General features: G+C 71.5%; 46 protein-coding genes and 2 pseudogenes (1 of these 48 running past the window's edge). 24 read left to right on the forward strand and 24 right to left on the reverse strand.

Annotation, left to right across the window (positions count from 1 at the left end):
- Positions 1–382 precede the first annotated feature (382 nt).
- From BL254_RS14500 to BL254_RS14510, 3 genes are all read right to left on the reverse strand, one after another.
- On the reverse strand, positions 383–2,113 hold the full coding sequence (locus tag BL254_RS14500; RefSeq protein ID WP_076843559.1) for an urease subunit alpha: 1,731 nt from the start codon (positions 2,111–2,113) through the stop codon (positions 383–385).
- Positions 2,110–2,463 carry an urease subunit beta gene (locus tag BL254_RS14505; RefSeq protein WP_139342315.1) on the reverse strand — a complete coding sequence of 118 codons (354 nt, stop codon included), beginning with the start codon at positions 2,461–2,463 and terminating at the stop codon, positions 2,110–2,112. The genes BL254_RS14500 and BL254_RS14505 overlap by 4 nt, the downstream gene beginning before the upstream one ends.
- Positions 2,464–2,614: 151 nt before the next feature.
- Positions 2,615–2,917: an urease subunit gamma gene (locus BL254_RS14510; RefSeq protein ID WP_013872664.1), complete on the reverse strand. Its 303-nt coding sequence runs from the start codon at positions 2,915–2,917 to the stop codon at positions 2,615–2,617.
- A gap of 329 nt (positions 2,918–3,246) precedes the next feature.
- Between BL254_RS14510 and BL254_RS29090 the strand changes: the two genes are divergently transcribed.
- Positions 3,247–4,998, forward strand: coding sequence for an adenine deaminase C-terminal domain-containing protein (locus BL254_RS29090; RefSeq protein WP_083731096.1), 1,752 nt, complete (start codon positions 3,247–3,249; stop codon positions 4,996–4,998).
- Positions 4,999–5,351: 353 nt separating this feature from the next.
- On the forward strand, positions 5,352–5,795 hold the full coding sequence (locus BL254_RS14520) for a hypothetical protein (RefSeq protein ID WP_139342316.1): 444 nt from the start codon (positions 5,352–5,354) through the stop codon (positions 5,793–5,795).
- Between the two features lie 522 nt (positions 5,796–6,317).
- Here the strand turns inward: BL254_RS14520 and BL254_RS14525 are convergent.
- The gene (locus BL254_RS14525) at positions 6,318–7,583 is read right to left on the reverse strand and encodes a Rieske 2Fe-2S domain-containing protein (protein WP_076843561.1); all 1,266 of its coding nucleotides are present in this window, start codon (positions 7,581–7,583) and stop codon (positions 6,318–6,320) included.
- Positions 7,584–8,231: 648 nt separating this feature from the next.
- Here BL254_RS14525 and BL254_RS14530 point away from each other — a divergent pair.
- The 7 genes from BL254_RS14530 (at position 8,232) to uraH (ending at position 16,168) form a co-directional block, all read left to right on the forward strand.
- Complete coding sequence (locus tag BL254_RS14530; RefSeq protein ID WP_083731097.1) at positions 8,232–9,185, forward strand: xanthine dehydrogenase family protein subunit M; 954 nt, start codon at positions 8,232–8,234, stop codon at positions 9,183–9,185.
- A gap of 8 nt (positions 9,186–9,193) precedes the next feature.
- A complete protein-coding gene (locus tag BL254_RS14535; RefSeq protein ID WP_047223425.1) occupies positions 9,194–9,808 on the forward strand; it encodes a (2Fe-2S)-binding protein in 615 nt (204 codons plus the stop codon).
- Positions 9,809–10,156: 348 nt separating this feature from the next.
- Positions 10,157–12,559, forward strand: coding sequence for a xanthine dehydrogenase subunit D (pucD, locus tag BL254_RS14545; protein ID WP_076843637.1), 2,403 nt, complete (start codon positions 10,157–10,159; stop codon positions 12,557–12,559).
- Positions 12,556–13,920, forward strand: coding sequence for an allantoinase AllB (gene allB, locus BL254_RS14550; protein ID WP_076843562.1), 1,365 nt, complete (start codon positions 12,556–12,558; stop codon positions 13,918–13,920). The genes pucD and allB overlap by 4 nt, the downstream gene beginning before the upstream one ends.
- Before the next feature lie 178 nt (positions 13,921–14,098).
- Positions 14,099–15,658, forward strand: coding sequence for an allantoicase (locus BL254_RS14555; protein ID WP_076843563.1), 1,560 nt, complete (start codon positions 14,099–14,101; stop codon positions 15,656–15,658).
- Positions 15,659–15,668: 10 nt separating this feature from the next.
- Positions 15,669–15,845 (forward strand): hypothetical protein, encoded by a 177-nt coding sequence (locus BL254_RS27145; RefSeq protein WP_157180495.1) that lies wholly within the window; start codon positions 15,669–15,671, stop codon positions 15,843–15,845.
- Positions 15,842–16,168, forward strand: coding sequence for a hydroxyisourate hydrolase (gene uraH, locus BL254_RS14560; RefSeq protein WP_047223421.1), 327 nt, complete (start codon positions 15,842–15,844; stop codon positions 16,166–16,168). Before BL254_RS27145 ends, uraH begins: the two co-directional genes overlap by 4 nt.
- Before the next feature lie 138 nt (positions 16,169–16,306).
- Here uraH and BL254_RS14565 read toward each other — a convergent pair whose 3' ends face one another.
- Complete coding sequence (locus tag BL254_RS14565; protein ID WP_076843565.1) at positions 16,307–17,587, reverse strand: DUF6986 family protein; 1,281 nt, start codon at positions 17,585–17,587, stop codon at positions 16,307–16,309.
- Positions 17,588–17,723: 136 nt separating this feature from the next.
- On the opposite strand from BL254_RS14565, the gene BL254_RS14570 reads away from it, so the two are divergent.
- The 3 genes and pseudogenes from BL254_RS14570 to BL254_RS14580 form a co-directional block, all read left to right on the forward strand.
- Positions 17,724–18,134, forward strand: coding sequence for a YidH family protein (locus tag BL254_RS14570; RefSeq protein WP_047223419.1), 411 nt, complete (start codon positions 17,724–17,726; stop codon positions 18,132–18,134).
- A complete protein-coding gene (locus BL254_RS14575; RefSeq protein ID WP_047223418.1) occupies positions 18,131–18,511 on the forward strand; it encodes a DUF202 domain-containing protein in 381 nt (126 codons plus the stop codon). Before BL254_RS14570 ends, BL254_RS14575 begins: the two co-directional genes overlap by 4 nt.
- Positions 18,512–18,640: 129 nt before the next feature.
- Positions 18,641–19,234: pseudogene (locus tag BL254_RS14580) on the forward strand (nitrilase-related carbon-nitrogen hydrolase); the annotation flags it as partial.
- A gap of 478 nt (positions 19,235–19,712) precedes the next feature.
- Here the strand turns inward: BL254_RS14580 and BL254_RS26115 are convergent.
- Both BL254_RS26115 and BL254_RS29480 read right to left on the reverse strand, forming a co-directional pair.
- Positions 19,713–20,174 carry a hypothetical protein gene (locus BL254_RS26115; RefSeq protein ID WP_235433557.1) on the reverse strand — a complete coding sequence of 154 codons (462 nt, stop codon included), beginning with the start codon at positions 20,172–20,174 and terminating at the stop codon, positions 19,713–19,715.
- Positions 20,175–20,511: 337 nt separating this feature from the next.
- A pseudogene (locus tag BL254_RS29480) lies at positions 20,512–21,315 on the reverse strand (serine/threonine-protein kinase); the annotation flags it as partial.
- A gap of 412 nt (positions 21,316–21,727) precedes the next feature.
- Between BL254_RS29480 and BL254_RS14595 the strand changes: the two are divergent.
- The 3 genes from BL254_RS14595 (at position 21,728) to BL254_RS14605 (ending at position 27,125) form a co-directional block, all read left to right on the forward strand.
- Positions 21,728–22,981, forward strand: a complete 1,254-nt coding sequence (locus BL254_RS14595; RefSeq protein ID WP_076843570.1) for an ATP-binding protein — start codon at positions 21,728–21,730, stop codon at positions 22,979–22,981.
- Positions 22,982–23,531: 550 nt separating this feature from the next.
- Positions 23,532–25,595 carry a hypothetical protein gene (locus BL254_RS14600; protein ID WP_139342318.1) on the forward strand — a complete coding sequence of 688 codons (2,064 nt, stop codon included), beginning with the start codon at positions 23,532–23,534 and terminating at the stop codon, positions 25,593–25,595.
- 138 nt (positions 25,596–25,733) lie between these two features.
- A complete protein-coding gene (locus tag BL254_RS14605) occupies positions 25,734–27,125 on the forward strand; it encodes an ABC transporter substrate-binding protein (RefSeq protein ID WP_076843574.1) in 1,392 nt (463 codons plus the stop codon).
- A gap of 102 nt (positions 27,126–27,227) precedes the next feature.
- Here BL254_RS14605 and BL254_RS14610 read toward each other — a convergent pair whose 3' ends face one another.
- Complete coding sequence (locus tag BL254_RS14610) at positions 27,228–28,463, reverse strand: cobalt-precorrin-5B (C(1))-methyltransferase (RefSeq protein WP_047223415.1); 1,236 nt, start codon at positions 28,461–28,463, stop codon at positions 27,228–27,230.
- 68 nt (positions 28,464–28,531) lie between these two features.
- Here BL254_RS14610 and BL254_RS14615 point away from each other — a divergent pair, with 68 nt between their 5' ends.
- Positions 28,532–29,305 (forward strand): cobalt-precorrin-6A reductase, encoded by a 774-nt coding sequence (locus tag BL254_RS14615; protein ID WP_047223414.1) that lies wholly within the window; start codon positions 28,532–28,534, stop codon positions 29,303–29,305.
- A gap of 172 nt (positions 29,306–29,477) precedes the next feature.
- On the opposite strand, the gene BL254_RS14620 is transcribed toward BL254_RS14615, so the two are convergent.
- The 3 genes from BL254_RS14620 to BL254_RS14635 all read right to left on the reverse strand — a co-directional run bounded on the left by BL254_RS14620 (position 29,478) and on the right by BL254_RS14635 (position 33,558).
- Positions 29,478–30,104: a precorrin-8X methylmutase gene (locus BL254_RS14620; RefSeq protein ID WP_162233213.1), complete on the reverse strand. Its 627-nt coding sequence runs from the start codon at positions 30,102–30,104 to the stop codon at positions 29,478–29,480.
- A 378-nt stretch (positions 30,105–30,482) separates the two neighbouring features.
- Positions 30,483–31,931 carry a precorrin-6y C5,15-methyltransferase (decarboxylating) subunit CbiE gene (cbiE, locus tag BL254_RS25075; protein ID WP_254858155.1) on the reverse strand — a complete coding sequence of 483 codons (1,449 nt, stop codon included), beginning with the start codon at positions 31,929–31,931 and terminating at the stop codon, positions 30,483–30,485.
- 229 nt (positions 31,932–32,160) lie between these two features.
- Complete coding sequence (locus BL254_RS14635) at positions 32,161–33,558, reverse strand: 8-oxoguanine deaminase (RefSeq protein WP_076843576.1); 1,398 nt, start codon at positions 33,556–33,558, stop codon at positions 32,161–32,163.
- A gap of 333 nt (positions 33,559–33,891) precedes the next feature.
- On the opposite strand from BL254_RS14635, the gene BL254_RS14645 reads away from it, so the two are divergent.
- The gene (locus BL254_RS14645; RefSeq protein ID WP_047223413.1) at positions 33,892–34,725 is read left to right on the forward strand and encodes an RNA methyltransferase; all 834 of its coding nucleotides are present in this window, start codon (positions 33,892–33,894) and stop codon (positions 34,723–34,725) included.
- Between the two features lie 129 nt (positions 34,726–34,854).
- Here the strand turns inward: BL254_RS14645 and speB are convergent, their stop codons facing one another.
- Positions 34,855–35,931: an agmatinase gene (speB, locus tag BL254_RS14650; protein ID WP_047223444.1), complete on the reverse strand. Its 1,077-nt coding sequence runs from the start codon at positions 35,929–35,931 to the stop codon at positions 34,855–34,857.
- 390 nt (positions 35,932–36,321) lie between these two features.
- Positions 36,322–36,948, reverse strand: a complete 627-nt coding sequence (locus tag BL254_RS27150; RefSeq protein ID WP_076843579.1) for a hypothetical protein — start codon at positions 36,946–36,948, stop codon at positions 36,322–36,324.
- Between the two features lie 431 nt (positions 36,949–37,379).
- On the opposite strand from BL254_RS27150, the gene BL254_RS26120 reads away from it, so the two are divergent.
- Positions 37,380–38,450 carry a hypothetical protein gene (locus BL254_RS26120; RefSeq protein ID WP_139342319.1) on the forward strand — a complete coding sequence of 357 codons (1,071 nt, stop codon included), beginning with the start codon at positions 37,380–37,382 and terminating at the stop codon, positions 38,448–38,450.
- 217 nt (positions 38,451–38,667) lie between these two features.
- Positions 38,668–40,023 (forward strand): ABC transporter substrate-binding protein, encoded by a 1,356-nt coding sequence (locus BL254_RS14665; protein ID WP_076843581.1) that lies wholly within the window; start codon positions 38,668–38,670, stop codon positions 40,021–40,023.
- Positions 40,024–40,096: 73 nt separating this feature from the next.
- On the opposite strand, the gene BL254_RS14670 is transcribed toward BL254_RS14665, so the two are convergent.
- The 11 genes from BL254_RS14670 to BL254_RS14720 all read right to left on the reverse strand — a co-directional run bounded on the left by BL254_RS14670 (position 40,097) and on the right by BL254_RS14720 (position 53,558).
- Positions 40,097–40,783, reverse strand: a complete 687-nt coding sequence (locus BL254_RS14670) for an ABC transporter ATP-binding protein (protein WP_047223410.1) — start codon at positions 40,781–40,783, stop codon at positions 40,097–40,099.
- Positions 40,780–41,544, reverse strand: coding sequence for an ABC transporter ATP-binding protein (locus BL254_RS14675; RefSeq protein ID WP_047223409.1), 765 nt, complete (start codon positions 41,542–41,544; stop codon positions 40,780–40,782). The genes BL254_RS14670 and BL254_RS14675 overlap by 4 nt, the downstream gene beginning before the upstream one ends.
- A gap of 13 nt (positions 41,545–41,557) precedes the next feature.
- A complete protein-coding gene (locus BL254_RS14680) occupies positions 41,558–43,648 on the reverse strand; it encodes an ABC transporter permease (protein ID WP_076843583.1) in 2,091 nt (696 codons plus the stop codon).
- Positions 43,649–43,751: 103 nt separating this feature from the next.
- A complete protein-coding gene (locus BL254_RS14685) occupies positions 43,752–44,282 on the reverse strand; it encodes a hypothetical protein (RefSeq protein WP_052914650.1) in 531 nt (176 codons plus the stop codon).
- A gap of 415 nt (positions 44,283–44,697) precedes the next feature.
- Positions 44,698–45,003: a hypothetical protein gene (locus tag BL254_RS28415; RefSeq protein WP_235433555.1), complete on the reverse strand. Its 306-nt coding sequence runs from the start codon at positions 45,001–45,003 to the stop codon at positions 44,698–44,700.
- Between the two features lie 532 nt (positions 45,004–45,535).
- Complete coding sequence (locus tag BL254_RS14695; RefSeq protein WP_047223407.1) at positions 45,536–46,507, reverse strand: NAD-dependent epimerase/dehydratase family protein; 972 nt, start codon at positions 46,505–46,507, stop codon at positions 45,536–45,538.
- 15 nt (positions 46,508–46,522) lie between these two features.
- Positions 46,523–47,989 (reverse strand): helix-turn-helix domain-containing protein, encoded by a 1,467-nt coding sequence (locus tag BL254_RS14700; protein ID WP_076843585.1) that lies wholly within the window; start codon positions 47,987–47,989, stop codon positions 46,523–46,525.
- A gap of 245 nt (positions 47,990–48,234) precedes the next feature.
- Positions 48,235–48,435, reverse strand: a complete 201-nt coding sequence (locus BL254_RS14705) for a hypothetical protein (protein ID WP_047223405.1) — start codon at positions 48,433–48,435, stop codon at positions 48,235–48,237.
- A gap of 56 nt (positions 48,436–48,491) precedes the next feature.
- Positions 48,492–49,322, reverse strand: a complete 831-nt coding sequence (locus tag BL254_RS14710; protein ID WP_254858157.1) for an NUDIX domain-containing protein — start codon at positions 49,320–49,322, stop codon at positions 48,492–48,494.
- A gap of 153 nt (positions 49,323–49,475) precedes the next feature.
- Positions 49,476–50,969 (reverse strand): nicotinate phosphoribosyltransferase, encoded by a 1,494-nt coding sequence (locus tag BL254_RS14715; RefSeq protein WP_076843644.1) that lies wholly within the window; start codon positions 50,967–50,969, stop codon positions 49,476–49,478.
- A 69-nt stretch (positions 50,970–51,038) separates the two neighbouring features.
- Positions 51,039–53,558: a bifunctional diguanylate cyclase/phosphodiesterase gene (locus tag BL254_RS14720; protein ID WP_076843586.1), complete on the reverse strand. Its 2,520-nt coding sequence runs from the start codon at positions 53,556–53,558 to the stop codon at positions 51,039–51,041.
- 1,292 nt (positions 53,559–54,850) lie between these two features.
- On the opposite strand from BL254_RS14720, the gene clpS reads away from it, so the two are divergent.
- The 5 genes from clpS to BL254_RS14750 all read left to right on the forward strand — a co-directional run.
- Positions 54,851–55,150, forward strand: a complete 300-nt coding sequence (gene clpS / locus BL254_RS14725; protein WP_047223403.1) for an ATP-dependent Clp protease adapter ClpS — start codon at positions 54,851–54,853, stop codon at positions 55,148–55,150.
- Between the two features lie 301 nt (positions 55,151–55,451).
- The gene (locus tag BL254_RS14735; RefSeq protein WP_076843588.1) at positions 55,452–55,988 is read left to right on the forward strand and encodes a DUF2017 domain-containing protein; all 537 of its coding nucleotides are present in this window, start codon (positions 55,452–55,454) and stop codon (positions 55,986–55,988) included.
- Positions 55,989–56,220: 232 nt separating this feature from the next.
- Entirely contained in the window at positions 56,221–56,625 is a 405-nt protein-coding gene (locus tag BL254_RS14740; RefSeq protein WP_047223401.1) for a Mov34/MPN/PAD-1 family protein, read from the forward strand.
- 348 nt (positions 56,626–56,973) lie between these two features.
- Positions 56,974–57,279 (forward strand): MoaD/ThiS family protein, encoded by a 306-nt coding sequence (locus BL254_RS14745; protein WP_047223400.1) that lies wholly within the window; start codon positions 56,974–56,976, stop codon positions 57,277–57,279.
- 22 nt (positions 57,280–57,301) lie between these two features.
- Positions 57,302–57,671 carry the beginning of a PLP-dependent cysteine synthase family protein gene (locus BL254_RS14750; protein ID WP_076843590.1) on the forward strand. Its footprint extends 578 nt past the window's final position, so the window shows 370 of its 948 coding nt (coding positions 1–370); its start codon is at positions 57,302–57,304; its stop codon lies beyond the right edge, outside the window.

The raw sequence follows: 57,671 nt of genomic DNA on the forward strand, positions 1-57,671 counted from the left end.
ATATCACCCGATGTCATCACTCACAGTGCCCATCCCGCCGGACCCCGAGGGCCCGGCGTGTCGGGCCGGAAACACCGATCTTGAAACAGTCCCCATCCGGAACGGACTGGTACGAGATTGCCGGCACCGGGCGCTCGGCGACATGCTCGACCGGCTCGCCGCCGAGCGGGGTGCGCTCGACACCGTCGAGGACCAGGAAGAAATCGCGAGGTTCGTGCGTCTGCTGGGTGGCATGAGCGATAGCACGGGCGGCGGCGACGGCCCGACTTCGACTGTAGCTCCAGGCAGCGCGGACGGTGCGGCGCGGCGGGGGCGTCGGCGGGATGGGCGTGGTCGGAGCTGATGCTCGAAGCCGGAACAGGGCTCAGAACCGGGAGAGGAATCAGAAGAGGAAGTAGCGCTGGGCCATGGGGAGTTCGGCTACTGGGGCGGGTTCGACCGGGGTGCCGTCGATGGTGACGGTGAATGTTTCCGGGTCGACGTGGATGTCGGGGGTGGCGGTGTTCTCCGGCAGGTCCGCCTTGCCGCGGCGGCGGACGTCGGCGACCGCGACCATCGGTTTGGCCAGGCCGAGCCGCGCCGGCAGGCCGGCGTCGAGGGCTGCGGGGGCGACGAACGACAGCGACGACGACGCCGCCGGGCCCGCCGCCGCCCCCCACATCGGGCGCGGCAGCACCGGCTGCGGGGTGGGGATGGAGGCGTTCGCGTCGCCCATCGCCGCCCAGGCCACGAACCCGCCCTTGATGACGACGGCCGGCCGGACGCCGAAGAACGCCGGGTCGTAGAGCACCAGGTCGGCGAGCTTGCCCGGCTCCACCGAGCCGATCTCGGCGTCCAGGCCGTGCGCGACGGCCGGGCAGATCGTGTACTTGGCGACGTACCGGCGGGCGCGGGCGTTGTCGGCGCGGCCGTCCCCGGGCAGTGGGCCGCGCCTGGCCCTCATCACGTGCGCGGTCTGCCAGGTGCGCAGCACGACCTCGCCGATGCGTCCCATGGCCTGCGAGTCCGAACCGATCATCGAGATGGCGCCGAGGTCGTGCAGGACGTCCTCGGCGGCGATCGTGGACGGCCGGATGCGGCTTTCGGCGAAGGCCAGGTCCTCGGGCACGCTCGGGTTCAGATGGTGGCAGACCATGAGCATGTCGAGGTGTTCGTCGAGGGTGTTGACGGTGTGCGGGCGGGTCGGGTTCGTCGAGCTCGGCAGGACGTTCGCCGCCGCGGCCACGGTGATGATGTCCGGGGCGTGCCCGCCGCCGGCACCCTCGGTGTGGTAGGCGTGGATGGCCCGGCCGGCGATCGCGGCCAGGGTGTCCTCGACGAAACCGGCCTCGTTGAGGGTGTCGGAGTGCAGCGCGACCTGCACCCCGGAGGCGTCCGCGACCCGCAGGCAGGCGTCGATCGCCGCCGGTGTGGAGCCCCAGTCCTCGTGCAGTTTGAAGCCGGCGGCGCCGGCGCGCAGCTGCTCCCACAGGGCGTCCTCGCCGACGGTGTTGCCCTTGCCGAGCAGGACGACGTTGACCGGCAGCGCGTCCATCGCGGACAGCATCCGGGCGAGGTTCCACGGCCCGGGGGTGACGGTGGTGGCCTTGGTGCCCTCGGCGGGGCCTGTCCCGCCGCCGATCAGGGTGGTGATGCCGGCGCCGAGGGCTTCGGGGACCTGCTGCGGGCAGATGAGGTGGACGTGGCAGTCCACCGCCCCCGCGGTGAGGATCTTCCCGTTGCCGGCGAGGATCTCCGTGCCCGGCCCGATGACCAGATCGGGGTGGACACCGTCCATGATGTCGGGGTTGCCGGCCTTGCCGAGCGCGACGATCCGCCCGTCGCGGATGCCGACGTCGGCCTTGACGACACCCCAGTGGTCGAGGACGACCGCGCCGGTGATGACCAGGTCCGGGACACCTTCGGCGCGCGACGCCCGGGCCTGCCCCATGGACTCCCGGATCACCTTGCCGCCGCCGAACACCGCCTCGTCGCCGGTGCCGGCACCGGCCGGCCCGCGGCTGCGGTCCTCGGTGACCTCGATGAACAGGTCGGTGTCGGCGAGGCGGATGCGGTCACCGACGGTCGGCCCGTACAGGTCGGCGTAGCGGGCCCGGTCGAGGTGGCGGCTCACGGGCGTGCCCCCTGGCGGGCGGGGTCGTCCAGCGGGCCGGCCGATTCGGGGCGCAGGCCGGGCACCAGCCGCCGGCCACCCAGCGGGACGAGGTCCACCTCGCGTTCGACGCCCGGCTCGAACCGGACGGCGGTGCCGGCCGGAACGGCCAGCCGGTGCCCCCAGGCGGTGTCGCGGTCGAACTGGAGAGCGGGGTTGGCGGCGGCGAAATGGTAGTGCGACCCGACCTGCACAGGACGGTCGCCGACGTTGCGCACACGCAGCGTCAGCACCGGCCGTCCCGGGTTGATCTCCACCGGGTCGTCGTCGTGCCGGATCTCGCCCGGCCGGATGCCGGTGCCCGCACTCATCGGACCGGCCCGCTCACCGAAGGTCCCGGAGGATGCCCCGGCCTTCGGACCGGGGAGGAATCCGGCCTCCCGCGGAGCGAACCGCGAACCTCGACAACGCGAACCCGCTTTCGTGTAGCTGGAATCCCCCGCGTTCACGCGGGGGAGGACGTCAGGGGATCGGCTCGTGGACGGTGACCAGCTTGGTGCCGTCCGGGAAGGTCGCCTCGACCTGGATCTCGCGAAGCATCTCGGGGACGCCGTCCATGACGTCCTCGCGGGTGAGCACGGTCCGTCCGGCGGACATCAGGTCGGCGACGCCGCGGCCGTCCCGGGCGCCTTCGAGCAGGAACGACGTGATGACGGCGGTCGCCTCCGGATGGTTCAGCCGCAGGCCGCGGGCCCGCCGTTCACGGGCGAGCCCGGCTGCCACGTGGATGAGCAGCCGTTCCTGTTCGTGCGGGCTGAGCAGCACGGTGGCGAAGTCTAGCGGTCACGGGTACGTCACGGCCACGCCGTGCCGCTCGGACGCGTCTCCGGGGTGCGTCGTCGTGATGTCCGGGATCTCTTGAAAAGCCCACTTTTGTGACTATCAGCGCCGAATCTGTGACGGCCACGTTAAAAGACGCTGGTTTGCGGGCGCCGCCGCGGATGTGGCGGCACAGTATGCGGCTATGCCGCGTCCGCGTACCCGGTGCGGGGCTGCGGGGCCGCGCCAGGGCGTAACGTACGTCACATTGCCGAGCGACTTCTTAGCGCAGGGTCATGCTCCATCCTCGTCCAAACGGTGTCTGCGGAGGGTTCATGACCACCGAGCGTGACCGCCAACAGGGGTGGTCCGCGCGCGGACCCGAACCGGTGACCTGTCTGCCGGAAAGGCCCTYGGCCGAGCACGGCCACCGGCCGCGGCGCGCGGCTGTCCCCGGCGCTGCCGGTCTCGCCCCGAGCGCGGCGGAACTCCAGCGCCTGCGCAGGGTCGCGGACGGTCAGGAGGAGGCGGACCTGATCGTCCATGGCGGCACGCTGGTTGTCGTCCACACCGGTGAGCTCCAGCGCCGTGACCTGCTGATCGTCGGACGGTTCATCGCCGCGGTGACGCAGCCCGGGGCGTTGGGGGCCCGCCGGGCGCTGGACGCGTCCGGCCGCTATCTCCTGCCCGCCTACGTCGACGAGCGCATCCGGGTCGAACAGACCCTGCTGACCCCCGGTGAACTCGCCCGCGTCGTCGTACCCCGGGGAACGGTCACCCTGCTGGCGGACACCAGCGGGTTGACCGGGTTGTACGGGCCGCGCGGCGGACAGCTCRCCACTGCCACCCGCACCCCGGCACGCCTGCTGGAAACACTGCCCGTGACATCGGCCGTACCGCCCATGCCTACGGGGAGGACGACGATGGTGCCGCGGCAGCCGGGTTCCTTACCCGCATCCGCCGGGGGAACATCACTGGACGTCACCGGCATGGCCGGGACGCTCCCCGTGGGGCCCGAGCCCGCCGAGCCCGGCGGGCTCGTCGAGGCCGGGCCCGTATCAGGGCCAGTATCCGCGCCGGGGCCCATGTCCGGCTCCGGGCCGGCATCGGCGTCGGCGGGCCCGCCGGTCGGGCGAACCGCTGACGACGGCACCTGGGAGGCTCTGCTGGACGCCGCCGGCGGGCGCACGGTCATCGATCTTGCCGTGCACGGCCATCTCGACCGGGACGTCCGCCGGGCGGTCGCGGCGGGCATGGCCCCGATGACCGCCGTCCGCATGGCCACCCTTGCCCCGGCCCGCCGCCACGGCCTGGACCATCTGCTCGGGTCGCTCACACCGGCGCGTCTGGCCGACATCCAGATCGTCAGCGAGATCGCCGGATGCCAGCCGCCGGAGGTCGTGCTCTCCGGCGGGCGGCTGGCCGCGGAGCGGGGCCGCCCGCTGTTCGACAACCTTGACGTCGTCCCCGCCTGGGCTCGGGAGCGGCTGTCGCTGCCCGCCGGCCTGCACAGCGGGTCGTTCACCGTGCCGGCGGCGTCCGTCGGCCCCGCCGGTCGGGGCGTGAACGCGGTCGAGGTACTCCTCGCGCAGAGTGATTTTCCGGGTGTTGAAAGTGTCACGGTGCGGCCGGTCGCCGTCGATGGCGCCACCGGTAGCGTTGAAGCGGATCCAAAGCATGATCTTTTGAAGGTGGCCCTTGTCACCTGCCGCGTGCATCGGGACCGGCCCGCCGGGATACGGGTCGGGCTCATCCGCGGGATCGGCCTGCGCCAGGGCGCGATCGGGATGACCACGAGCGTGGCACCCGGTGACCTGGCCATCATCGGGGTCGGCGACCACGACATGATGACGGCCGCCCGGGCGCTGGAGGGGATGGGCGGCGGTTTCGTGGTGGTCGACCGTGGCTGGGTACTGGCGGCCTGCCCGCTGCCGGTGGCCGGCGTGATGAGCGACGCCCCCTGGGACGCCGTGCACGACCAGTTGGACGGCGTCAACGCGGCCGCCGCGGCACTCGGTTGCACGCTCGCCGCACCGTTCCTCACCCTCGCGTCGTTGGGCCAGCGGCTCTGCCACCCGCTCTCCTGACGGAACGTTCACCCGCTCTCCCGGCGAAACGTCCGCCTGCCCTTCCGGCGGAACGGTCTGCCCGCATCCCCCGCGACGTCCGGCACGTCAGGCAGGTCATAGCTTTGGCGGGTCCAGCCGTGATGAGGGCCATGGGCCCCGCGGGCCGACACATGTGTGGGACGCACGGGCAGCGCATCCGTGCGTGGAGGATCTGAGAGTGGGAGATCTGACGCGTTTGACGACTGCGACAGGCGAGGACGTCGCGGTTCCGTACCGCCCGTACCGCGACGGCCGGAGCCGGTGTCGGCCTGACACTTCTGCTCGGTGCGTGTGGTGGATCCACGTCGTCGTCCTCCGTGGAGGCCGAGCCGGTGACAGCGGTCGAGGCCGCGCCAAGCATTGCGCCCGTCGATCTGCCAACCGATCTGGCAACCGATCTGGCACTGCCGTCGCGGACGGCTCCTCCGGCGGTGGAGACGGCGGCTCCCCAGGTCGCCACGACCGCGACGGCGGGAGTGGAGGCCCTGAAGGGCACGGTCGTCCCCGCGGGCTTTCCGTTCCCGAGGGGAGCTGTCCCCACGGTCTCGGTGTCCAAGCCCCAACGCGCGACGATTTCGCTGCGTGACGTGACACCCACTGCGGCGGTCCAGTTCTACCGACAGGCGCTGCCCGCCGCCGGCTACAAGTTCCTGCAGCAGGGCGGCTCGGACGRCAGGACGAAGCTCACCTTCGAGGGAAAGGGCCAGGGCATCCAGCTCCTCGCGGGCGGTGACGGCAGTCCGGATCTTGTCCTGCTCCTCTTCGACAACCTGTAACAGCGGAATGCGTAGGTGGAAAATGCTGCTGTAACAACGGTTTCCACCTACGGACGCGGAAGCTGTAGGTGGAAACCGTTGTGGTGGTGATGGTTTCCACCTACGGCTTCCGCTGTAGGAGTGCCACGAGCTGACCGTTGCGGTGGCGGCATGATCCCGCAGAGCGCGGTCCCGGCGAGAAGGACGTTGCCGGGGAGAAGATCCAACCTCGGTCGCAGTGTTCTTTTCAGGGGTCCCGGGCAGTTGTCGTAACCACCGTGGTTGTTGTGGCGACCACTGGTCGCGGAGCCGTGGGCGCCTGGTTTGAGCTGGCATTTCGTGCCGCTGACCGCCGATTTGGAAAGGCGGCGGCCAGCAGCGGTGCGCACGGGTCAAAAGGTGGGATGGGTGTAGGCGGCCGCGGGGCGGATGGGAAGGCAGCGGATGGGAGGATAGCGGTACCAGGATTCCGGTCGTCCTTGTGTATGTGCGTTCATACGTGCCGGAGAGGTYGGAGAGGTCGGGCGGGCCGGGTTGGGGAGATCAGGGGCGGGAACCTGCCCTCGCGCGACGGGCGTAGCGGAGGATGCCGCCGGGCCGGTCGCGCGCTGGAGCCCGCTGGGTCCGTTCAGCCAGCGCGGCCAGCGTGGACAGCGCCCGCCGCAACGCGATCCCGACGGTATCCGCGTTCGCCTGGGCGTCACCGAGCGCGCCGCCCGTGGGCATGTCGGCATCCGTGCCGGTGCTGTCGGTGGCGCCGGTGGCGCCGCGGTCGGTGGTTGCCAGAGGCAGGCCRTCCAGTGGGTGTCTTTCCCGCGCGGCGAGGTGCAGATCCATGATCATTTGCTCGGCGCGCGCGGCCGCGGCCAACCGGTCGGGGCTCCCTGTGCAGTCGTTGCGGAACAGGCGGGCATAGATGCGGGTGGACGTGGCGTCCTCGGGCTGCAGGCAGAAGAAGATCGTGCTGGTGATCCCGGTGTCGGGCCAGCGCAGGACCAGGCGGAGCTGGAACGGTGGCCGGTAGACACAGGTCGACAGGTGACGGCGCCCGCTCCACGGCCGCGGGCCAGCCGTCGTCGTCACCGGCTCCGCGGAATTGGTGACTGTCTGCTCCATCCGCAGGCGGAATCCATTGCCATCGGTAGTGATGTCACGGCGAAAAGTGATTGTTTGTTCGCCTGTGCCGCCCGCGCCCGCGCGGATCGGGCCGGTGCGGACCGGGTCGGCGCAGACCAGACTCGGATGGACGAACGGCAGGTTCGCCGCATCGAGGAGATCGTCGGTGAGCACACCCGCGCATGCCCGGCTCCGGCTGACGTCCAGCCATCGGGAGACGAAGGTGGGGTTGTCCGTCTCGGGCAGGTCGATGATGTCCGCGAACGGTTCCGCGGGGGCGATCCAGATCAGCCCGTGGCGTTCGGTGGCGCCCCACGCCGAGGTGGCCCGGGCGCGTTCCGACCGGGAGACGTCCGAGCCGGACATGGGCTCCGAGCCGGACATGGGCTCCGAGCCGGGCGCGGGCTGCGGGCCGGGCGCGTGCTGCGGGCCGGGCATGGCCGTGCATGCGCCGGACGCGACGAAACGCCAGCCGTGGTAGGCGCAGACCCGCCGGGGGCCGTCGACACGGCCGGCCGCCGGCGGCGTCAGCAGATACGGACAGCGGTCGGCAAGGGCCATCACCCGGTTGTCGAGGCGGGCGATCACCCATGGTTCGCCGAGGAGCCGTACGGATACCGGCTCGTCACCGATGTCCGACGACCGCGCGACCGGATGCCAACCGTGTCGCAGCGAAGGATCCGTGTTCGTCATTCGTGGGCGGACGTCGACCACCTCCTGGGAGAAGGGGCTGCCGGGGCGGGGGCGCCGGCCGTGGGCGCGGGTCGCAGGCCAGGTGCTGGTTCGACCTGGTCCGGTCCGCGGCCCGGTGACGAGTTCGGTAAAAGCGTTCTTCGAATGTGTTGATTGAAGTGAGCCGTTGTTTCGGTTTCGCGTCCCGGGTGTGACGCAAGGTGATGCGTGATCGATATCTCACTGTGTTCCGTCACCGTGTTCCCGGGGCTGCCCGGCCGTGGCTCCGGGCCAGGGGCCCGTACCGCCGAAAATTGTGTGATCATGATGTCTCCGTGTTCGGGGAACCTGTGAGCGCCGTCGTGAGAACGCTCCCCTTTTCGGGTAATACCGGACGTCGCCGTACCGGGCAGCTATGATTCCCGCCGCGGACGTATCGTGCCCAATACGGATGAGTACGGTTGCGATCCGGCACTGTCGGTTTTCGCCGGACGGCTTCTGTCAGTGGCCGGCTGGAGAACCCTGCGTGTCGCCGATAGTGAACATGCGTGTAACCTCGGAGTACTATCGTCGGCTGTCATGTGGGGTTGCGCGCGACCGACCGTCTTCCCTGCCGCCATACCTGCCAGCGGGTTTCCGTGTCGCGCGGACGTTCCCACGGCATCTCCCATGATTACCACCGCGGACGGCACGATCGGCGCTCAGACCGCCCGCCCGGCCGACCATCCGGTGCTCGGTGCGGCTGGCCTGGCCAGCCCGGCCAGCCTGTACCGGCCGCTGACGGTGGCCGACACCGTCGAGATCCTCGCCGACGGCGCGGCGGACCTGCTCGCGGGCGGTACCGACCTGGTCCCCGCGCTGCGGACCGGCCGCCGCCGGCCGCGACGGATCATCGCCCTGCGCCGGGTCCTGGAGCTGCGCACCCGGGGCGCCAGCGCCGACGGGCTCATCATCGGTGCCGGTGTCACCTACCAGGACCTGGCCGGCTGGTCGCTGTCGCCCGGTCTCGCGGCCACCGCGCGGGTCGTCGGATCACCGCAGATACGCAACCTGGGCACGGTCGGCGGAGCGCTCGGCACGGCCGATCCGCGCGGGGATCTGCTGACCTTCCTCAGCGCCGCCGACGCCGAGGTCGTCCTGCGCAGCGTGCACGGCGCGCGGACGGTGACCGTTCCGTCCTATCTGGCCGAGGGGCGTGACCCGACCGAGCTGATCACAGCGGTCCGGCTGCCGCGGCCGTGCGGTCCCCAGGCCTACCTCAAGGTCGGCGCGCGGCAGGCCGCCTCGGCGGCGGTCGTCTCGTGCGCGCTGGTCGTCGACCGGGTGCGGGAGCGGGTCGCGTGCGCGATCGGTGGGGTGGCCGGCCGGCCGGTCCGCCCGGTCGCCGCGGAGGACTTCGTCCGCGCGGGGGTCGACTGGGCGACGGGTACGGCTCCCCCCGACGTGGTCGCGGGCTTCGGCGAGCTTGTCACCGAGGCCGTTCGCGCCGTGGAGGATCCGCTTCCTGACGACCCGCGGGCGTCGGTGGCCTACCGCCGGCACGCCGCCGGAGTGCTGGCGGCGCGCGCCGCCGGACGCTGCCTGTCCGGTCCGTCGCCGGTCCGGTCCGCGGGCGGACGGTGAGCGCGCCCATGAGCGAGCCCGCCTACCGGAACGTCTCGGTTGATGAGGACCCGGCGTGCCCGTCGCACGATGCCGGGCCGCGGGTGTCCTACCAGCTCCACATCGACGGTGGCGTGCGGGAGGTGGCCGGCGCCTGGTTCGGGGAGTCCCTGCTGCGTGTGCTGCGTGACCACCTGGGCGTGCTGTCGGTCAAGGACGCCTGTGAGCAGGGCCGGTGTGGCTCCTGCTCGGTCCTGATGGACGGCCGGCTGGTGACGAGCTGCACGGTTCTTGCCGCGGACGCCGCCGACGCCCAGGTCACGACCGTGGCCGGGCTGGGTGTGGGCGGGCCGGCGCGGGCGGTGCAGGCTGCCTTCCTCGCCCACGGGGCTGTCCAGTGCGGCTTCTGCACGCCAGGATTCGTCGTCGCCGTCACCGACCTGCTGGCCCGGCGTCCCGACGCCGACGAGGACGAGATCCGCGAGTCGCTGGCCGGCAACATCTGCCGGTGCACCGGCTACGGGCGGATCATCGCCGCGATCCGGTCGGTCCAGGAAGCCCGCCGGCGACCGGGAGACACCCGCTGGCGGCCGGGAACAGGCCAGCGGCCGGGAACGGACCAGCGGCAGGGGACAGGCCGGTGACCGGGGACGGGCCAGCGACCGGGAACCCGCCGCCAGCTCGGGACGGGTTGGCGATCGGGAACGGATCCGCGCCCGGAGACCGGCCCGCGGCCCACAACGGGCTGGCCGCCATACACGGGCTGGCTGCCGTACACGGGCTGGCCGCTGTACACGGGCCGGTGGCCGCGCACGGGCCGGCGGGCGGCGCGGAAGATCGGAACGATGATGAACCCGTGTCCGCCCGCTGACCACGTCGACCGGATGGTCACCGACCGGACGCCGTCCGGCGCGGTATCCGTTGATCGAACATCCGCTGGCCAGGCGTCCGTCGACCAGGCGTCCAGCAACCAGGCAGCCAGCGATCAGGGGATGGGGATCGGGGCGTCCGTGCCACGCCCGGACGGGCCGGCCAAGGTCAGTGGTACCTTCCCGTACGCCGGTGATCTTGGTCTGTCGGGGATGCTGCACGCGCGGACGCTGCGCAGCCCCCATCCACGGGCCCGCATCCGCCGGATCACCACCGCCGCGGCCCGCCGGATGCCCGGGGTGGCGGCGGTCGTGACCGCGGCGGACGTGCCGGGCCGGGCCACCTACGGCCTGATCGTCGCCGACCAGCCGGTGTTCGCCGCCGACGTCGTGCGCTATCAGGGCGAACCGGTGGCGGCGGTGGCGGCGGTGGACGCCCGGACCGCCACGGCGGCGCTGGCCGCGATCGAGGTCGACTACGAGCCGCTGCCACCCTGGACCGACCCCGAGCGGATCGTGGCCGCCGCCCGCGGCCCCGGATCGCCGTCTCCCGCCGGATCGCTGTGTGCCGGAGGGCCGCCGTGCCCGGACGGGCTGGCGGGTCCTGGCGCGTTCGAGTTGCTGCATCCCGACGGGAACGTCTTCCGCGAGATCCATCTTCGCCACGGCGACCCGGCGGCCCGCGGCGCGGTCAGCGTCACCGACTCCTACGTCGTGGGCATGCAGGACCAGGCGTTCCTCGGCTGCGAGGCCGCGCTGGCCGTGCCGACGGCCGACGGCGGCGTCGACCTGCGGGTGGCGACGCAGTGGCTGCACTCCGACCGCGAGCAGGTCGCGGCCTGCCTGGGCCTTGCCGAGCACCGGGTGCGGCTGGCCCTCGCCGGTGTCGGCGGGGCCTTCGGCGGACGCGAGGACATCACGCTCCAGATCCACGGCGCGCTGCTCGCGCTGGTCACCGGCAGCCCCGTGCGGATCGCCTACGACCGGGTCGAGTCGTTCCTCGGCCATCCGCACCGGCATCCGGCCCGGATGTGGTTCCGGCACACCGCCTCCCGGGACGGGCTGCTGGTCAGCGTCCAGGCACGTCTGATCCTGGATGGTGGGGCGTACGCGTCGTCGTCCCCGGCGGTGCTGACCAACGCGGTCACGCACGCCGCCGGGCCCTACCGGGTGCCCAACGCGGTGCTGGACGGCTGGGTGGTCCGCACGAACAACCCGCCGTGCGGGGCGATGCGCGGTTTCGGTGTCCCCCAGGTGGCCATCGGGCATGAGGCGCAGATGGACCGGCTAGCCGACGCCCTCGGCATCGACCCGGTGGAGCTGCGCCGGTGCAACGCGCTCGAACCGGGTGACGTGCTGCCCACCGGGCAGGTCGTGCCCGATCCGCTGCCGCTGCGGGAGATGATCGACGTGCTCGCGGCCCGGCCGCTGCCACCGCCGGTCTCCGCGCGGACGCCGGTGACGTCGCTGCCCGGCGGGCGCCTTGCCGCGGCCGACCCGGCCCGCGTCCGCCGTGGGGTCGGCTATGCGGTGGCGTACAAGAACCTGCTGTTCTCCGAGGGGTTCGACGACTACGCCACCGCCCGGGTGCGCCTGGAGACCGGGCCGGACGGCACGCCCCGGGCTGTCGTGCACAGCGCGTGCGCCGAGGTCGGCCAGGGCTTCGTGACGATCGCCGGGCAGATCGTCCGCACCGAGCTCGGCGTGGACGAGGTGGTGCTCGCCCCGGCGGACACCACCGCCGGCAGCGCCGGGTCGACCAGCGCGTCCCGCCAGACGTGGATGAGCGGCGGTGCCGTGCGCGCCGCCGCGGCCACGGTCGCCGACCGGCTGCTGGCCCGGGTGGCCCGCCGGCTCGGTCTGCCCGACGACGTCGCCGCGGTGCCGCGGCGACTGCTGACGCTGGCCGGCGGTGAGATTGTCGCCGGCGAGGCCGGGGTGCGCATGACGCTCGCGGACGCGCTCGCCGACGGGCCGGTCGAGGCGGTGGAGGTCTTCCGCCACCGGCGCACCCAGCCGCTGGACGCCGACGGCCAGGGCGACGTGCACGTGGCGTTCGCCGCGGCGGCGCACCGCGCGGTCGTCGACGTCGACGTCGACCTGGGGCTGGTGCGGGTGGTGTCGATGGCGCTGGTCCAGGATGTCGGCACGGTGCTCAACCCGCTGTCGCTGCGCGGGCAGGTCGAGGGCGGCACGGCGCAGGGGCTCGGGCTCGCGCTCATGGAGGAGCTGGTGGTGCGGGACGGGGTGGTGCGCAACCCGACGTTCCACGACTACGTGCTGCCGAGCTCGGCCGACGTCCCGGAGCTGGACTTCGTCGCGTTGAGCCATCCGCAGCCGGGGGCGCCCTACGGGGTGAAGGGGGTGGGCGAGGCGCCCACCTGTTCGGCGACGCCGGCCGTGGTGGCGGCGGTGCGCGACGCGGTCGGCCGGGACCTGCGCCGGGTGCCGATCCGCCCGCAGGACCTGCTGGGCCTCGACGATCACGAATCTGACGATCCTGAAGATGTCGGTGGTGGCCAATGATCGGGCCGGTCGGGCCGGTCGAGCTGCCGGAACGTCCGGTCGTGCTGTGCTCGTCACGGGTCGTCACCCCGGACGGTGTCCGGCCGGCCGCCGTGCACATCAGGGACGGGCGGATCACCGCCGTCACGCGGCCGGAGGCGGTGCGCGCCACCCCGGGCGTCACCGATCTCGGTGATCTCGCGCTGCTGCCCGGGGCGGTCGACACCCACGTCCACGTCAACGAGCCGGGCCGGACCGAGTGGGAGGGCTTCGCCACCGCCACCCGGGCCGCCGCCGCCGGCGGGGTCACCACGATCATCGACATGCCGCTCAACGCGATCCCGCCGACGACGTCGCTGGCCGCGCTGACCGTGAAGCGGGCCGCCGCGGCCGGCCAGTCATGGGTCGACGTCGGCTTCTGGGGCGGGATCATCGGCGCCGACACGCGCAACCTCGCCGACCTCTCGGCCCTGCACGACGCCGGGGTGTTCGGCTTCAAGGCGTTCCTCGCGCCGTCCGGGGTGGACGAGTTCCCACACGTCGGGATGGACGTGCTCGCCGCCGCCACCGCCCACACCGCCCGGCTCGGCGCGCTGACCGTCGTCCACGCCGAGTCGCCGGCCGTCCTGGACGCGGCGCCGCCTGCCGCCGGCCGGCGGTACGCGCGCTGGCTGGCCGCGCGCCCGCCGGCGGCCGAGACCGAGGCGGTCGCCGGGCTCGCCGCGCTGTCCGCGGCCACCGGCGCCCGCCTGCACGTCCTGCACCTGTCCGCGGCGGCGGCGCTGGACGACGTGCTGACCGCCCGCGACGCCGGAGTCGCGCTGACCGCCGAGACCTGCCCGCACTATCTGACATTCACCGCCGAGGAGGTTCCCGATGGTGCGACTGTGTACAAGTGTGCACCTCCGATCCGGGGGGAGGACAACCGGGAGCGGCTGTGGCAGGGGCTCGCCGCGGGCCTGTTCACCGCGGTGGTGACCGACCACTCGCCGTCCATACCGGAGCTGAAGGCCGTCGACTCCGGCGACTTCGGGCCGGCGTGGGGCGGGATCGCCTCGGTGCAGCTCGGCCTGGCCGCGGTGTGGACGCAGGCCCGCCGCCGCGGCCACGACCTGGCCGACGTGGCCCGCTGGATGTGCACCGGCCCGGCCGACCTGGTCGGGCTGACGCACAAGGGGCGTATCAGCCCGGGGGCGGACGCCGACCTCGCCGTGATCGATCCCGAGGGGTCCTTCGTCGTCGACCCGGCCCGGCTCGCCCACCGCCATCCGCTGACCCCCTACGCGGGCCGGACGCTGGACGGTGTCGTGCGTGCCACCTACCTGCGCGGCAGGCGGGCCGACGGCGACCGGCCGCCGCACGGCAGGTTGCTGTCGCGATGACACCGGCATCCGACCGGGCACCTGATCGTTCAGGCCGTCCGGTTTCGGCGCGTCCGGGTTCCACCCGGGCGTCCGGGTGCCACCCGAACGTCCGAGTTTCCAACGGTGGACGTCCGCCCGCACGGTCGCGGGCGTCCACCGGAGAAAGTCCGCAGAGAATCCGTAGAGAAGAGGATCCGTGGGCGACGCTCCCGATCTGACGAATCTTGTCGACCTTGCCGCGGCCCGGTTCGGCGGGTCGGTGGTGGCCGTCAACGACGAGTTCTTCGCACTCGCCGAACGGATGCTGCTGCCCGAGCCGCCGATCGCCCGGCCAGGGGTGTTCACCGAGCGGGGCGCGTGGACGGACGGCTGGGAGACCCGCCGCCGCCGTGACCTGTACGGCTCGGACTGGGCGATCATCCGGCTCGGCGCGCCCGGCGTGGTGCGCGCGGTGACCGTCGACACCTCCCACTTCACCGGGAACGCCCCGGAGTCGGTGGAGATCCACGGCGCCACCCTCGGTGGCTACCCGTCCGCGGCCGAGGTCGCCGAGGCATCGGTCAGCTGGGTGGCTCTGGTGCCCCGGACACCGGTCCAGGCCGACGCGGTCAACGTCCTGCCGGTCGTGCGGGCCGGCCACACCCGCGTCACGCACCTGCGGCTGACCATCCACCCGGACGGCGGGGTGGCGAGGCTGCGCGTGCACGGCACGGTGATCCCCGACCCGAGGCTGCTCGACCGCGTCACCTCCGACCTGGCCGCGGCCTATCTCGGCGGGGTGGTCATCGCGTGCAGCGACATGYACTACGGCGACCGGCACAACCTCAACGCCTCCGGCGAGGCCCGGGTGATGGGAGAGGGCTGGGAGACCCGCCGCCGCCGCGGCGTGGGCCACGAGTGGGCCGTGGTGCGGCTGGCCACCGCCGGCCAGGTGATCCGGGCGGAGGTCGACACCCGGCACTTCCACGGCAACGCACCCCGGTCGGTGGCCCTGTGGGCGGCGTCCGCCTCCGAACTGTTCGGCAACGACGAGGTCTCGTCGATCGAGAAGATCGCCCGCTGGTACCCGCTGCTGCCGCAGGTGCGGGTGCAGCCCAACACCCGGCACCTGTTCGACCTGGAAGTCCCGGTGGAGGCCACCCACGTGCGGCTGGAGGCGTTCCCCGACGGCGGGCTGGCCCGGCTGCGCCTCATCGGCACCCCGACCCAGACCGGACGCCAGCAGCTGGCGATGCGCTGGTTCAACGCGCTGTCCCCGGGGGCGGCCCACGCCGAGCTGCTGGGCTGCTGCGGCTCGGAGGACTGGGCCGCCGCGGTCGGCGACGGCCGGCCGTACCCGACGCTGGCCGCGCTGCTCGACGCGGCCAGTAAGCACTGGTGGCAGCTCACCGAGGCGGACTGGCTGGAGGCGTTCACCGCGCACCCCCGCATCGGGGAACGCGGCGCCCCGCTGCCCGCGCCGACCACGTCCACCCGGGCCACCCTGGCCGGGATGGACGCCCCGCGCCGGGAACAGGCCGCCCTGGACAACGCGAGCCTGGACCTCAAGGCGGCGCTGGTCGCAGGCAACCAGGAGTACGAGGACCGGTTCGGCTACATCTTCCTGGTGCGTGCCGCCGGCCGCAGCGCCGAGGAGATGCTGGGGCTGTTGCGGGAACGGCTGGGCAACGACCCGGCCACCGAGCTGCGGGTCGCGGCCGGCCAGCAGGCCGAGATCACCGAGCTGAGGCTGCGACGGCTGATCAGCGGCCCGTGACCGGCCGTCCGTGACCATCGGCTCGGACGCCGGCTGCCCGGACGCCGCGTCCGCCGCGGTGCACGCGGATGCCCGGCTGGCCGCACGTCCGAGCCGGGCGCGTGCCTGGGCCGGCCGCGCCACCCGCCGGTACCGCGTTCGGATGAGCGTGGTCGCTGACAGTGGGCCGGGCATGATGCGGGAGTGACTGTTTCCACACATGTGCTCGACACCGCCGCCGGGGAGCCGGCCGAAGGCATCCCGGTCCAGCTCGAACGAATAATCGTAGGCTTCGACGGCGACGTGCGCGGCTGGCGGCCAGTGACGTCCGCTGTGACCGACAGTGACGGGCGGGTTCGGGATCTGCCGGTTGAGGGGCCGGGGGCGTGGCGCCTGGTGTTCGACACCACGTCCCGTTCGACGTTCTTCCCGGAGGTCGTCATCACCTTCGTCGTGACCGACCCCGGGCAGCACCACCACGTCCCCCTGCTGCTGTCCCCCTACGGCTTCTCCGCCTACCGCGGCACCTGAGGCGTTCTATGTCAAAGTTGTTTGACTACTAAGAGTAGTTAATAAATTGAGCATAAACGAGCATTACGAGTTGAGCACCGCGTGTGCGGGCAGACCGCGGGGCGGACGATGTGATCGGATGTTCGTGATCGGATGCGCTCATCCAGATGGTCGGTGGGTTCCCGGTGGGGGCAGGGCGGCAGCGATGATCGTCCCGCGGGTCAGGTCGGTTGCGGCCAGGTCGGCGTCGTCGAGGAGGCCCACGTCCAGTGCCCGTCGGAGATGACCGGCCAACGCGCGGGCGGTCGCGGGCTCGTCGGCGACCGGGCCGGCCRGGCCGTCCGCGGGCGCGGTGCCGGTGCCGGTGCCGGTCCAGCGTGACAGCCGGGCCAGCGCGCCGGGCAGGCCGGTGAGCAGGCAGGACGCCACGGTCGCGTGCCGGGAGACCAGTTGCGCCGGGTGCAGGTCCCAGCCCTGGTAGAGCCCGCGCCGCCAGGCCCGGCGGATCAGCTCAGCGTGCCGCCGCCAGGCCGCGTGGACCGCGGCGCGGTCACCGACCGGCAGCAGGTTGCACGACCCGTCCGCCACCCGTACCCCGGTCCCGGCCGCCGCGAGCTGCATGAACGCGGTGGCGAACTCCACCGACGGATGGTCACTGGCCTGGTGCTCGGCGCTGATCCCCAGCGCCGCCGAGTAGTCGTAGGTGCCCACGTGCAGGCCGGTGAGGCGAGGCCGGCCCGCTGCCACGACCGCCGGCAGCGCCAGCACCGCCGCCGGGGTCTCGACCTGCACCTCCAGTGGTACGGGGGCGAGCCCGAGGCGCCCTTCCAGCTCCGCGAGGACGGCGCCGAACACGCTCACCTGCTGTGGCGCGCTCACCTTCGGCAGGGTGATCACCAGCCCGGGCGGCGCGGCGGCGCTGCCACCCGCGGCGAGCGCGGTCAGGAAAAGATCCAGGCTGCGCAGCCCACGGTCCCGTACGGCCGCGTCCAGCGACTTCGGCCGCAGCCCGTAGGACGCCGGGAGCCGGCCCGCGGCGGCGGCCGCGCGCAGCGCCTCGGCTGCGGCGACGGCGTGGGCGTCCTCCTCGGCGTCGGCGCGGATACCGTACCCGTCCTCGAGATCCACCCGGAGGTCGGCGACCGGCGAGCCGGCGAGCACCCGGCGGACATGGGCGTGGACCCGCCCGGCCAGGGCCGCCGGGACGCCGGTCGTCGTAGCCAGGTCGGATGGTTCGCCGGCGTGCGCGTCGAAGGCGGCCCGGGCGGCGGCGGCCCAGTCGTCGACGACGGTCGCGGTCACCTGGTCGGCCGGCACGTAGCAGGTGTGCACCGGCTGGGAGGTGCCCGGATCCCCGGGGAAGCGGGCGGCCAGTTCGGCGTCCAGCCCGGCGAGCGGCGCGGTCAGAGCAGCGATCACATCCTCCGGCAGCGTCGGCATGCCCCCAGTCTCACCCCGGCCAGCGCCGCTGCGGAGGGCCGACGGCGTACCTGGGCGGCGACGTTTCGACCAGTACGGTGAGGGAGTGGGCGCGGGCGAAGACGGGAATGGGAGCGGTCGCTTACCGTCCCGACGGGTGTGGTCCGCGCGCGCGTGGTGGTGCCGTCCGAGGAATGGGCGCCGGCCGGGGGATGTCGGTCTGGTCGGTCAGGACCCGGACGTCCGCTTCAGTCTCGCCAACGAACGGACGTTCCTCGCGTGGATCCGCACGTCGCTCGCCCTGCTCGCGGGCGGCGTGGCGGTGGTCCAGGTCGTGCCCGAGTTCAGCGTCTCCGGTGCCCGGCATGTTCTGGGCGTACCGCTGATCGTGCTCGGCACTACCGTTGCCGCGACCAGCTACCGACGATGGGTGATCGTCGAACGGGCGATGCGGGAGCGGCGGTCGTTGCCGGTTTCGGGACTGCCCAGGCTGCTCGCTGCCGGCGTGGCACTGGTGAGCGCGACTGCGCTGATCTTTGTGCTGGTCGCCAGCCGAGGGGCACGGTGAGCCCTGCCGACGGCAGCGCCGCCCCGGGCGGCCCCAGGGCCTGCGGCGATCGGCCGATGGTGCCGGACCGTGCCGCGGGGGAGACACAGCCGGAGCGGACCTACCTGGCCTGGCAGCGCACCGGGTTCGCGTTCGTCGGCCTGGGGGCGTTGCTCCTGCACGTCTCCTGCGGCCACGGGAATCGTCCGCTGGGATGGGCCGCTGGCGCGTGGGCGCTCGGCGCTGGAGCGGCGGCGTGGCTGATCGGATCGAGACGCCACCACCGGGGCATGGCCGATGCGGGCAGCCGCCGGGCGAGCCCGGCCGGAGCGCTCCGATGCGTGGCGCTGGCGGCTGTCGTGTCCGGTCTGGCTGCCCTCGCGCTCGTGCTGAGCTGAACCCCGGTCGCGGACGGGAGCCACCGACCTGGCGGGTGACGGCCTGCCGGTGGTCGTTGTCCTCCTCGCGTGACGCGTGGCTGTTGTTGGGTGATGCAGTGGACGCCGCCGTAGGCGAAAATGACCGACGGTGACGACGGACTCGGCTACAACACGGCTGTCGCCGTCGCGCCAGACGGCGCGCTGTTGGCGCGCACCCGCAAGCTGCACATTCCGGTTACGGCCGGCTACTACGAGGACCGTTACTTCCGTGGGGGACCCGCCGGGCCGGCGGCCTATCCGGTCCTCGGCCTGGGAACGGCCCGGTTCGGCTTCCCCACCTGCTGGGACCAGTGGTTTCCGGAGCTGGCCCGCGCCTATTCTCTCGCCGGTGCCGACGTCCTGGTGTATCCCACGGCCATCGGCTCCGAACCGAACCAGCCGGGATTCGACACGCGGCCGCTGTGGCAGCAGGTCATCGTCGGAAACGGCATCGCCAACGGCACCTTCATGGTGGCGGTCAACCGGATCGGCTCGGAAGGCACGCTGACCTTCTACGGCAGTTCGTTCATCTCGGATCCCTACGGCCGAGTTCTCGTGCAGGCTCCCCGCGACGAACCCGCCGTGCTCGTCGCCGACCTCGACCTCGACCAGAGACGTGACTGGCTCGACCTGTTCCCGTTCCTCACCACGCGCCGCCCGGACGCCTACACACCACTGGCCGAGCCCGCCACCCCCCGATAGCACCTGTTCGGCTCCACCCCGGAGCGATGTTTTCGATCTTCCCGCTGAAGAGCAAGGCCCGGCGACGACGGCGAATGGCACGGCCGTCGACCGTCGGCCGCCGTGAATCGCTGGACGCGGGAGCTACCATCAGGCGGAGCACCGGTGAATACGGAACGTGTGCGTATGCGCTGGCAAAACTTGTACTGATAGCCCCGCAGAACATGTACTCATGGGCCCACAGACTGCGCAGTATCGCTATATGCCCACGTCAGGACGCCTGTCTGAACAAGATTCTTCCTGTATTCTCCAGTCCGACGGTTGACTACTATCTGTAGCTATTTGAGGTATCCGGTGGGGCCTGTGACATGCTGCTCGAGATCGCGGGCGTCAGTGTCTACCGGCATCCGCGGTCCGCCGAGATCCTCGACGAACATGACCGTGTTCTACCCCCAGGTTTTGTCCGCGTGCGCTCGGCCCGAGCCGGGCGGCCAAGGCGCTACTGGCCCTTGATCCGACGCACCCGCTGATTGCCAGTGTCGGTGATGTAGAGGGTGCCGGTGCTGTCGACTGCCACCCCGAACGGAGACCCGAACGGAGAGCCGAGTTGGGCTTGGGTGGCTGGTCCGCCGTCTCCGGAGAACCCGGCAACGCCGGTGCCGGCCACTGTCGTGATCAACAGGGAGTCGGATCCGGTTCGCGGCGAGGAGTCGGATCCGGTCCGCAGAACAGCGGTCGTGACGGCGGTGGCAAGCAGCACCATCAGGACGACACCGAGGGCCAGCGGCCGGCGCCTGCGGGGTGGCTGCGGGGTAGCCGTGGGGCGTGGCCCCGCTGGCCCGGTCAGCGCTTCCAGCGGCCCGGCGGGGCCGGTTCCTATCGTGAGCGAGGCCACCAGGGATGGGAGGCGCCGGCGGGCGAGGCAGCGGAACCGCCGGTCGCGGGCTCTTTGTCTCCGCACCGGACAGCACCCGGGCGGTCGGCCGGGATTGGTCGATCGGCGGCGGAAGTGGCTGGTCCGGGAGGCGGGTCGCCGCGTCGCGGATCGCGTCATCGACCCGCAGGATCAGGTTGCTGCGTTTGAGCCAGCCGGGTTTGAATGCCTTTGCGGCGGCCTCGGCGAGGTCGACGGCGAACTCGTGCGCCGACTGATGTCGCGCCTGGATGTCGTCTTCCAGCGCCCGCATGACGACATCCGCCAACGCCTTGTGCACGCCCGTGAGCGGCCCGACCCGCGGGCGTTCGGGCAGCCGGCCGGCGAACAGCCAGTACAGGACCAGCCCGAGGGAATACAGATCCGTACCCGGGCCGAGCGCGGCGAAGTTGCGCTGTTCCGGCGCCATCCAGAACGGCGTCCCGGTCCTACCGAAAGCGGCGGTGTGTTCCAGCAGCTTCGCGATCCCGAAATCGACAATCTTGAGGGTRCCGTCGTCCGCGAGCAGCAGGTTCGCCGGTTTGATGTCACGGTGCAGCATGTGCTTGCCGTGCACATACGCCAACGCGTCCGCGGCCGCCAGCCCGATCCCGCACACCGTCTCCGGCGGAAGAGGACCGTGGACCTTGTCCAGGGCCTTGCCGGAAACAAACTCCATGAACAGCAGGAAGAGGCCGTCGACGTCAAAGGCGTCGAAAATGTTGACCAGGTGCGGATGGTTGAGCTGTGCCAGGACCTTCGCTTCATCGCCGGCGCGCCGATGCCCGTCCGGGCCCTCCAGCGTCACCRCCTTGACCGCGACGAAGCGGTCCAGTCGGCGGTCCAGCACTTTGAACACGTCACCGAACCCGCCACCGCCAAGCCTGTCGTGCAGTTCGTAACGGTCGGGTAACACCCGCTGCACCCGCTGCACGCGGTCACGGTCCACCGGCACGGCCCGCTGCTCCCCTCGCGGCCACGGGAATCCCCGAGGGCGCAGGCCGCCGTCATCCCCCGAATGCGGTAACTGTAGCCAACCGGCCTCTACCCGTGGATTCCAGGACAGCCACCTCGACTCGGCCGTCCAGCCACACGCACGTCCGTGGAAGTGCTCGCTGGATCTCCTGCCGCCTTCTCGGTCGCTCTGCCCGAGCGTCTCGCCGGATGCCGCCGCCCCCCGCCACGTCATGGCCGACACCGAAGCTCGTCATGCTAGCTAACGTGACGTTCGGTGAGGGGTGCCGAGCTTGCGGAGATCGTCGACAGCCTTCGCGCCATCGGTGCGGACATCGCGGATGTAGAGGTGAAGAAGGCACAGGGCGGGCTGCTGAAGTCGCTGCGTGCGACTCCTCTCGGCGCCCAGGCGGCAAGCGGCGCGGTCAGAGCGGCGGTCACATCCTCCGACAGTGTCGDCATGCCTCCAGTTTTCACCCCGGCCCGCTCCCCGCCCACTGCGGGAGCTGCTGTCGAGTGGGGCGCCAGCGGGTGCGGGACGTGTGCGGATGTGCTGGCAGAACTTGTACTGGAAGCCCCGCGGAATATGTACTGATGTGCCCGCAATTTATGTACTGATGGGCCCGCAGACTGTGTAGTGTCGCTGTATGCCAACGTCAAGGTATGTCCCACGGATCGCCGACGGGCGCCTGGCAGGCCTTCTCGCCGAGCTGCCCGCTGTCATGGTCACCGGCCCGCGCGCGGCAGGGAAGACGACGTCCGCCCGGCGAGTCGCCGGAGACATCCTGCGGCTGGACGACCCCGCGGTCGCCGCGGCGGTCGCCGCGGATCCGGACGTGGCGCTGCGCCGCGCCCATGAGCCTGTCCTCCTTGACGAGTGGCAGGAGGTGCCGGCGGTCCTGGGCGCGGTCAAGCGGGCGGTCGATGACGACCCTCGTCCCGGCCGGTTCCTTCTCACAGGTAGCGTCGAAGCCGACTTCACCACGCGCCAGTGGCCCGGRACGGGCCGTGTCGTCCGGCTGGTGCTGCACGGGCTCACCGAACGGGAGATCACCCGCTCCATCGATCAGCCGGGCCTGCTCGATCTGCTGCTGAGCCCGGACATCTCGCGCCTGAGCATCGCCGGCACACCCCCGAGCCTGGACGACTACGTCGACCTCGCGCTGAGGAGTGGCTTCCCCGAAGCCGCGCTGAACCTGAGCGCACCCGCGCGGCTCGCCTGGCTGGACGCCTACGTCGATCATGTCGTCACCCGGGACGTACTCGCGGCGGGGGAACAGCGTGATCCCGTCCGGCTACGTCGTTACCTCGAAGTTCTCGGACTCTCGACAGCAGGGCTCCCCAGCGAGGGCACGCTTTACCAGGCCGCCGACATCAACCAGCGGACCGCGGACGCCTATGACCGGATTCTGACCGCCCTCTACCTGATCGATCTCGTTCCGGCGTGGTCGACGAACCGTCTGAACAGACTGACCAAACGGGCAAAGCGGTACCTGACCGATCCCGCGTTCGCGCTCGCCGCCGCCCKGGTGGACGAGCGGAGTGTTCTGCGTGACGGAGATCTGCTCGGCAGGATGCTCGACACCTTCGTCGTCGCTCAGCTGCGACCGGAGGTGGCCCTTCTCCACCCACGTGCCCGGCTGCACCACCTCCGCTCCCGTGACGGTCAGGAGGTCGATGTCGTCATAGACCTCGGAGGAGGCCAGGTGATCGCGATTGAGATCAAGGCATCCTCGGCGCCGACGGTTCGGGACGCCCGCCACCTCGTGTGGTTCCGTGACCATCTCGGCCAGGGCTTCCGCGCGGGAGTCGTGTTCCACACCGGTCCGATGCCTTTCGAACTCGGCGACCGGATCTGGGCGCTGCCCATCTGTGCCCTGTGGGCGGCCCAAGCGGAATAGCCGGCCCGGCGCCGGCGTGCTCGTGGCCGTGCCCGTGGCCGTGGCCGTGGCCGCGATGTGTTCCGGAAGTCGGATCGTGAACTGATCGGCCGCTCCCGGCGATGCCGCTGAACGTATGGTGGTGAGCGTTCACCTGCCAGGCGGACCTGGGTTTCAATGTCATGGCTCCGCTCATCGGCATCCTTTCTCGGCCGGGAATCCGTGCGGTCGTCCGGGATTTTTGGCGGACGTGTGYCGAGGATGAGTCGAGATGACATGCCCGTCAGGCATCCGGGTGGACCGCTCCGGGGTTCGCTCGGTATGTGGTCAGTTGTACGCTCTGGACCGATGGGCCCAAACCCTGCCCACGCCCTGCCATCACGGATTTTGCTGCCACGGATCCTGGTATCGCAGATCTTGGTATCGCGGGTGCGGCCGGGTTGACCGGTTCGTTCTCCGCGCTTCGTCGGATGGATATGCGCATGTGCCCTGGTGAGATGGTGTCGGCGATCGGCACGGCCGTTCCATGGCGCGTTTCACGCCTGTCCGGCAGCAAACGGCGGGCTGTCCGATGAGCGAGCGAGTGGCCATCTCCCGAAGCCGGGAGGAACCGGTCCGGCGGCTGCTGACGGAGTGCCTGGACCGCTCCGGCGAGGCGCGGAACCGTGACCTGCCGATTGTCCTGCTGCTCGGGCCCCSGGGCATTGGCCGCAGCGCCGTGCTCGACGAGATCGAACGATGGTGCGCGGCTGTGCCGCACGTCCGGCTGAATCTGGGCGGGACGGGACGGCGGCCGGCGCCGGGGCGCGATGTTTCCCCGGCCCGCGAGATTCTGGTCCGGACCGCTTTCGGCCTTGCCGGGAAGGTGCCCGGTTATCGGCGTATCACTTTCGACCGGCTCTACACCTGCCTGCTTGTCCTCGGCAGCGAGCTGGAGCTGAACGATCGTATCCAGACCCTGCACCAGATCACCAGGCTGCTGCGCGACCGGACCTGGGCGGAGCGCAACCGCGACGACATCATCAGGATCGTCAGCCCGGTGCTCGCCTCGTCGGAACTGCCGGATGTGGCGTCCGCCGCGGTGACCGTCCTCGCCTCCATGCAGTGGCGGGCCCGGCTGGGCGGCCGGCGGACCTGGCCCTTTCAACGGGCGGAGCGCTCGCGGCGGACCGCCGAGCCGATCAGCCCGGACGCCCTGGCCGACCTGGTCGCGCTCCGGGACGCCGACGACGAATCGCGCCAGGAGGTGGAACGGCTGCTGGTGAAAATGTTTCTCGCCGATCTGTACGACGCTTTCACCGCCGGCCGGCGGGCCGGCAGCGACCTGTTCAACTGCGTTCTGCTGCTGGACAACGTCCACCATTCCCCCGGCGGCCGGGAGTTCCTTCACCTGCTCGTGGAAGAACGCCATCAACGGGCTTCGGATGGCGCCGGCACCTGCGACCCGCTGGTCGTGATCGTGACCAGCCGGGGGTGGAACCCGGTCCGCGACGGCACCTCGGGGAGCCGGATACGCCCGCTCGACGCGGCGGGTTACGCGAACTGGGCCCGTGGCCGGCGCGCGGACGCGCACGAAGCGGGTTCATGGTGGTATCCGGTGGAGTTACCCGACCTCACGGCGAACGACGTCAGCCTGCTGGTCAGACGCGCCGACCTGCCCGACCGGTGGCGCCGGCTGGCAACGGACCTGCACCGCGTCACCGACGGTCATCCGGGAACGGTCAGCCATGTGCTGCGAGGGTTACGGATCGTCGCCCGCCGTCGTCCACCGGAACCGGCGGAGGAGAACAGCCGCTGYCTGCTGGAGATCGAAAGCGGGGAGCGCAGGCCCGGCGCCGCGCGCCGCACGCTCGGCGGGGATGCTCTGGACCACTGGCTCGCCCCTTTCACGGAGCTTCAGCGGAAGATGCTGGTCACCTGTGCCGCGCCACAGGGTATCGAGCCCAGTTCGATACATGCGGCGCTGGGCCGGACATCCGATATCCAGCATCGGCAGGCTCTGTTACAGAATCTTCAGGAGAACATGTGCACGCGGGAGACCGCCGGCAGGCCGGTGCTCCGCCCGGTGCTGCGGCGCCTGTTGTTGCAGGACCTGCGCGCCCGTCCCGATGACGACCGGGACAGTTGGCGGAATGTCCACCATCGGATGCGGGACCATTACCGGCAGCCCCGACCGGGCGGCGGCCCGGGACATGTGACGGCGACGCTTTACCACGGACTTGCCACTAACGAGCTGACCCCGGTTGTGGAGCATGTACGGGCCGGCCTGGCGGCGATATCGCCCGAAGGGCGGTGGGACGGCCACCGATGGTGGAGAGAGCTGGCCGGGATCACCCGGGCGCCGATGTCGCCGACGGCCGTGGCCGCTCTGGCCACGTCCGATCCCATGGAGGAACTGGGGCCGTGGTGGCGCGGGGGACCGGACGTCCATGTCGCTCGTCTCGTACTGGCCCGTTGGCTGGCCACCGAGCCGTCCGCCCACGAGTCCGTACTTCACGAAGCCCAGATTCCGGGCGCTCTCAACGCGCTGGCCGCGGTTCCGGAATACGAGCATGCCTACAATTTCCTGCTGAACCTGGCGTGGCGGTATCAGCGCGGTGAACGACCGGCCGACCGCACTGACCTGGAGGTGTGATCCGCGACCATGCCCGACAACAGCCAACCCCGTTGGAGGAGGCCCTTCCAGGGCCACGAGCCGGAGCCCGGTGTCATCACTCCGTCCGTGCTCAGGACGCGCAGGCGCCGCAGGATCACCCTGCTGGGGAGCGTTCTGGTGGTTTTGCTCGGGGTACTCGCCTTCGTTTTCGTACCGCCGGTGCTGTCGGACGACTGTGCCGAGGGCGTGGTACGCAGCGACGGCGAGTGCGTCGGAGTCACCGACGGCAGTCACATCTTCGCGCCGGATCTTGCCGATGTCGAAAAACTGATCGAGACCGAGAATGACGATGTCACGAAGCGGGGCAGCCGGCAGAGCGTGTCCATCGCCTACGTCTTCCCGCTGCGGACCGGTGAGACGAATATTTCCGTCACGCAGCCGATCCGACGTGACCTGGAAGGGGCGTTCATCGCCCAGTACAGCGCCAACCACGACACCGCGAGCGAACGGCCGCTGATCCGGTTGCTGCTGGCCAACACAGGTGCCGACGGTCACAAGTGGCAACCGGTTGTCGATGCTCTCAGCAAACGAGTCGCGGGAAAGGATCATCTGGTGGCGACAGTCGGCTTCGGGCCGAGCTTGGACACCACTCGAGACGCGATCCGCTGGCTTGAAGGGAARGGCATTCCGCGGATCAGCGCCACCATGACAGCGGACGATCTCACGGAGATCCCGACGCTGCGGCGGATCGCACCCCTCAACCATGCCGAGGTGACGGCGGTCATCGGTCATGCGCGGAAGGCGAGTGGCCGGGCTCTGCTGGTACAGGACATGAAGGCCATCGACCCCTACCCCCGGACGCTCGGCGACACCTTCAGAGACAGGTATCCGGACTCGGCCAACCATCTTGTCGGCCAGGTCGAGCAATACAATTCGGACCTGGGCGCGGTGGCCACAACATTCACTCAGATGCTACCGAACATCTGCAGCGGACATCCTGGTGTCATCTATTTCGCGGGCCGCTCGGATCAGCTCAAGGACTTCCTCAAGGTACTGGCCAGGCGTAACTGCGGGAGTGATCACATCACGGTACTGACCGGCGACGACGCCACTGGCCTTGATGGTGAAAGTTCGCTCGACCAGGCGCTGGCCGCGWACATCAGTGTCATGTTCACCGCGCTTGCACATCCCGGCGCTTGGGCACTTCCGGATACCGGCTCCTTTTTTAACCGGACCACGGTGGCCCGTTTTCGGGATCCCGCTGGGATCTTCCGTCGGAATTTCCCCAACGAGTCGCTGGACGACGGTGAGATAATAATGTCGCATGACGCCGTCCTGGTGGCTGTCACCGCGATCAGGAATGCGGCCAGCCCTGAACGTCCGCAGGTCACCTCGAAGGAGGTCGAGCAGGCCCTGAACCGTCTGCACGGCGAGCAGAAGGTTGCCGGGGCCAGCGGCTACCTCTCCTTCGACAACACCGGAAGCCCGACCGGAAAGCCGATACCGTTGGTCGAGCTCACCCCGGGCGGGGTGCTGGCCTTCCGGGGGCTGCTGCCGCCGGCGGCCTGACGGCACGCCGTGAACCTGGACCGCCCGAACGGCCAGGGGCGCAACCACCCGTTCGGCACAGCCACCCGTTCGACAGCGGAATCACCTGCCGGCGGGACGGCGTCAGGTGCCATTGCGGGTGTCCATAGTGCCGGTGTGTCCGACCACCGTCCCGGCCCGGTCGATGGCGATTACTTCGACCTGTGCGGATGCCCCGCGCAGCACGTCGAGCGCGGTGCGGCGGGCGTCCGCCGCGATGAGGTCACCGAGTGGGACGCCGGCGGCCAGGCAGACCCGCAGCGCGCCCAGCGCGGTGCTCGCCGCCTCGACGCGCCCGGCGAGTTCCGCGTCGCCGCCGGCGGCGCGGGCCAGCGCCGCGAGGGCGGCCAGGTCGACCTGGGAGCGTCCGGAGTGCAGGTCGAGATGGCCGGCGGCGAGCTTGGCGAGCTTGCCGACACCGCCGACGATGGTCAGATGCGGGATCGGGTGGCGGCGCAGGTACTTCAGCACGGCGCCGGCGAAGTCGCCCATGTCGAGCAGCGCGTCGTCGGGCAGGCCGTGCAGCCGGCGGGCCACCTCCTCGGAGGTGCTGCCGGTGCAGGCCGCGACATGCCGGTGGCCGGCGGCGCGGGCCACGTCGATGCCGCGCCGGATGCTGTCGATCCACGCCGAGCAGGAGTAGGGCACGACGATGCCGGTGGTGCCGAGGATCGACAGGCCGCCGATGATGCCCAGCCGCGGGTTCCAGGTGTGCCGCGCGATCTCGGCCCCGTTGTCGACCCCGATCGTGATCTCCACGTCGACGGCCGCGTTCACGGCGCCGTCCGCGTCACCGCCGACGGTGCCGGTGTGGCCTGCGGCGTCGATGCGGGTGGTGTGGCCGGCGGCACCGGTGTGGGCGGTATGGCCGGTGTGGGCGGCGGCGACCGCTGCCATCGCGGCGCGCATCATCCGTCGCGGCACCGGGTTGATGGCCGGCTCGCCGACGGCCAGCGGCAGGCCGGGCCGGGTGACCGTGCCGACTCCCGGGCCGGCGCGGAACACCACCCCGGCCCGGGGCGCGGCCAGCCGGACACGGGCGTGCACGAGTGCGCCGTGGGTGACGTCCGGGTCGTCACCGGCGTCCTTGACGACGGCGGCGGTGGCGGCGCCGGGGGTCAGCTCCTCCCGGGCCAGGGCGAAGGCCGGGCGCTGACCACCCGGCAGGGTGATCGTCACCGGGTCGGGGAACTCGCCGGTGAGCAGCGCGGTGTAGGCGGCGGTGGCCGCGGCCGTGGCGCAGGCGCCGGTCGTCCAGCCGTAGCGCAGCTCGCCGGCCTGGCGGCTCCCACGGCGCCCGGCGGGCTCCGTCCCGCTCATAGCCGTCCCGCTCGTAGCCGTTCCGCCAGGCCTGGCCGTCTTACCAGGTCAGGACGGGCGGGACGGCGATGAGCTGGCGGGTGCTGGTGCTCGGCGGCACCGCGGAGGGCCGGCGGCTCACGGAGAAGCTGGCCGCACTGCCCGGCGTGGAGGTGGTCTACTCGATCGCGGGCCGGGTGGCCGCGCCCGCCCTGCCCACGGCGGCGCGGATCCGGGTGGGCGGGTTCGGCGGCGTGGACGGCCTCACGTCCTACCTGCGGGATGCCGGGATCGCCGCGGTGATCGACGTGACCCATCCCTACGCCGCGCTGATGACCGCCGCTGCGGTTACGGGGAGTAACGCGGCCGCGGTGCCGCTGCTGGTCGTGCGCCGGCCGGGCTGGCCGGAGACGGACGGTGACGACTGGCATCGGGTGCCGTCGCTGGCCGCCGCCGCGGCCGCCCTGGGCGGCTTCGGGGAGCGGGTGTTCCTGACCACGGGCCGGTCCGGGATCGCCGCGTTCGCCGGCTCGGATCGGCACTGGTTCCTCCTGCGTTCGATCGAGGCGCCGTCACCCCCGATGCCGGTGCGGCTGGACGTCCTGCTCGAACGTGGCCCGTTCACGGTAGAGGGGGAGACGGCGCTGATGCGCGGCCATCGGATCGACGTCGTCGTCACCAAGAACAGCGGMGGCCCGCTGGCCGCGGCGAAACTGGTCGCCGCCCGTCACCTGGGCCTGCCCGTGCTGATGGTGGACCGCCCGCCGCTGCCACCCGGCGCGCCGGCCGTGGCCACCGTCGAGGACGCCGTCGCCTGGCTCATCCGACTGCTCGGGGCGACCGACAGGTCATGCACAGGGTGACGACACCGGATGACGACACCGGACGAAGACGCGGGGTGACGACCGTCCGCCGGTTGTCGCCGAGGATCCTCGACCTGGCCGTCCAGTCGGACGGGTTGGCCCGGCCARCCGGTGTCGGGGCGTCGGACCGGCCGGCTTGGCGCTCGTCCGGTAGGGCGTTCGGCTGGCGTGGTCATTCGTCCTCGCTCGCGATCGCGTTGACGGCGGCCGCGGCCATGGCGCTGCCGCCGCGGCGGCCGTGCACGACGAGGTGCTCCAGCCGGCTGGGATGCTCCGCCAGGGCCCGCTTCGACTCGGCGGCCCCGATGAAGCCGACCGGGACGCCGATCACCGCCGCGGGCCGGCCGGCGCCGGACTCGACGAGCTCGAGGAGCCGGAACAGCGCTGTCGGGGCGTTGCCCACGGCGACCACCGCGCCGTCGAGGCGGTCCCGCCAGAGGTCCACCGCGGCGGCGGTGCGGGTCGTGGCGAGCTGGTGGGCGAGGCCCGGCACCCGGGAGTCGGACAGCGTGCAGATCACCGGGTTGTCCGCGGGCAGCCGGGCGCGGGTGACGCCCGCGGCGACCATCCGGGTGTCGCACAGGACAGGTGCTCCCGCGAGCAACGCGGCTCTGGCCGCGTCCACCACGCCGGGTGAGTAGGCCAGGTCGGCCACCAGATCGACCATTCCGCAGGAATGGATCATCCGGACGGCGGTGCGGGCGACGCCGTCCGGCAGGCCGGTGAGGTCCGCCTCGGCGCGGATCGTGGCGAACGAGCGGCGGTAGATCTCGGCGCCGTCGCGGACGTAGTCGTTCACCAGGAGCTCCGCACGGTCGTGGGCCACCCGGCGGGCCAGCGGCGGCCCGGCGGGCCGGACCGGCCCAGCCGGCCGGACCGGCCCAGAGCGACGGTCACGTAGCGCGGATCCCCTCCACGACCGCCCGTACAGGCCATGATCGCCGCGATTTTGTTGTTGTGTACGTTTTTTGGCCGCATCAGCGTACACAACGACAAACTCGCGCCGATCTTCTTCGGTGGTCGGCGTCCATCGAAGTGCGCCACCGCTCGTGGGGATACTTAGGGTCACCCAATCGGCGCTCTAGGCGACCGTAGCGGCCCGGCGGGGCAGACCGGCAGCGGGTGTCCGCCACAGCCAGCAGGTCCGGGACAACGGCTGCGCGTCCGGCGATGAGCGTCACGGCCGCGATTGTGTCGTATCTGGACTGCCGTTGCGTTCCGGGGCCGGCTGCCTCCCCAGCGTGGGGCCGGCGGGGCCGGCGGTCTTGGTCACAGCCCACTGGGTGACCGGCAGCATCGGCCGCCAACCGGTGAAACCGCCGACCGGCTCGGCGCGGGCCACCGCCAGCCGGACGAGGTCGCCGCCGTGGCTGGCGTGCCAGCCGGCCAGCACCGCCTCCGACTCGACGGTGACCGCGTTGGCCACCAGCCGGCCGCCCGGCGGGAGCGCGGCCCAGCACCGCTCGAGCACACCGGGAGTCGTGATCCCACCGCCGACGAACACGGCGGACGGCGTGGGCAGCCCGGCGAGCGCCGCGGGGGCGGGGGAGCCGGCGACCCGCAGGCCGGGGGTGCCCAGCGCGTCCGCGTTGCGCAGGATCCGCGCGGCCCGGTCCGCCCGGGGCTCCACGGCGATCGCCCGGCAGGCCGGGTGCGTGCGCATCCACTCGATCGCGATGCTGCCGGAGCCCGCGCCCACGTCCCACAGCAGTTCGCCGGGGGCCGGACCGAGCCGGGCGAGCGTGACCGCCCGCACCTCCCGCTTGGTGAGCTGGCCGTCGTGCTCGAACACGTTGTCGGGCAGGCCCGCCGTCCGCGGCAGATGCCCGGCGTCGGGCCCGGGCTCGCACTCGACAGCGACCAGGTTCAGATCGGCCACCACGTTCGGACCGGTCGTCGTGCCCAGACCGGTCGTCGCGTCCGGGTCGGCCAGCGTGCCCAGGCCGGTCGCCGCGTTCGGGCCGGCCACTGCGCCCAGGTCGGCCAGCGCGTTCGGATCGGCCAGCGCGGCGGTCGGCTCGCCGTCGTGCCGCTCGCCGCCGTGCCAACCGCCGTCGCACCAGGACGCGGCCGTGCCGGTGCGGCACCGTTCGTCATCCGCGCCGAGGTTCTCCAGGACGGTGAACGAGCTGCCGCCGTAGCCGCGGCCCACCAGCAGGCCGGCGAGCGCCGTCGGGCTGTGGCCGTCCGCGCACAGCACGATCAGCCGGCGTCCGGGCTGCACGGCCGGGTGCACGGCGCTGAGCGGACGCCCGACCAGGCTCACCACGTCGACGGCGTCCATCGCCCAGCCGAGCCGGGCGCAGGCGAGCGAGACCGAGGACGGATGGGGCAGCACCCGCACCCACCGCGCGCCGAGCAGCCGCACCAGCGTCGTGCCCAGGCCGAAGAACATCGGGTCGCCGCTGGCCAGGCAGCACACACGGGCGCCGGCGTGCTCGGCGAGCAGCCCCGGCAGCGCCGGCACCAACGGCGTGGGCCACTCGACCCGCCGGCCGCCCACGTCGGCGGGTACCAGCGCCAACTGCCGCCGGCTGCCCATCAGCACCTGCCCGGCCCGCAGCGCCTCCCGAGCCGCCTCGGTGAGCCCACCCCACCCGTCGGCCCCCACCCCTACCACGACCACCAGTGGTCGATCATCGGGACACACGGTCACTGGATCTTTCGCTGCCTTCCTGGCCGCTTCGGCCGATCGTTTCGCCGGATACCACCGCCGCCCGCCACACCACGGCCAGTGCCTGAGTGCCGCCGCGAACATCGTGAACGGAACGTGCTGGTTCGATGGTCGTCGGCGGATCCGGGCCAGTGTCAGCTCCGGATACTGGGATTCTGGGGCCAGGGCGGGACGCCGGCCATCAGGGGTTTCGCTGGATGGCGATGGCAATCGTCCGGTGGCGGCGGAGGATGTCGTCGAGGCCGGGGTGGACGGGGGCGCCGTTCTCCACGACGGTCCTGCCTGCGACGACGGTGTGCCGGGCGGCTACCGGGCCGCAGCGCAACCACGCTTCCACCGGGTCGGACAGGGCGCCGGCGAAGGCGATCCCGTCCAGCGGCCAGACGACCAGGTCACCGGCCGCGCCGACGGACAGCTCGCCGAGCTCGCCGGTGCGGCCGAGGCAGGCCGCGCCGCCGCGGGTGGCGATCTCCAACGTGTCCCGGGCGGACATCGCGGACGCCCCGCCGCGCAGCCGTCCCAGCAGCATCGCCGTACGCGCCTCCAGCCACAGTGAGGCGCTGTCCGCGGACGACGAGCCGTCGCAGCCGAGCCCGACCGGCACACCGGCGGCCCGCAGCCGCGCGACCGGCGCCAGCCCGCCTCCGAGGATCATGTTGCTGCTCGGGCAGTGGGCGACCCCGGTGCCCCAGGCCCCGAGCTGGGCCACCTCGGCGGCATTCGGGTGGATGCAGTGGGCGACCCAGGCGCGGTCACCGCCCCAGCCGAGGTCGCGGAAGTGCTCGACCGGGCGCCGGCCGTAGGTCGCCAGGCAGTAGTCGTCCTCCTGAGGGTCCTCGGCGAGATGGGTGTGCAGCCGCACGTCCAGCTTCTCGGCGAGCTCGGCGGTGGCCCGCATCAGCTCGGGGCTGACGGAGAACGGCGAGCAGGGCGCCAGCGCGATCCGCACCATCGCGCCGTGGGCGGGGTCGTGGTGGGCGGCGACGAGGGCCGCCGAGTCCGCGAGGATGTCGTCGGGATCCTGCACGACTGAATCCGGCGGCAGCCCACCGTCCTTCACCGACAGTGACATCGATCCGCGGGTGGGGTGGAAGCGCATCCCGAGCTCGCGGGCGGCGGCTATCTCGGCCGCGATCAGGTCCCCGGCGCCGCGCGGATGGACGTACAGGTGGTCGGTGGTGGTCGTGCAGCCGCCYAGCGCGAGCTCTGTCAGGCCGACGTGGGCGGAGACGTACACCGCCTCCTCGTCCAGGCGCGCCCACAGCGGGTAGAGCGTCCGCAGCCAGGCGAACAGCGAACCGGACACCGCCGGCGCATACGACCGGGTGAGGTTCTGGAAGATGTGATGGTGGGTGTTCACCAGGCCCGGGGTGACCAGGCAGCCGGTCGCCGCCAGCGTGCGCCGGGCCGGCGGGGGCGGGTCGCCGGCCGCCCCGACCGCGCTGACCAGGCCGTCGGTCACCGCCACCCAGCCGCCGGGCAGCTCCCGGCGGCGGTCGTCCATGGTCGCCACCAGTTCGGCGCCGCGGACGAGCAGGTCGACCGGCCGCGGGCCGGGGGCCGGGACAGGCACGGTCATGGGCCGATTCTGCCGCGCCGACGCCGCCCGACGGTTTCACCGCGGCGTCGGCACGGTGTCGTCCGCCGTGGCACCGCCGCGACGGACGCGGGCGGCCCGCCATGACAGCCCGCCGTGGCAGCCCGCCGTGGCAGCTCGCCGCGACGGATGCGGGCCGTCCGCGGTGACGGATATGACCGTCGTGTCGGGTATGGCCGCCGCGTGCGTCGTCCCGGGTGCCGCGGATGTCACGGATGCCCCGGGAGTGGGATGGACCCGTGCGTCCCGCGGAACGCACGGGTCGGTCGGACGCACGGGCCGGCGGGGAGCTGAGGCCGGGATGATGGGAGCGGGTTGGACGTCATAGAGATCGACGATCCGGCGGACGAGCGGGTCCGTGACTACGTGGGGCTGACCGACGTGGCCCTGCGCCGGCGGCGGGAACCGGCCGAGGGCCTGTTCATCGCCGAGGGCGAGATGGTCATCGAACGGGCCCGGCGGGCCGGTTACCATCCGCGATCGCTGCTGGTGGGGCCGGCGAAGGTCGCGACCGTCCCGGCCGATCTGGAGCCGGGCGTCCCGGTCTACCTCGCCGGCCCGGACGTACTCGCCACGATCACCGGGTTTCAGGTGCACCGCGGGGCGCTCGCGTCGATGTGCCGCCGCCCGCCGACCCCGGCGGCGGACGTGCTGGCCACGGCGCGGCGGGTGCTGGTCTGCGAGGACATCGTCAGCCACACCAACCTGGGCGCGATCTTCCGCTCGGCGGCCGGGCTCGGGATGGACGCCGTCCTGCTGAGCCCGTCGTGCGCCGACCCGCTGTACCGGCGGTCGGTGCGGGTGTCGATGGGGGAGGTGTTCGCCGTCCCGTACGCCCGTCTCGACCCGTGGCCGGCGGCGTTGTCCCTGCTGGTGGACGGTGGCTTCACGCTGGTCGCGCTCACGCCGTCGGCCACCGCCATGCCGCTGGACGAGCTCGCGGTGAGCTCGCACGACCGGCTGGCCCTGCTGCTCGGCTCAGAGGGCCCGGGGCTGACCCGGGACGCCCTGGGCGCGGCCACCGTCCGGGTGCGGATCCCGATGGCGCACGGCGTGGACTCCCTCAACGTCGCCGCCACCGCGGCGATCGCCTGCTACGTGCTGGGCCGCGCGGTCACCGGGCGCGCGGGCAGTTCGGTAACCGCGTGACCGCGTCCCTGGCGACCGGCCGGGCGCTCCTGGGGAGCCTCGCGGTTGTCGGGGGCGCAGGGACCGGGACGCGCGGGCGCGGGACGGGCGAGGGGGCGGGCACGGGGTGCCCCGCAGCCAGCCCCGTGGTCACGGGCGTTTCGCGTGCGGGTCGTGGCCGGGCAGGCCGGGGGTTTCGCCGGCGGCGGCACGCCGATGGTGGGCGAGGGCGGCGAACACCTCAAGGGCGACCCGGTGGGCGTTGTTGACGGTGCTGTCGGCATGGTCGTAGGGGGGTGCGACCTCCACGATGTCCGCGGCGACCAGCGGGGTGTCCAGGGCGATCCGCCGGACGGCGCGCAGCAGGTCCACGGGGGTCATCCCGCCGGGTTCCGGCGTCCCGGTGCCGGGTGCGAAGCCGGGGTCGAGCACGTCGATGTCCACGGACAGGTACAGCGCCCGGCAGCCGTCCAGAGCCTGGGCGATCGCGTCGGTGACGACCGCGTGTGAGCCGCGTTCCCAGACCTCGTCCATCAGGTGCCAGCGCATGTCCTGCTTGCGCATCCAGTCGAAGACGTCCGGTGGCGGCCAGTAGCCGCGCAGCCCCACCTGGACGAAGTTGCGCCCGCGTACCGCCCCGGACTCGATCAGCCGGCGCATCGGCGTCCCGTGCGAGGCGAGGTTGCCGTCGATGATGTCCGCGGTGTCGGCGTGCGCGTCGAAGTGCAGCAGGCCGAGCTCCCCCCAGCCGACCGCTTCGGCGACCCCGGACGCCGCCGGCCAGGTGATGGAGTGGTCACCGCCGATGATCACAGGGATGATCCCGAGGCCGGCCACACCGCCGACCTTCGCGCGGATGTTGCGATGTGACGCCTCGGTCTGCCCGATCGGGCAACGGGCGTCCCCGGCGTCCACCACGTCCAGCCAGTCGAAGATCTCGACGCCGAGGTCGAGATGGTAGGTGCCGGGCTCGTAGGCGAGCGCGCGCAGGGCCCGCGGGCCGAAGCGGGCGCCCGGCCGGTGCGTGGTCCCGATGTCGAACGGCGCGCCGATCACCGCGACGTCCGGGCGGCGGGCCGCGAGATCGTCGAGCGTCGGCATCCACGGGCGGTGGCAGAACGTCGCCAGGCCCTCGTATCCGGGCGTGTCGTCCGCGGGAACCGGCGCCTGGGACGCCGGTTCCGCCGAGGCTGGTGCCTGGGGCGCTGGCGCATGGGATGCCGACATCGGGGGAACCGGCCCGGTGTGGGGGTGGTCGTCATGTTCCCGTACCCGGGCGCCGCCGGTGCCTGCGCCGTGCCGGGCGAGCGGGTCGATCGGACCCGTCATCGCTCCTCCTCGCCCAGGGGGTTCCTGTCAGTGATGTAACTCAAGGTATTTATAGTCTTACTAATTGTACGCCTATTCTGTCGCGACGATGTCTTCGGATATTCTCCCCCAAGAGGTGTCAAAGGACATAGTCGGGGCAAAAGCCTATGTCGATCTCTCCGGTTCGGCGTGTCGTGCCACGGTGGGGCTCCGGGTTGCCGCGGTCGTCGCGCGCCGCGGACCGTTCCGGGAGCACTTCGGCGTCACTCCGAAGTTGCTTTGAGGTCACCTTTGAGCTCACCTTTGGGGTCACTCCGTGGTGCGGATGTGGACGGCATCCTCCTCCGGCGCGCCTGCCGGCCTGGCCCCGTCGCGGCCGCGGGCGCGGCCCCCGACAGGCCCGCGTACGACAAGTTCGGCCGTTGTCACCGTCCGTACGCCCTCGTCGTCGGTGAGCAGGGTCGGCGCGTCGTCCGGCTCTCCGTCGCCGTCAAGGGCGGTCGGCCGCTCGACGGCGTCCTCGGCCGAGGAGTAGCCGCCGGCCGAGGAGTAGACGTCGAACTCCAGGACCTCACCGGACTCCAGTCGGGCCGCCTCGTCGTACGGATCCGGCTCGGGCTGTTCCTGGGCGAGCAGCGAGTCCAGCGACTCGCCGGCACGTTGCTCCTGGGCGGTCGTGCCGAAGCGTTCACCCGGGCCGAAGCGGTCCGGCGGATCCCAGCCGTCATCAAGCGGGTCGAAACCGCGGTCGGTCGAGCCCAGGCCGTCGCTGTCGAGGCTTTCGGACTGTTCAAGCGGGCTTCCGTGCGTRTGGACGTAGCCGCTGTCGGGATAGCCTTTGTCGGGATAGYCGTTGTCCAGGTAGCCACTGTCCAGGTAGCCGTTGTCTGCGCTGTTGTCTGCGCTGTTGTCACCCTCCGGGATCGGCTGCGTCATCGCTGCATCCTCCTGACCGGATCAGAGCTCTCGGGGTCTCGCCGGCCGATCCCCGATCGCAAAGGACGGGCCATGGCGGCCGGTCTTGTCCGTCAAGGCCATTCCCCTGACGGCCTGGGGCTAACGTCCGCCAGCCGCCCGCGGCCATGTCCACCAGCCGCCCCGCGGCCAATGTCCACCGGCCGCCCCGCGGCCAATGTCCATCGCCGCACCGAGGCCAGCACCCACTGTCGTTTCGCGGCCGATATCCGCTGCCGTCCCGCGGCCAGCGCCCACCGCTGGCCGGCGGAGTCCCGGTCGGCCGCGTCGTCACCGGTTTCGCGTCGGTCGCCTGCTGGAAGCGCCGGACACACTACGGTCGGACGACGGACGGTGAGGTGGAGCCACCCTGTTTGCAACCCCACCGTCGATGGCGTATAGCGTTCATGTTCGTGTCTACTGTTGCGGACCGCATTCTTGAGCGGCTGGCAAAGGCTCCGACCGGCCTGGATGATGGACAGTTGGCGGAAGCGCTCCAGGTGCGCCGCCAGACCGTGAACCAGGTCTGTCGGCGCCTGTCGGACAAGGGCCGTCTGCACCGTGCACCGGGCCCGAACGGCCGCATCGTCAACCGCCTGCTGCCGCAGCACGACGCCTACCCCAAATCTGTCCCGGCGCAGCCGGACGACGCATCCGCCCCGGCACAGCCGGACGACCAGGCCCGGCCGGGCTCCCAGGAGAGTGAACCGGCCGCGTCCGGCTCCGGGCCCGACGAGCGTCCGGATGCCGGTCCGGTCGCGCTCACGGAACCGGCACCGCCGTGGGACGAGGAACCAGAGGACGCGGAACCGGAGGACGAGGAAGGGGTAGCCGCCCGGACGCCGGTCTCCGTCAGCGACGGAGCCACGCCTGCCGAGGAAGCCAGCCCGGTCGAGGCGGCCGAGCCAGCCACGGCGGTCACGGCACCGGTTGCCGAGGAGCCTGCGTCCGCCGACACGCGGCCCGCCGTCGAGGAGGCCACGGCGGACGGGACGGCCACGGTCACTCCGGTCGCGCAGGTGGCTGAGGTCGTGGAGGCGGACCAGGTCGTGGAGGATGCCGGCGTGTCCGCCGAGGCTCCCGAACCCGTCGCGGCCACCCCGCCCGTGGCCGCCGACGACCAGGAGCCGTCCGAGGCCGTGCCGGCGTCCGTTCCGGAGACAACCGGTGGGAAAGACGCCGACGCCGACGCATCCGGGAGCCGGGCGCCTGCCGCCGCGGCCCCTGCCGCTGCGGCCCCTGGCGGCACGGCATCCGGCGGCACGGCATCCGGCGGCGCGGCATCCGGCGGCGAAGCCCCGGGCGACGTGACCCCGGGCGACGCGGTGCCGGATGCCGATGCGGTGCCGGTTGCCGCGGCCGCCAGGGACGCCCCGGAGCCTGCCGAGGGTGGTCCGGACGAGACCGCGGGAGAGCGGGACACCCAGGTGCCGCAGCCGGTCCCTTCGGCCTCGCGCCGGCGATGGTGGCGCCGATTTCTGTGACACGCCAGGGCCGTTGATCCGGGGAGCCGGCCGGGTGGACGGCCCCGGTGGTGACGGCGCGGATCCGCTGTCCGGGCACGTCTCCCGGATGGACGTTTCCCAACGTTGCGTCGACGGCCGGGAAACGCTGTGACCTCCTGTCGGCAGCACGACGCGCGGGGGCCCAGCTGGCGCAATAGCGTCTTGGGTAACCAACGATCCCGGGGAGAGCATGCCTATGCGAGCGAGGTTGCTCGTCATCATTGCCGCGCTGTCCGCGCTCGTGCTTTCGGCCTGCGGAAGCAGGGTGGAGGAATCGAGCGCACCGCCGAGCGGTCCCACTCAGGGCAACACCGGGGCCAACACCGGGGCCAACACGGCGTCGGATACCGGGGTGACCGCGAACGACGTCAAAGTTGGTGTGATCGTCGGTCTGACCAGCCCGCTGGGGTCGGAGACCTTCTCCACCTCCCTGTACGGCGCGAAGGCCTACTTCGACGCGCTCAACGCCGCCGGCGGTGTGAACRGCCGCAAGGTCACGCTCGTTCAGTGTGACGACCACGGCAGCGGGCCCGACAACACAGCCTGTGCGCRCAAGCTCGTCGACGACGAGAAGGTCTTCGCGCTGGCCGGGGTGTCGGCGTTCGACTACGCCGGGGCACAGTACCTGAACTCCAAGGGTGTGCCGGATGTCGGCGGCCAGCCGACCAGCAGCGCCTACGACCAGTACCCGCACCTGTATTCGATCTACGGTAGTTACTATCCGCGTGACGGCAGGCAGCCCGGCTACGACGGGAACCTCTACGCCGGCACCGAGAACTACCGGTGGCTCAAGGAGAACCTGAGCACCAGGGTCGCGGGCGTGGTCTATTACAACGTCGCGCCGTCCCAGCGTTACGCGCAGTCGGTTGCCGACGGCCTGCGCAGGGAGGGCTACACGGTCGTCGAAAAAGAGATCAACTACTTTGCCCCGAACTTCGACGCGGCCGTGCTGGACCTGAAGGCCCGCGGGGTCGATGTGATCTTCGATGCGATGGAGGACAACGGCAACCTGGCCCTGTGCAAGTCGATGCAGGCCCAGGGGCTGACGGTCAAGGCGAAGATGACCACGTCGCAGGGGTGGACCGACACCTTCGGCCAGGCCTTCGCGGACACCCCCAACTGCCGTGACGTCACCTACGCGACCAGCTCGACCCGCAACTACAACGACACGAACTACCCGGCGGTGGCCAGGTTCCGGGCGGACATGGCGAAATACCAGCCCGCGCGCGAGGGCAAACTGAGCATCTGGACCCTCGAGGGCTACGCGTCCGCCCAGTGGCTCACCGACGCGATCAGATCGTGCGGCGCGAACGTCACCCGGGTGTGCGTCGAACAGTTCCTGAACCGCCCGCAGGACTATGACGGTGACGGTCTACTCACCCCGCGCAACTTCACCAAGATCGCGACCCCCCCGGAGACCGACCGGAACTGCATCAACGTCGCCCGCTGGGAGAGCTCGGCGAACGGCGGCAAGGGGGGTTGGGTGACCCAGGTCAGGGACATGAACACCAACTGCTTCACCGTCCCGAACCTGCCCTACCCGGCCGAGTGAGAACCCGGGAAAGACCTGTGTGAGCCCTGTGCCCGGCCCCGGTGAGCGTGACCGCCGGGGCCGGGGGAGGGGCTCAGACCGGCTCGGCGGAGACGGCCGGGTGCAGCTCCGCGGGATCCCCGACGAACGAGCACTCGCCCCGGTGCAGGACGTAGACGATGTCGGCGAGGCCAAGAGCGTCGTTGGTGTACTGGTCGGCGAGAACCACCGTCGTCCCGCCGAGCGCGACCGTCGCCAGCCAGGTGAACAGCTCACCGGCGACCTTGGGTGACAGGCCGAGGGAGAGCTCGTCGACCAGCAGCACCCTGGGCCGGGCCAGCAGGGCACGGGCCAGGGCGAGCATGCGCCGCTCGCCGCCGGAGAGCGTCCCGGCCCGTTGACCGAGCCGCTCGTGCAGCCGGGGGAAGGCCTCCAGCGCCGGGGAGATGTCCCGTTGCCCGATCGCCTCCACCACCACCTGCAGGTTCTCCCGCACGGTGAGGGTGGCGAACACCGCGCGTTCGTCCGGGACGAACATCAGGCCCGAGCGGGCCCGCTCCAGGGCCGACATTCTGGTGATCGTCCTGCCCTGCCAGGTCAGGGAGCCCGACCGCAGCGGTAACACGCCGGCGAGCACCCGCAACGTGGTGCTCTTGCCCGCGCCGTTGACCCCGAGCAGCGCGGTGACCTTCCCCGCGGGGACCGTCAGGTCGAGCCCGTGCAGGACCTCGATGGTCCCGTAACCGGCGCGTGCGCCGGTCAGTGCCAGTTCAACGCTCATGCCAGYGGCCCCTGCGCGAGATAGACAGCCCGTACGGTCGGATCCTCGCGGACGGCAGCCGGTGTCCCCTCGGCGACGATACGCCCGCCCACCATCGCGTACACCTGGTCGGTGACGGAGAAGACCAGTTCGACGTCGTGATCCACCAGCAGGATGCCGACCCCCTCACCGGCGACCCGCCGCAGCAGCCCGGAGAGCCGTTCGGTCTCCTGCCCGTCCAGCCCGCTGGCCGGCTCGTCGAGCAGCAGGACGTCGGGCCGGGTGCACAGGGCGCGCGCGAGCTCGACCAGGCGCAGCGCCCCGGTCGGCAGCGTTCCCGTGGTCGTGTCGGCGATGCCGGTGAGGTTGAGGGACTCCAGGGTGCGGGTCATCACCCGCCGGGTGCGGGTACTGCCGTGTGGCGTGCGCCCCAGCAGCCCGCCGATGTAGTCGCGGCGCCTGTTCTCGGCGCCCACCAGCAGGTTGTCCATGACCGTCATGCTGGTGAACAGCGACGGCACCTGGAAGGTCTGGACGAGCCCGTGGCGGGCGCGGACGTCCGGGTGCATCCGGGTGATGTTGCGGCCGCCGAGGAAGACCTTGCCGCTGTCGGGCTTCTCCACCCCGGTGAGCAGGCTGAACAGCGTCGACTTGCCGGCCCCGTTCGGCCCGATCAGCCCGGTGACCTTGCCGGGCGCGACGGTGATGTCGACGTTGTCGACCGCGGTGAGCCCCCCGTAGCGGCGCGCCAGTCCGCGGCCGGTGAGTTCCGCGCGGCTCACTGCGTCCCCCCGCTCACTGTGTCCTCCCGGAGGTGTGTAGGACCTGCCGTACCCGGGCGAGCAGCGCCTCCCCGAAGGGCGTCAGGACGGGGGATCCGCCGTCACCGGCCGGCTGCCGGTATGCCGCGGGCGAGACGGACGTCGCGGCAGCCGCCCGTGCGGCGCCCGCGCCCGTTCCCGCGAGCCCGGCCCGGCCCGGTTCGGTCAGGTCCTCGACGATCCGGTGACCGAGGCGGGTCACCAGATGGCGGACGGCGGAGGCGAGACCGCCGGGCAGCCAGCCCAGGCTCAGCGCCAGGATGCCCACGGCCAGGGTGGCCGAGCCGGCCGGCGCGAGGGTGTCGATGGTGACGATGAAGCCGGCCGCGACCACCGCGCCCGCGGCGCTGTCGGCGCCGAACACGACGACCGCGGTGAACCAGAGGAGGCTGTTCAGCGGGGAGAAGGCGTCCGCGTCGAACGAGGCGTAGCTGAGCATCAGCAGGGCGCCACCCAGCCCGGCCACGGCGGCGGAGACGGTGAAGGACAGCAGCTTGAGGTTGCGCACGTCCACGCCCACCGCCGCCGCGCCCTCCGGGTGGTCACGCACGGCCAGCAGCGCCCGGCCGAGACGTCCTTCGTGCAGGTTGCGCACGACGAGCAGGCCGAGCCCCAGACAGAGCAGCTCCACCACATAGAACCAGCGGTCGGACAGCGTGTGCCCGGCGACGGACAGCGGCGCGACGTGCAGCCCCGAGACGAACGTCTGCTGCTGGAAGACGAAGCGGGACATCACCGCCCCGACCGCGAACGTGGTGAGGGCGAGCGCCAGTCCGCGCCGCCGGATGGCGGGGTACCCGGTGAGCAGGCCCACCGGGGCGACCAGCAGCGCGCCGACCAGCGGGGCGGCAAGGGCCGGCAGCGCGGGCAGCCCGAACAGGTCGCCGTCGGCGAGCTTGGCGGRCAGCAGCGCGCCGAGTCCGGCGTAGCCGGCGACGCCAAGGGAGATCTGCCCGCTGTAACCGGTGACGATCACCAGGGACAGGAAGATCAGGGCGAGCGCCGGCACGATGAACGCGTCGCGCAGGTTGATGGGCGCGAAGGTGAGCGGGGCCGCCAGCAGCACGGCGCCGGCGAGCTTGCCGAGGACGTCCCGGCGCTGCTCGGTGAGGCTCGCCCGGTACGTCTGCGGCGCGCCGCGGCTGGAGAACCGGCCGGTGGAGCCCGCGTCCCCACCGAGCTCGCGCAGCCGGGGGAGGACCAGCAGCAGCACCAGCAGCGCGGCCACGAACAGGTTGGACTGCACGGCCAGATACAGGGCGCTGAACTCGCCCGTCACCTGGAACTGGCTCAGCTCGCTCTGCAGGATGCCGATGGCCAGGGCGGTGAGCACCGCGCCCGGCAGGCTGGCCAGCCGGGCGGCCACGACCACCGCGAACGTCTCCAGCACCAGCAGGGTGAGTCCGTACGGGGTGAGCTGCAGGCGGGGCGCGAGCAGGATGCCGGTGAAGCCGGCGAGAATGGTGCCGACGGCCCAGCCGGCCGCGGCCACCCTGTCGGCCGGGATGGCGGACAGCTCGGCGAGCCGGCGGTCGTCGACGACGGCCCGGACCTGCCGGCCGAAACGGGTACGGGTCGTGATCAGGCCGAGGGTCACGCACACGGCGACGACCAGAGCCAGCTCGGCGAGCGCGTCGACACCGATGCGGCTGCCCCCGGGCAGCCCGACCGTCCGTTCCGGGAACAGGCTCGGCGCGTCGTTACGGGACCCCAGACCCCAGATCCCGGCGGTCATCCCGACGGTGAGCACGAGCACGCCAAGGCTCGCCACCAGCGACTCGGCCGCGGACGCGCGCCGGCGGGCCAGCGGGCGGAAGACGAACCGTTCGAGTACGATGCCGATCAGCGGTGAGACGACCGCGAGGGAGAGCAGCGCCGCGACCGGGAGCGGCAGCTGCCAGTCGACGACCATCGCGCGGAAGACGTAGGCCACCAGGGCCGCGATGCCACCCTGGGCGATGTTGAGGACACCGTTGGTCCGGTAGGTCACCAGCAGGCCGATACCGGAGAGCGCGGCGATCGCTCCGATGGAGACCCCGGCGAATGCCAGATCGATGCTTCTCATCCGGCCCACCCCCAGGGCGCGGCAGCGACACGGTCATGCTGTTTCCGGCCCGCCGCCGGCCCGGGGAGCACGGCAGGTCCGCGCCCGACGCGGCAGGCTCGTCTCACGCGGCGATCTTTGGTTCGCAGATCGTGCAGGGTGTCAGGCCGCGGGCGGCGATCTGGGTGGAGTCCACCGGCTGCGCGGGCTTGCTGGCGATCATTTCGCAGGTGCGGCGGTGGTAGGTCCGGCCGGCGGGCACGGCGAACAGGCCGCCGTCGTCCTGGCCGGCGGCCGCCTGATCCGTCACCGTCGTGACGGCGGGCGCCGGCACGGAGGCCGCGGCGACGATCAGCGTGTGCAACTCCTCGACCTGGCGGTCGAGCCGTCCCCGTCCCTTGGCGGCGGCGTCGATCTGGTCGGCTACCAGCAACGCGCTGCCGAGGAAGACGAGCGCGAGCCCGCCGAGCCCACCGGAGACGAAGTAGGGGAGCTGACGGCCGGGGTCGGTCTCCGCGGACACACCGAGATAACAGCCGAACAGCAGAACACCGCCGGTGACCGCTATGAGCCAGCCGCGTACAGCACGTAGTATGCCGACGACTACTCGAGGTGTCGGCCGGGGGTGCTGACCACCCGCAGGCTGTGTGTCCACCCTGTGTCTCTCCCCCAAAGGCGCTGCGGCTGTGGCGACTGCCCGACAGACGTCAGCTGCGGCGACTGCCCGACAGGTGTCGGCTGTGGCGACCGCCCGACAGATGTCGGTTCCGGCGCGGACGACCTGCCCCGATCAGCGTAGGTCAGCTTAGTGCCCAGCATGAATGCCTGCTGCGTCGACTGTGCCGGGGGTGCCTGCGATGGCTGGCTGCTGGTTCGTGGTTCGTGTGGCTCGTGATGCGTGGCCGCCTTGTGCGGGCCCTCGTGCGGGCATCCGCACCCGGGCGTGGGGCCTTTCACCGGTCAGATGGATGGTCGCCGGTCAGATGGATGGTCGGTGGATGACGTCACGGGGCCGCCCATCCGGATGACCGGGTGTCACCGCGGTGATGTCCGGGTACGGATGAACGGAGTCAGACAGGTCGTCGTTGCTGAGGCGGGGCAAGTGTGAGCATGGCAGGACTTCTCATGGCACATCCGTGAATGCTACCGATGTCGTCAATGTCATAGTCCTGCCCGATCTGTTGCCAATGGGTGAACTCGCAGCGTTCCGCCCACAGCCGCCGGCCGACCCGGTTGCGGCGGTCCTCGACATCCAGCGGCCCGAGCACCCCGCCCAGCGCCGCCTGCAGGTGGGCCCAGTCGTGCGCGGCGTCCCAGGTCGCGAACGATCCCAGATGCTCCCCGTCGTAGTCGTAGACATGATATGGACGATCCACGGGCGTCTCCTTCACTGATCTGGATGCCTCCGGGCGCGCCGAAGGCCGTGTTCCCGTGTCTTTCGTGTCCCCGTGTTTTTCGTGTGCGCATCCAGGCCCGCGAGGTTACGTTATGTCCAGATTCGAGAGAACCATCGGTCTCGTCCAAGGACGACGGGTCATAGCCGCAAGGACGACAGGTCCGTGGCCGGCGCCGGACGTTGGTGGCCAGCGGACTGTGTCGCTCGAGCTTCGACACGAAGCCGCGACGTTGAAGCTCCGAACCGGGCGCTGGAGGGGCCGCCATGGCCCTACCGCAGGTCCATGATGCCCGTCCATGGTGCCGTGGGACCCCGGAACGCGGCAACCCACCCCGCGAGTTGCTATAAGTAGCGATGTAATGATGTATTTGTCACCATGAGTCCGTCCGGCTGAGTCTGGCTGAGGCAGGGATGCCGAGGGACCGGAGTCGGGGGGCAGCGGATGCCTGGGGGCCGGGGACACCGGTGGGCCGGGAGATGCCAGGCGACGCCGGACGCCGCCGGACGCGCGGTTACCTGGACGTGGCGGTGGTGGACGCCCGTGAGGTCGCCGCGTCCCAGGCGTCGGCGACGATCCGGTCGATCGTCGAGCGGCTGCCCTGCCAGCCCAGCTCCGCCCGGATGCGCCGGCTGTCCGCCACGAGCACGGGCGGCTCCGCCGCCGGCGGGCGGTGCACCCGTCGTACGGCGCGGCCGGTGACCCGTTCCACCGCGTCGAGGACGTCGATGACGCTGACCCCGAGGCCGGTACCGACGTTGAAGATCCTGCTGTGGCCGGGCCGGACGGCGTCCAGGGCCGCGAGGTACGCCTCGGCCATGTCGGCCACGTGCACGTACTCGCGGATCACCGCCCCGTCCCCGTTGACGCCGAAGGACTCGCAGCGCCCGGTGGCCACCGCCAGCGCCGCCGGGATGATCCGGCTCTGGTCGTTGTCGGCGTGCCGGCCCGCGGCGCCCGCGACGTTGAAGGAGCGCAGCACCACCGCGCCGATCCCGCCGGTCGCGGCCTGGTGGACGACGAGCTGCTCGGCGGCGAGCTTGGAGGCCCCGTAGGGGTGGGTCGGCGCCGGGGGCGTGCTCTCCGGGATGGGCTGGATCTCCGGCGTTCCGTAGACGGCGCAGGTCGACCCCAGGACGACGACCGGCGCGGTCCCGGCGGCCTTGGTACCGCGTTCGAGCAGCCGCAGCAGGTTCGCGGTGCCCGTCACGTTCACCGCGAAGTACCGCAGCGGGTCGTACCGGGACTCGCGTACCCGGGTCAGGGCGGCGAGATGGCAGACCGCGTCGAACCCGCGGTCGAGCCGGGCGAGCTCGAGCTCGTGGAAGTCCACCAGGTCGGCGGCGACGACCTCCACTCCCGGCGCGAACGGCGGGCAGGACCGTCCGGAGCGGACGAGCGCGGTCACCTGGTGTCCGGCCGCGGCGAGGGTGTCGGTGACAGCCCCACCGACGAAACCGGCCGCACCGGTGACAAGAACACGCACGATGTCGACGAGGCCTCAGGACGCGGCCCGCATGCGCAACCCGGGCAGCAGCGTCCCGCGATGGCGCCATGCGAGCTCCAGACAGGCCGYGGCCGAGGGCGCGAGCGGTTCGTGCTCGATCAGCCGGCGGACAGTCGCGTGGGTGAACGGGATACCCTCCGACGCCCGCCGGTGCGGACCGGTGGTGACCACGGATCCCTCGGCGTTGACCGGGACCATCCCGCTGAACAGCGAGTCGAAGACGTCGGCGTCCACGACCACGACCGTGAGGATCTCGCCGAAGAGCGTGAGCGCGTCGACGCCCATGCCGAAGCACCAGGCGCGGACACAGCCGGAGTGCCGGGCCCGCTGCAGGGAGCGGAACGGCTCGTCGYCGTCGTAGTCGATCAGGGAGGAGCTGGTGCCGTCGTGTTCGGCGTTGCCGAGCAGCTCCTCACTCAGCTCGCGCATGATGTTGCGCCAGAGGTCGAAGTCCGTCTCGTGGTGGCCCGGGGAGATCCCGGACGGCTGGAACACCCCCGCCGGCAGCACGTGGTAGACGCCGCCGGCGGTCGCCACCGAGCCGGCGCTGCGGCGGTGCAGCATGAAGCTCGCCCGGCTCTGGTCGTGCCGGATGGTCAGGGTGTTGATGGACGGCAGGACGACCCGCTGGCACAGGTCGAACGGGTCGCCGATCCGGCGCCGGAACGGCAGCGCCGGCCAGGACAGCCCGCCGCCGAGCATGGCCGCGGCCGTTTCGTGGGCGACCGACTCGCACACGTCGAGGGCGTCGAAGTAGGTGGTGTGGCCGAAGGACAGCCGTGGCCCGCGCTGCCCGGCGCGGATGGCCTCGAGCATGCGGAAGCTCAGGCGGTTCTCGAAGAGCGTGGGCCGGTCGAGGTCACGCATGGCCCGGGTGTATGTCCCGAAGGCGGCCCCGCCGTCGGTCAGCGGGCGCAGGTGCTCGGTGTCGGTGCCCGCTCCCGACACCGTCGGCGCGGGGAGTGCGTCGGACCACGCCAGTTCGATGTCGGCGAGGTCGACCGGCTCGTTCCACATCCAGTCGGGCCGGACCAGCAGGCCGTTGCCGAGCCGGTAGGGCTGCGGGTACAGGCCGGCCGCGGCCCGGGCCAGGCTGATCCGGTGGTGGTTGAGGTAGTCGCGCGTCAGCCGCCAGGTGCGCTGACTGGCCGCGATCCGTTCGTCCAGCGGATCGGCGGGGGCGACGTCCCGGCGGCTTTCGATCAGGGAGCCCGCGGCCAGGCCCACATCCTCCGGGGACAAGGACAGCCGGCGGGCGATGTGACGCAGTGTGGAGATGTCATGAATGGCCCGCCGGCCGCTTTCGACCTTGGAGACATAGGACTGGTCGAAGCCAAGCCGTTCGGCGAGTTGCTGCTGGGTGAGCCCGAACGTCTGCCGGTAGGAGCGGAGAAGGAGTCCCACGCCGGTCGATCGCGTCGTCTGGTGCGGCGGCGTCCACAGCCATGGTTGACCAGTCACCCGCGGTCCTTTCATCCGGCTTCGGGGTTACTGGAAGTGAGCATAACTAGTCGGTCGATCGACCGCGCATAGCCACAAAATGGTCGCTTCCGGTACAGCGAAAATGTTGCTTGCGGTGAAGTGAATCACACGTTCCGCTGACAATCTAATGAGCGCACCCGAGTGGGACGAGCGTGTGTCGCGGGCCGGACGGCTGTCGATTCTTCAGCTGTTCGAGAGCTGTTCGAGGTTCCCGATTGTGTGGATCACCGGTTCACGACGCCGTCGGCGAGATCGAAAAAGATCACGATGACGATCAGCGCAATGATCCAGCGGAGAAGGCCCAGCCGACCCCAGATCTCCCGCACGACACCGCCGCCGGCGCGGCGGCCCCACACCAGCAGCGCGAACAGGGCGCCACCGACGACGACGAGAAATATGCCTGCGTTACTGGCGTCGGGATGCACACCGACGATGATCGCAGATGATCCCGGGAGGGACGGTGGCGTCGTTCACACAGGGTTCACACGGAGCGGCGCAACAGCGGCGGGTGCAGGGCCGTCGCGGAGCCCCGCCGGTACAGCTCGGCCGGGCGCCCCCCGCCGCGGGGCGCTGCGCGGGCGCCGACCGGCACCACGAAGCCAGGGGTCGACAGCACCTTGCGGCGGAAGTTGGGCGGGTCGAGCGGGGCTCCCCAGGCCGCCTCGTAGACGCGGCGGAGCTCGGCCAGGGTGAACGGCTCCTCGCAGAAGGCGGCGGCGAGCGGGGTGTACTCCAGCTTGCTGCGGGCCCGTTCCACGCCGTCGGCGACGATCGTCGGATGGTCGAAGGCGAGGACCGGGCCGTCCGCGGAGCCCAGGTCCTCCACCGGCCACCAGCGGGCCGTCGGCCCGTCGCGGTCGGTTCCCGGCGGGGGCGGCAGGTTCGGGAGCAGGGCGAGGTAGGCCACGCTGACGACCCGCGCCCGCGGGTCGCGGTCCGGCCGTCCGTAGGTGCGCAGCTGCTCAAGATGGCCGGACGCGGCGACACCGGTCCCCTCGGCGAGCTGCCGGCGGGCCGAGGCGTCCAGGTCCTCGTCCACCCGGACGAAGCCGCCGGGCAGCGCCCAGTCGTCCTGGAACGGTGGCGCGTCCCGCTGGGTGACCAGCACACAGAGCTGCCCGGAACGCAGCGTAAGAAGGACGACATCGACAGTCACCGCGATCGGCGATGGTCCGTTCACGAACGTGTCCGGGGCCCGCCGCGCGTGGGCCCGGCCCGCCCGGGCCCTGTCCGTAGGGGCCCTGTCCGTAGGGGCCCTGTCGGTGGGGACGCTGTCCGCGGGGCCTCCGCCGAGCGGGGCGTCGTTCGACATGACAGGTCTCACGATGCCCCAGTGTGCGGCCTGGCCACGCGGACGGGGACGCGGACCCGCCGTCCGGCCCGGGACGAGCCGACACGACGAGCCGACACGACGAGCCGACGCAAGGGGCTGGTGGGACGGGCCACGGCCCGTCCGTGGGAGGGCCTACCGTTGCCCGGGCTGCCGCTGTGCCCGCTGGCCGGTGGTGATGACCGGCAGGCACGGCCCGCCGTAGGTGACGTGCAGCGCGTGCGCCGGCAGGGACGCCAGGGCCGCCTGGTGATGGGCCCGGGCGGCACGCAGCCCCTCGGGGGTCGTGCCGTCGGCGTCGAGAATCCGGCCGCCGCGCACCAGTGGCACCAGCAGCGGCCGTTCCGGCCAGGACGGGTCCGCCTCCGGGCCGGACGGGGCTGACAGGCGGCCGATGCCGGTGCCGGTGCCGGTGCCGATGCCGGCAGCAGCCGGCTGGGCGGCGTCGGTGTGATTCTCGTCTCGCGTCGCCGTCAGCCCGGCTTCCCGGGTCGCCGTAGTGATCACATCGGCGACCGCCACCCCGTTGCGGTCGTGCCGGCGGGTCAGGTCCTTACGGCCGCCCCTGGTGCTCTTGCCGACCGAGGCCTTCGCGACCGCCGTCCCCGCCACCTCGACGAGCTTGTAGACGAACCCCGTCGTCGGCGCACCCGAGCCGGTGACGAGCCGGGTGCCCACGCCGTAGCCGTCCACCGGCGAGGCCGCGAGCGAGGCGATGACGTGCTCGTCGAGATCCCCGGTGACGATGATGCGGGTGGCCTGCGCGCCGAGGCCGTCCAGCTGGGCGCGGGTGGCCCGGGCCACGGCCGCGAGGTCGCCGCTGTCGAGCCGGACCGCGCCGAGTGCCGTCCCGGCCACCTCGACCGCGGTGGCGACCGCCGCCGGCACGTCGTAGGTGTCGACGAGCAGCGTGGTGCCCGTTCCGAGTGCGCCGGTCTGGGCGGCGAAAGCCTCCCGCTCGGAGGGGTGGACGAGCGTGAACGCGTGCGCCGCCGTGCCGGTCGTGGGGATGCCCCAGCGCCGGCCCGCTGCCAGGTTCGAGGTGGCGGTGAAACCGACCAGGTAGGCGGCCCGGGCCGCGGCGACCGCGGCCTGCTCGTGGGTGCGGCGGGAGCCCATGTCGACGCACGGCCGGCCCGCGGCCGCGGCGACCATCCGGGCGCCCGCGGCGGCTATCGCGCTGTCGTGGTTGAGCACGGACAGCACCAGGGTCTCCAGCAGGACGCATTCGGCGAAGGTGCCTTCGACGACCAGCACCGGGGTGTTCGGCATGAACGGCTCGCCCTCGGCGAGACCGTGGATGTCCCCGCCGAAACGGTAGCCGGCCAGGTAGTCCGCGGTGGCGTCGTCCACGATCCCGTTGCCGCGCAGGTAGGCGAGCTCGTCCGGGCCGAACCGGAACGCCGCGATCGCCTCCAGCAGGCGGCCGGTGCCGGCGAGCACACCGAACCGGCGCCCGGCCGGCAGCGCCCGGGTGAACACCTCGAAGACCGCCCGCTGCGACGCCGCCCCCGAACGCAGCGCGGCCCGCAACATCGTCAGCTCGTACTGGTCGGTCAGCAGGGCTGTGGACGCCGGTGCGGGCAGCCRCATGGACGGCGGTGTGGGCAGCGGTGTGGGCGTGGTCATCGCGACCACACTAGGACCTCAGCAGATCACGCGCACGATCCTGACGTATCGGGTCATCTCCGTATCAGGTCATCTGCCGTCGGTCGCCGGATACGCCCTGCGGACGGACGGGGCGCCCCCGGCCCGCTCCCCGGTGGGACGCCGGAAGGGCAGTACGTCGGCCGATCGCGGGGTAGCCAGCCGGCCGGCGTCCCGCAGCAGGGCGGTGGCTTCCTCGGCCGGGCACGGTGGGCTGATGAACGTCCCCTGGGCGAGGTCGCAGCCGAGAGCGGACAGGGCGTTGAGCGTCTCGGCGTCATCGACCCCCTCGGCGACGACCCGCAGCCCGAGGTCGTGGGCCAGCGCGACGGTGGCCCGCACGATCGCGGAGTTGGCCCGGTCACYGGCGACGTTGTGGACGAACGACTGGTCGATCTTCACCTCGTGCAGGTCGAACTGCCCGAGTACGTTGAGYGCGCCGTAGCCGGTGCCGAAGTCGTCCACGGCCAGCCGCACCCCGAGGTCGCGCAGCGCGGCCAGCGAGCGCACGGTCGCGGCGGACTCGGTGACCACCGCCCGTTCGGTGATTTCCAGGGTGAGCGCGGCCGCGGACAGCCTGTTCGCCAGCAGCAACTGCGCGATCTCGGTGGCCAGGCCCGGTTCCAGGAGATTGCGCGCGAACAGGTTCACGGAAATACCCACCCGGGCGCCGTCCGCATGCCACCGGCCGGCCGCGGACAACGCCTCCCGTAACACGGTGCGGGTGAAGTCGCCAATGCGTCCGGACTGTTCCACGGCACCGATGAAAGCGTCGGGGGAAAGCCGGCCGAGAACCGGGTGGTTCCACCGCACGAGGGCCTCGAAAGCAACGATCCGGCCCGTTTCCAGGTCGATCTGCGGCTGGTAGCACAGGTTTATGTCGCCATGGTCGAGCGCGTCGTGCAGGTCCGCCATCAACGCCATGTGGGCCAGCGTGGAGGAATCCTCGTCGGCCCGGTAACGCCGGTAGCCGCCGTGCGTTCTCTTGGCCTGGTACATGGCGACGTCCGCGCGGCGCAGCAGTTCGTCGACGGTGTCGCCGTCCTCGGGCAGGCAGGCGATACCGATGGACGCCTCGACCGAGAGCATCATGCCCTCGACGCCGACCGGGCGGGCCAGCACCCTGGTCAGCGTGGCCGCGATGGTCTCAGCGGCATCGGCGTCACGGATCCCGGTCAGCAGCACGGCGAACTCGTCCCCGCCGATGCGGGTCACCAGGTCGCCCGCGCGGACGCCGCGTCGCAGCCGTTCGGCGATCCCGCGCAGCAGTTGGTCGCCGGCGTCGTGCCCGAGGGTGTCGTTGACGTCCCGGAACCGGTCGAGGTCGACGAGCAGCAGGGCGGAGCGCGACCCGGTGGCGGTGGCGGCGATCGCCTCGGCGGTGCGCCGTTGGAGCATCCGGCGGTTGCCCAGGTTGGTCAGGGCGTCGTGGAATGCCTGGTCGTGGGCTTCGGCGTAGGTGTTGGCGTTCGTGATCGCAAGCGCCAGCAGGTTCGCGAACGCGGCGAGGACGGCCTGGTCGTGGTCCTTCCAGGGGGCCGGCCGGGCGAAGTTCAGCCGCAGCACCCCGACCTGGCCGGCAGGCCCGGTCAGCGGGGTGGCGACATGGTCGGTTCCGCGCTGGAAGCCGGTCGGTGATCCAGTTGCTGATCCGGCTGGCCGGGCTGCCGGCGCGGGTGGCACCGGCGCGGGTGGCACCGGCGACTGGGACACCGGCGGCGGGACCGGGTCGACGACGAGCTCCACGCCGTCCGGCCGGAAGATCTCATAGGCGATCTCCGTCGCGCGGGCCTCGATGGCCGCCCGGTTCAGAATGGCGAGGTCCTTCGCGGCCGCGTTGAGCTGGCGCCAGCGGTCACGCTGCTGGGCCGAGTCGACCTGCATCCGATAGACCATCACCAGGCCCACCAGAACCGGCGGGAGGACGATCAGCGTCACCGGGCTGGTGTAGGCGAGCGCGACGGCCGCGCAGCCGACCGCGATGCCGCCGGCCGCGATCAGCGTGCTGATGCCCATGGTCTCGCGCAGGGTCCGGCGCAGCGGCGTCCCGCGCGCCGCGGAGATCACCATGGACACGGACAGGCTGGTCCACAGGCAGACCGTGAGGCCGGCTGGTGCGGCGAGCAGGATCTCGGCGCCTTCCAGATGTCCTGCCCGCCCGCCCGACAGCCACAGGACGCCGGCCGCGATCGCGGTGCCCAGCGTGGCGCTGGCCCCGTTGAAGAGCACCTTCACCGGCGCTCTGCGCAGGATGGCATGCATGATCGGGACCACTACGGCGCTGATCGTGACGAGCTGGGGGGCGGGCAGCAGGGCCAGCCCGATGACCACGCTGGCCTCGCTGAGGTCGTAGTCGCCGGTGTGGTGCCCCGAGCGCACCCGCAGCAGGGGTATCGGGCCGATCGCGAGGCAGACGATCCCGAGGGTCAGCCGGTACCACGAGACCGGTTCGGCTGTCTGAGGCAGGCGGGTCAGGCAGATCGCGGTCACGGCCGCCGCGGTGGAGGTGACCATGACGAGCACCAGGTGGTACCTGGACGGTACGAACCGCGCACGCGTGCCGACGGCCATATGGTCTCCCGTCCTGCCTGCGGAGGTTGCGTGATCGGGCCACCGGGATCGCGCCGTCTGGGCGGCGGCGCCCCCGGTGCCTTACGTAGGCTTGACGCTACGGTCATCGTTCACTACGCCCCGATCATGTACTACGCGGTGGGGGCGGGGCGAGCTGATACCGATATTGCTGGGGCCGTACTGCTGGGGGCCGCCGTGGCGGCCCCGTCCGACTTGCATGTCGACGGCTCGTTCGCCGGGTCAGGGGCCGGCGGCCGACAGGTCGGCTCCCGTGGGCCAACCGCCGGCCGGCCCGCGCGTACCGCCCGCTGTCTGGCCGGCTGCCGCGGACCGGGCTGGTTCGACCAGCCCGACCGTCACGGCCGCGGCCCGACCGTCCCCGACCGTCATGGCCGGCCCGGCGAGCGGGTGCCCCGCCGCCCGCGGCGGGTACCGCCGACACCGTTAACCGTACCGCGGTGCTTTCTCAGCCCCAACTGACGCCGTTCATGCCCTCGTCGTTGTTCTTCTTCATTTTCAACACGTCCTTTCCTTCCCATGCGGTGGCGCTGGTTGTCCGTCGGGAGTCGCCGGCTGGCGTCGGTGCGTGTGTGATGCGTTCCGTCCTGGTACCGGTCCTGTTTTCAGCCCCAGCTGACGCCGTTGTTCATGGCGGCCCACTCCTCTCCACTGCTGATCCATCCCATAGCGATTCATCCAATTCATACAGATATGGACAAAAATATGACTAAAAGGGCTATGTACGGACAATGGTGCGCTGGTGGTGCATGCTCGGTCGCAGCGGGCTGTCGGCGTCCTGGTCGCTATCCGTAGGCAAGAGTCCGAGGTGCCGCGCGACGGGTCCGGGCTGCTGTTGATGAGGTCTTTCGTGTCGGGCAACGAACCGTGACCAAAAAGATAGCCAAACCAGGACCGAATACAACTAAATACACCATTTCGGTTACCTGCTGTTAGGGTATGGGTGTATCTGTCGCGCCCACGCTGTGGTCCCCGTGTCGTTCGACGGCCGACCCGCGTACATCTGCTGATAGCCGATGGTGTTCATTGCTGTTCACCGGATGCTGGGGTGTGCCTCCGTGTGCTGGCTTCGACGCGGTTCGCCATCCGGTCGGTGAGCGCTCGGACGGGACGGCCGGCGCGGCACCTGGGAGCTGGCGGGGCACCGCGCGCACCGCGGGCACCGCGGACGCGGCGCGGCGGGAGTGTTGTCCGGCCTGTCGGTCGAAGATCGATTCGGCTTCCCGTCCGTGCCCGGTGGTCCGGGGGGGAACTCGGCCCGCACACGCGCCACAATGGAGTCCGTGCCACTAGCCACCGCCGCCCCCGAAGAGGTCCTGGACTCCGACGAGGTCGCCGAGCGCGACCGGCCCTGGGTCACGATCGTGTGGAACGACCCCGTCAACCTGATGTCGTATGTGACCTACGTCTTTCAGAAACTGTTCGGTTTCAGTCGGGAAAAAGCCAAGGCCCTCATGCTCGACGTCCACCACAAAGGACGGGCCACCGTCTCCTCCGGCACCCGGGAGGAGATGGAGCGGGACGCCACCCGTCTGCACGCCTACGGCCTGTGGGCCACGATCGCGCAGGACTAGACCGTGCCTGATGGATCCGTGCGGGTTGGCGTGACCGAGCCGCTTGGGCACGAGCGCGAGGCGCCCAACGGATCCGTGCTCGGTGGATCCGTGTCCGTTCGGTGGCGGTCGGTGCGGTCGGTGCGGACGGTGGGCCGGGTGGCTTCCCATGGGCTGGAGGAGGAAACACTGGAGAAGGAACCAGCGGAGCTGCCGGTGACGTTAACAACGCGACGGGCGGTTGTCCGGAGGCCGGTCCGCGCGATCGAAGATCTACCGGACGTGGCCCGGGCCGATCACTGTTGACCTTGGTTGGGAGAGCGTGTCCAACGGATTCAGCCGTACCGGGGACGGCGTCGAGATGGTCCTCGGTCCGCTTCAGGCGACCCTGCTGGCCGAGCTGATCAGCCAGATCGAGGCGCTGCTGGAGCCGCCGCCGGTGGCCGACCCGCTGGAGGCGATCGTCGGCCTGCGAGCCGTGCCCCCGGCGGCACCGGAGGACCCGGCGGTGGCCCGGCTGCTTCCGGACGCCTACCCGAACGACTCGGAGGCCGCCGCCGACTACCGCCGCCGCACCTCCGACGACATCCGCGCGGGCAAGCGTGACGCCGCGCGCCGGGCACTGGCCACCGTGCCGGCCACGGGCGGCCGGGTGCTGCTCGACGACGCCGCCGTCCAGGACTGGCTGGTCACCCTCACCGACCTGCGGCTGGTGCTGGGCGCCCGGCTGAACCTCACCGACGACGCGTCGGCCGAAGCCCTGTACGACATCGGCAGCCAGGACCCGCGCCGTCCCGTGGTCGAGGTGTACCTGTTCCTCGGCGACCTGCAGGAGCAGCTCGTCCAGGCTCTGCTGTGACATGGCCTGACACGGTGTGAACGTTTCCTGACGCGGATGGCCCGCTGTGACACGGCTACTGTGACAATGACCCTGTGACATGACCCTGTGACACGGCCCCTCGCGTCCCGGACGCCGGCGGTGGCCCGCCGGGAGCGGCCCCGCGGGCACAATCGGATCATGGGCAGGCATTCTTCGCCATGTACGCATGATCGTGGCTCGTGGTGGATGCCACTCGTCGTACGGTTGGCCCGTGCTGCGCATCGATCGGGCCGTCTACGAGGCCATCATCGCCCATGCCCGGCGGGACCATCCCGACGAGGCCTGCGGGATCGTCGCGGGCCCGATCGGGTCGGACCGGCCGGAGCGCTTCGTGGCCATGGAGAACGCGGAGCGGTCACCGACGTTCTACCGGTTCGACTCCATGGAGCAGCTGCGGGTCTGGAACGAGATGGACGACCGGGACGAAGAGCCAGTAGTGATCTATCATTCACATACCGCCACCGAGGCCTACCCGTCCCGCACGGACATCCCGCTGGCCCAGGAACCCGGCGCCCACTATGTCCTGGTCTCGACCCGCGACCCGGAGAAGATCGAGTTCCGTTCGTACCGCATCATCGACGCAGCCGTGACGGAGGAGCCGGTGGAAATCGTCTGACCGTTCACGACGTTGTGTCGGGTGTCGCGCGGAGCCGGGCGCGCATCCTCGGGATGAGGGATCCGGGGCAGGGCGGGGATCCCTCAGGGCACGGCACCAGCGGCCGGGCGGTGGGCTGGTGGCCTGTTCACATGCTGTCGTACCAGGGACGATGCACCACCAGGGACGATGGCGGACAGTTCGACCGCGCTCCGGCCCTCGGGCGGCGTCCGAAGGCCGGAGTACGGCTGACGGCCAGGGCGGGACCGAAGGCCGGAGCGTGACCGGACGGCTGCCGGAGCAGGACCCGAAGATCGAAGATCGAAGACCGAACAGCAACACGGACAGAGCACGACGAAGAGGAGCAGCATGGCAGTCCAGGTCCGCGTGCCGACGATCCTGCGCAGCTACACGGGCGGGTCCAAGGTCGTCGAGGGTGTGGGAGACACGCTCGCGGCGTTGTTCATCGACATCGACAGCCACTTCCCGGGGCTGCGAGGCCGGCTCGTCTCCGAGGACGCCGGTGAGCTGCACCGCTTTGTGAACATCTACATCAATGATGAAGATGTTCGTTTTCTCGGCGGTCTCGACGCGAAAATTTCCGATGGTGACACTGTGACTATTCTCCCCGCCGTCGCTGGCGGTGCCACGACGCCGGCGACAGCAGATATCTGAGACGGGTAGGCCGGAAGAGCTCATGCGTTTCGACTCCCTGGTGGACTCGGTTGGCCGTACCCCCCTGGTCGGTCTGCCCAGGCTCTCGCCATCCCCGGACGTCCGGTTGTGGGCCAAGCTGGAACAGGACAACCCCACCGGTTCGATCAAGGACCGGGCCGCGCTGTGGATGATCGCGGACGGGGAGAAGCGCGGCCTGCTCACCCCTGGCGCCACCGTTCTCGAACCGACGTCGGGGAACACCGGTATCTCGCTGGCGATGGTCTGTCGCCAGCGGGGTTACCGGCTGATCTGCGTGATGCCGGAGAACACCTCGGCGGAGCGGCGGCAACTGCTCGCGATGTGGGGCGCCGAGATCGTGTACTCGTCCGCGAGCGGCGGCTCCAACGAGG

Origin of the sequence: Protofrankia sp. BMG5.30, assembly GCF_001983005.1 — a bacterium.
GTDB lineage: Bacteria > Actinomycetota > Actinomycetes > Frankiales > Frankiaceae > Protofrankia > Protofrankia coriariae.

Bases quoted from the DNA above. Each gene is read 5' to 3' on its own strand.
- BL254_RS14505 (WP_139342315.1), bottom strand. From the start codon at position 2,463: ATGAGTGCGGGCACCGGCATCCGGCCGGGCGAGATCCGGCACGACGAC.
- BL254_RS14530 (WP_083731097.1), top strand. From the start codon at position 8,232: ATGATTACCACCGCGGACGGCACGATCGGCGCTCAGACCGCCCGCCCG.
- BL254_RS14535 (WP_047223425.1), top strand. From the start codon at position 9,194: ATGAGCGAGCCCGCCTACCGGAACGTCTCGGTTGATGAGGACCCGGCG.
- pucD (WP_076843637.1), top strand. From the start codon at position 10,157: ATGGGGATCGGGGCGTCCGTGCCACGCCCGGACGGGCCGGCCAAGGTC.
- allB (WP_076843562.1), top strand. From the start codon at position 12,556: ATGATCGGGCCGGTCGGGCCGGTCGAGCTGCCGGAACGTCCGGTCGTG.
- BL254_RS14610 (WP_047223415.1), bottom strand. From the start codon at position 28,463: ATGAGCGGGACGGAGCCCGCCGGGCGCCGTGGGAGCCGCCAGGCCGGC.
- speB (WP_047223444.1), bottom strand. From the start codon at position 35,931: ATGTCGGCATCCCATGCGCCAGCGCCCCAGGCACCAGCCTCGGCGGAA.
- BL254_RS14670 (WP_047223410.1), bottom strand. From the start codon at position 40,783: ATGAGCGTTGAACTGGCACTGACCGGCGCACGCGCCGGTTACGGGACC.
- BL254_RS14710 (WP_254858157.1), bottom strand. From the start codon at position 49,322: ATGTCGAACGACGCCCCGCTCGGCGGAGGCCCCGCGGACAGCGTCCCC.
- clpS (WP_047223403.1), top strand. From the start codon at position 54,851: ATGGAGTCCGTGCCACTAGCCACCGCCGCCCCCGAAGAGGTCCTGGAC.
- BL254_RS14745 (WP_047223400.1), top strand. From the start codon at position 56,974: ATGGCAGTCCAGGTCCGCGTGCCGACGATCCTGCGCAGCTACACGGGC.